Raw genomic sequence first — 55,090 nt, forward strand, 5'->3', positions numbered from 1 at the left:
CGCACACGGGGCGCGGGCCGACGTCTTTTTTGCCATGTATCAAAGCTCGCGGTACGCCCTCTGTACTGGTGAGAGGGAATCGTCGCTACGTCCCAGAGGGGTGGATGCCGGGTGCGCGTACCGGTGAGGAGGGCACGGGCACGTCGTGCGTGTCGGTGTGCCCCCGTATATTTGCAGGGTCCAGAACCGATACGTCCGTGTAGGCGGGCGACGAGACCCCGCATCGAGGCGATGACACGACGCTGCGACGTTCCGTCCGCACGAGAGTCCCACGACGCTCCCGGCTCCACGCTCGGGGAGCGCGCGGCGCATGCGCTGCTCGCCTACCGGGAGGGCCGCACGGATCGCCTGGACGCGGTCGTCCGGGAGACGACCCCGCTGCTGTGGGCGACGGTGCGCGCCCAGGGCGTGGGCCACGACGAGGCGGCCGACATCGTGCAGAACACCTGGGTGCAGCTCGTGAAGCATGCGGACCGCATCGAGGAGCCGCGCGCGGTGCTGAAGTGGCTGCTCACCACCGCCCGGCGGGCGGCATGGGACGCCGTGCGGAACGGCCGCGCGGACGCCGCGCTCCGGACGGACCTGCCCGAGGACGAGACCCGGCACGCCGCCCTGCCCGATGCCACGCCGTCCCCGGACGCCCAGGTGCTGGCCAAGGAGCGCGACCGGATCCTCTGGGCGGCGTTCGCCAAGCTGTCCGAGCGCTGCCGTGAGTTGCTGCACCTGGTCTCGCTCGCGGACCGCCCCGACTACCGGATGATCTCGGCCGCGGTCGGCATGCCGGTCGGGAGCATCGGGGCGACGCGCGGCCGGTGCCTCGCCAAGCTGCGGACCGAGCTGGACCGCATGGGGGGTGGCGCGTGGATCTGAACGGGGAGGACCTCCCGGAGATCCGGGACGACGAACTCGCGTACTCACCCACGGAGCCGATGGACGACGCCGATCGCGCCGTCCTCGCGCACCTCGCCGACGTCGCGGACCGGATCGACCCGATGCCCGGTGATCTCGTCGAGCGGTCGCTGTTCGCGGCGACGCTCGCGGGACTCGAGGCCGAGATGATGGAGGCCGTGCACGTGGCCGAGCCGTTGGCCGGGATGCGCTCGGCGACGGCACCCGCGGAGGGCGTACCGACCGAGGCGCGGACGATCTCCTTCACCCACGGCGACCTCACGCTGATGATCCAGCTCTCCGCCGAGCGTGCCGGCCGGATCCGCGTGGACGGCTGGATCGCGGTGTCGACGCCGTCGTACACGGTCGAGCTGCACCGGCCGGGCGCGGATCCGGAGACGACCGAGGCCGACGAGGACGGGCGCTTCTCGTTCCCGGCGGTGAGGCCGGGCCCGGCGAGCCTGATCGTGCGGCGGCCGACGTCCGACGGCGGAGCGGTGAGCACGCCCGTGATCGAACTGTAGTGAGGCGCCGGCGCGCATTTTCGTGGCCTCGGGGGGAGGTCGTACAGCACAGTGGCCTGGGGGAGGCCGCATCGGCGCGGCGAAGGCATTCGACGAACGAGAGGTGACCCCTGTGAGCATGTTCCCCGAGACCCCGCACGTACGAGACCACACCGGCGGGTGGCGGCCGGTCCGGGATCTCGATCCGGATTCGGTGCGCTGCCGCCGGGAGGTCTCCCTGGCGCCGACGCGCTACGTGGCGGACCGTCTGATCCTGCGGACCACGCCGGGCGACGACCCGGACCCGCTGCTGGACCTGCTGCGGGAGCGGGCGGCCGCACGGAACCTCGAGCTCGAGGAGGAGCGCCTGGAGCGCGCGGCGTCGCGCGCCGAGGCGCCACGACCGGGTCTCGCCCTGCACGTCGCAGGCGAGGAAGGCGACGTGTGGGACCTGCTGGACGACATCGCCTCCGGGGTCGACACCGGCGAACGGAAGCGTATCGGGCTGGACCACGTCCTGGTGGCGCATCGGAACGGGGGCGGACTGCCGGTCCCCGGCGACCGGGAGCCCGCCCACAGGATCGGTCCGGCGCCACGCCGCCTGCTCGGCGACGGTCCGGCTCCGTGGCTCACCGAGAACGGGATGCGCCGTCCCGTCGTGGCCGTCGTCGACACCGGCATCGGGCCACACCCCTGGCTGGACGGCGATCGGCTGGTCATCCGTGACGCCGAGGTCGACGGTCGCCCCATCGGTACCTACACGGAGGACGAACCCGACACCACACCGGACGGCCTCACCCCGTACGCCGGGCACGGCACGTTCATCGCCGGTGTCGTGCATCAGATGTGCCCGGACGCGGCGATCCTCCCCGTCCGGGCGATGTCGACGGACGGACTCGTCCGTGAGTGGGACCTGACGCGCACGCTGGAGCGCCTGCTGGAGTACCACCTGCGCGGCCTCGCAGGTGGTGACGGCTACGCCCCGGTGGACGTCCTCGTGCTCGCCATGGGCTTCCGCCCGGAGGTCGTGGAGGACGACGACTACGAGGGGGTCCTCCGTGGCGTGCTGCGGGATCTACGCCGTGCGGGCGTGCTCGTCGTCGTGTCGGCCGGCAACGACGGAGACGACCGTGAGGTCTTCCCCGCCGCCTGGGCGCCGCATGTCCGACGGCTCGACGACCGCGTGGAACCGCTCGACCCGAGCGATCTGCGCCCGGAGTACCCTCCGATCCTGTCGGTCGCCGCATCCAACCCGAACGGAACGCTTGCGGACTTCAGCAACGACGGTCCCTGGGTCACGTGCGTGCGGCACGGCCGGGAGGTGGTGAGCACGATGCCGATCACCGCAGACGGCCCTCTGCAGCCCCAGTTCGTCGGCGACGACCCGCTGCGGGAGTCCACCGACCCCGACGACTACACCGGGGGCTTCGCGCAGTGGAGCGGAACGTCCTTCGCCGCGCCAGTCCTGGCCGGCGAGCTCGCCCAGGAACTCCTGGAGCGCCGGCAGGAAGGGCAGGAAGGGCACCGGGTGACCATGGCGTGGCGGGCCGTGCAGGCCGTGACGGGTCTGCCCGAACCGGTCGCCGCACCATAGGGCCGACACCGTGACGGTGGACGACACGTATCTCGAGTCGCTCGCAACCCGGCTCAAGGCGGCACGTGAGCTGAACAAGCGGGCGCGGTGGGCCGACGGTGAGGCCGCGTTCCGTGGTGTGCTCGACGAGATCGAGGCGATCGACGTCGATCGCCTCGACCGGGTACTGCGGCGCGCGTGGGACGGTCTCGCCGTGCGGGGCCATCTGGGCCTGTCGAACTCGGTCCTCCTGCGGACCGACTCGCTCGACGACGCGATGAAGCTCTGTGCGCGTGCCGAGGAACTCGCCACGGCATCGACCGATCCGTCACTGAGGACCCTGGTCCAGACACAGCGCGGAGTTCTTCTGATCCGCACCGGAAGCACGCGCGCAGCTCTCGAACACTTCTCCGAGGCGTGCGAGAACGCGGACATGCTCGAGGACGAGGAGAGGGCGATCCTGCTCCTGAACCGCGGCAACGCGCACAGCGAACTCGGCATGTTCGAGGCCGCCCTGCGCGACTACGAGGCGTCCTACATGCACGCGGCCGAGGCCGGGAACCTCATGTCCACCTCGTTCGCGCTCGGCAACATCGGGTACGCGCTGTACGCCATGGGTGACCTGCCCGGCGCCCTCGCGTCGATGGAGCGGTCGCACGACCTCACGCCGGACCGGGACGACGGCATCCCGCTCCTCGCACGCGCCGAGGTGCTGTTCGACAGCGGCCTGCTCGAGGACGCCGAACGCCTCCTGAGGACGGCCGTCGAACAGCTCGCCAGGGTGGGCTGGCCCGCCGACCACGCCGAGGCCGAATGGTTCCACGCCCGATGCCTGCTGGGCCTCCGCCAGTACGACGCGGCGCGCCGGACGGCACGGCGCGCCAGCCGCCGGTTCGCCGACGCGGGAAACCCTTCGATGGCGGCGCTCGCACAGGTCCTCGAGCTCGAGGCGGAGCTCGCCGGGACACGATTCGAGGCTCCCACGACCGCTGTGGCCCGCCGCCGGGCGGAGGCGGCGCTCGCGGTCGCCGAGGAGGGCGACGGGACCGGATCCTTTCTCGGCTATCACCCGGGCCACGCCGCCCGGCTCGTGGCCGCGCGCTGGCTCGTGCTCGCCGGCGACGTCGCCCGCGCACGCCGGGTGTTCGACGTCGTCGGCCGGGACGGCCCGGGCACGCCGCTGACCTTCCGCATCCAGCGCCTCGTCGTGGCGGCGCAGCTGGCCTTCGCCGAGCACAACCGGGCCCGGGGCCTGCGCGCCGTGCGCCAGGGCTTCCGGCTCCTGGCCGAGCACCGGTCGCGGCTCGGCGCGGTCGAGTCGGTGACGGCTGCGGCCGTGCACGGCGTCGACCTGGCGCTCGTGGACGTCGGCGCCGCGCTGGAGACCGGGCGGCCGACGGCGTTCTTCGACGCATTGGAACGCGGTCGCTCCACGTTCGCCGGCCCCGGCCGTGTCACCCCGCCTGACGACCCCGAGGCCGCCGAGCTCCTCGCCGAGGCCCGTGGCCTGCTGGGGCGCGCCCGGGAGCTTCCCGCGGACGGGGAGCACGCCGCCGAACGGGAGGACCTGACCCGGCGCGCCGGAGCGATCCAGAACAAGGCGCGGGAACGCTCGTGGTTGCACGCGGGAGACGCCGAGGTCGACCAGCCCGTCACCGCGCGCGAGACGGTGCGGGCCCTTGGAGGCGGCGCCGTCGTCGCCAACTTCGCGGTCTTCGGCGGACGCCTCCGCGCCGTCCGGGTCGACGACCGGGGCGCCGTGCTCCTCGACCTCGGCGAGCCCGCCGCCGTCGAGGAGCACGTGCGCCGCGTCCGGGCCGACATCGCCGTCGCCGCCAACGAACACATCCCGCCGCCGCTGCGCGCGGCCGCGCAGGCATCCCTCGCACGCTCCCTCAAGACGCTGGACGACGCCGTCATCGCTCCGCTGGGAGCCGATGGCGACCTGCACGTCGTGGCCCGCGAACCCCTGCTGGGCATTCCGTGGACCGCGCTGCCGTCGCGGCAGGGCCGGCGTACGTCGGTCAACTCGCACGTGGCGCGCGGTCGCCGGGACGCGCACCCCGGCACCGGCCACCGCCTGCTCGCCGCGGCCGGGCCCGGAGTCGCCCACGGCGCGGGCGAGGCCGGCGCGGTCGGCACGGAGTGGCCGGGCGCGACCGTACTCACCGGCGGGTCGGCGACCACCGCTGCCGTCCGCGAGGCGCTCGCCACCCACGACGTCGTCCACCTCGCCGCCCACGGTCGGCATGACGCCGACAACCCGCTCTTCGCCTCGATCGAGCTGGCCGACGGCCCCCTGTTCGCCCACGAACTCGACGGCATGCGGCTGCCCGGATCCGTCGTGGTGCTGGCCGCCTGCGAGGTCGGCGGCTCCTCCGAGGTGGTGGGGGGAGAAGTGCTGGGCCTCACCTCGGTCCTGCTTCGCCTCGGCGCCCGGGCCGTCATCGCGGCGGTCGCGCCCCTGCCCGACGCCCTCGCCGCCCAGGTCATGCCCCGCTTCCACGCCCACCTCCGAACCACGGACGACCCGGAGGCGGCGCTCGCGGCGGCCTGCGCGGAGGCGGACCAGCCGGTCCCGCTGGTCTGCTTCGCGGGCCTCTCGGGCCTCTGACCCGCCGGTGGGCTGTGGCGAGGCGCACGTGCGCGCCGGCCGCCGTCGTCGCGCGTCTCGTGTACTCTTGTGCGGTAACCACAGACCGCCGGTCGTCCGACGCTGCCCGGGAACGGGGAGCGAAGGTCCGAAGTCCCGCTGACACGCGGAGGCCTGCGCAGGTGAACGACGACGATCCGTCCGGCCCTCGTGGCCGCATGTGTTCCGAGCCCCGTGCGCCTGCGCCGGGGCTTCTTTCGTTCCGAGGGAGTCGTTCCGGGCTCACGCCCGGGGGACGGCGGTACCACCACCGGAAGGATTGCCATGGCGAGGCCGGACAAGGCAGCCGCCGTCGCGGAGATCGCGGACAAGCTCCGCGGGTCCAACGCGGCCGTGCTGACCGAGTACCGCGGGCTCACCGTCGCGCAGCTCAAGGAACTGCGCCGGTCGCTCAGCGGCAACGCAACCTACGCCGTGGTGAAGAACACGCTGACGGGGATCGCGGCCAAGGAGGCCGGTGTCGAGGGTCTCGACGCCGACCTGAAGGGCCCGTCCGCCATCGCATTCGTGACCGGGGATCCGGTCGAGGCTGCGAAGGGTCTGCGTGACTTCGCCAAGGCGAACCCCGCGCTGGTCATCAAGGGCGGTGTCCTCGACGGGAACGCCCTGACCGCCGCGGAGATCACGAAGCTCGCGGACCTCGAGTCCCGCGAGGTTCTGCTGGCCAAGGTGGCCGGCGGCCTGAAGGCCACGCTGACCCGTGCGGCGTACGCGTTCACCGCCAAGCCCGCACAGGTCGCCCGCATCATCGATGCCCTGCGTCAGAAGCAGGAATCGGAGGGTGCCGCCGCCTGACGGGCGGTGGTACCGGAACACAACCCCCTGCTTCCGGCGGGCACCGCCCCGCGAAGCGCTGAAGTGAAAGGAACGCCATCATGGCGAAGCTCAGCACCGACGAGCTCCTGTCCGCCTTCGAGGAGCTCACGCTCATCGAGCTCTCCGAGTTCGTGAAGGCCTTCGAGGAGAAGTTCGACGTCACCGCCGCCGCCCCGGCCGCCGTGGCCGTTGCCCCCGCCGCGGGCGGTGGCGACGCCGGCGCCGCCGCCGAGGAGGAGAAGTCGGAGTTCGACGTCATCCTCACGGCCGCCGGTGACAAGAAGATCGGCGTCATCAAGGAGGTGCGCGCCCTCACGTCCCTCGGCCTGAAGGAGGCCAAGGACCTGGTGGACGGCGCCCCGAAGCCGGTCCTCGAGGGTGCCAGCAAGGAAGACGCGGAGAAGGCCAAGGCCGCCCTGGAGGGCGCCGGCGCCACCGTCGAGCTCAAGTGAGCCGACCTCTGCCCTCGGGCAGATGATCGTCCGGCCGGCCACGCGTCGTCGTCGGGCGTCATCGCTGACGCGAGGCCCGCACGCCCGGAATGCCGGGGTGCGGGCCTCGTGCCGTCTTGTCGCGTCGGTGCGGATGCGCACCAATTTCCGGATCCACCACGGTTCGGCGTGCACGTCAGGCGGCAAGTAGACATACTTGAAGTGAATAGGTATGCTAGCGCTTTGCGCCCGCGTGTGCCCTCGACGCCGCCACACTGCTTCCCGAACGACCTGGTCACGCCCCTGGACGGGGTGTCCACGGACCACCGGTGAAGCCGGCCGAGCTTCCTGCCGCACCCGAGCGTACAGCGTTCACCCCGTACTGCAGGGAAGGACCCCTCTTGGCTGCCTCGCGCACCCCTTCAGCACCGTCCGCCGACGCCATCGCGAACCGTACCGCTTCCCGCCGCGTCTCCTTCGCCAAGATCCACGAACCGCTCGAAGTTCCCGACCTGCTCGGTCTGCAGACCGAGAGCTTCGACTGGCTGCTCGGCAACGCCGATTGGCAGGCCCGGGTCGAAGCCGCGAAGGCCGGCGGCCGGAACGACGTCCCGGAGGCTTCCGGTCTGGAAGAGATCTTCGAGGAGATCTCGCCGATCGAGGACTTCGGTCAGTCGATGTCCCTGTCGTTCTCCAACCACCGCTTCGAGCCGCCGAAGTACTCGGCGGACGAGTGCAAGGAGAAGGACTTCACGTTCGCCGCCCCGTTGTTCGTGACCGCGGAGTTCGTGAACTACACCACCGGTGAGATCAAGAGCCAGACCGTGTTCATGGGTGACTTCCCGCTCATGACCGAGCGCGGCACGTTCATCATCAACGGCACCGAGCGCGTCGTCGTGTCGCAGCTCGTGCGCAGCCCGGGCGTGTACTTCGAGCGCACCCCGGACAAGACCAGCGACAAGGACGTCTTCTCGGCCAAGGTGATCCCGTCGCGCGGTGCGTGGCTGGAGTTCGAGATCGACAAGCGCGACGCCGTCGGCGTGCGCGTCGACCGCAAGCGTAAGCAGCCGGTCACGGTGCTCCTGAAGGCGCTCGGCCTGGCCGAGGCCCAGATCCGCGAGGAGTTCGCCGACTTCCCGTCGGTGCTGGACACCCTGGAGAAGGACCACGTCCACACCGAGGACGAGGCGCTCATCGACCTGTACCGCAAGATCCGCCCGGGCGAGCCGCCGACGGTCGAGGCCGGCCGCACGCTGCTGGAGAACTTCTACTTCAACCCGAAGCGTTACGACCTGGCGAAGGTCGGCCGGTACAAGCTCGGCAAGAAGGTCGGCACGGACGCCCCGCTGACGGAGTCGACGCTGTCGGTGGCCGACATCGTCGCGACGATCAAGTACCTCGCCGCCCTGCATGCCGACGTCGACACCATCGGTGGGACGCGGAACGGCGAGCCCGTCGAGGTGCGCGTCGAGACGGACGACATCGACCACTTCGGCAACCGCCGTATCCGCGCGGTGGGCGAGCTCATCCAGAACCAGGTGCGCACGGGCCTGTCGCGGATGGAGCGCGTCGTGCGCGAGCGCATGACGACGCAGGACGTCGAGGCGATCACGCCGCAGACGCTGATCAACATCCGTCCCGTCGTGGCGTCGATCCGGGAGTTCTTCGGCACCTCCCAGCTGTCGCAGTTCATGGACCAGAACAACCCGCTGGCCGGCCTGACGCACAAGCGCCGCCTGTCCGCGCTCGGCCCGGGCGGTCTCTCGCGTGACCGCGCGGGCATGGAGGTCCGCGACGTCCACCCGTCGCACTACGGCCGCATGTGCCCGATCGAGACCCCGGAAGGCCCGAACATCGGCCTGATCGGCTCGCTCGCGTCGTTCGGCCGGATCAACCCGTTCGGCTTCATCGAGACGCCGTACCGCAAGGTCGTGGACGGCCGCGTCACGGACCAGGTCGAGTACCTGACCTCCGACGACGAGGACCGCCACGTCATCGCGCAGGCGAACACCGCGCTGACCGCGGACGGCGCCTTCGCGGCCGACCGCGTGCTGGTCCGCACCAAGGGCGGCGAGACGAACGACGTGCCGGCAACCGACGTCGACTACATGGACGTCTCGCCGCGCCAGATGGTGTCGGTCGCCACCGCGCTGATCCCGTTCCTCGAGCACGACGACGCGAACCGCGCGCTCATGGGCGCCAATATGCAGCGCCAGGCCGTGCCGCTGGTCCGCTCGGAGATGCCGGTGGTCGGTACGGGCATGGAGCGCCGCGCGGCGATCGACGCGGGCGACGTGATCGTGGCCACCAAGCCCGGCGTGGTCACCGAGGTGTCCGCCGACCTGATCCTCGTCGCGAACGACGACGGCACGACCGGCTCCTACCGCGTGCACAAGTTCATCCGCTCGAACCAGGGCACCAGCTACAACCAGCGGGTGCTCGTGGACGAGGGGCAGCGCGTCGAGGTCGGCTCGGTCCTGGCGGACGGCCCGGCCACCGACGAGGGCGAGCTCGCCCTGGGCAAGAACCTGCTCGTGGCGTTCATGTCGTGGGAGGGCCACAACTACGAGGACGCGATCATCCTGAGCCAGCGGCTCGTGGAGGACGACGTGCTGTCCTCGATCCACATCGAGGAGCACGAGGTCGATGCGCGCGACACGAAGCTCGGCCCCGAGGAGATCACGCGGGACATCCCGAACGTCTCCGAGGAGGTCCTGGGCGACCTCGACGAGCGCGGCATCGTCCGGATCGGTGCCGAGGTGGGGGCCGGCGACATCCTGGTCGGCAAGGTCACCCCGAAGGGCGAGACCGAGCTGACCCCGGAGGAGCGCCTGCTCCGCGCGATCTTCGGCGAGAAGGCGCGCGAGGTGCGCGACACCTCGCTGAAGGTGCCCCACGGCGAGTCCGGCACGGTCATCGCGGTGCGCGAGTTCAACCGGGAGGACGGCGACGAGCTGCCCGCCGGCGTGAACCAGCTGGTGCGCGTCTACATCGCGAACCGCCGCAAGATCACCGTGGGTGACAAGCTGGCCGGCCGCCACGGCAACAAGGGCGTCATCTCGAAGATCCTGCCGGTCGAGGACATGCCGTTCCTCGCGGACGGCACGCCGGTCGATGTCATCCTGAACCCGCTGGGCGTGCCCGGCCGCATGAACGTCGGCCAGGTCCTGGAGACGCACCTCGGGTGGGTCGCCAAGCAGGGCTGGGACGTCTCCGAGGCCGAGGACCCGAACGCCGGGTGGCTGGACAACGTGCCCGAGATCGCGCGTTCGAGCGAGCCGGGCAACCCGGTCGCCACGCCGGTGTTCGACGGTCTGCAGGAGGACGCGCTGCGCGGCCTCATCTCGACGACGCGGCCGAACCGCGACGGCGAGCGCATGGTGGGCCTGGACGGCAAGGCGCGGCTGTTCGACGGCCGCTCCGGCGAGCCGTTCCCGGAGCCGATCTCGACGGGCTACATGTACATCCTGAAGCTCCACCACCTGGTGGACGACAAGATCCACGCCCGCTCGACCGGTCCGTACTCGATGATCACGCAGCAGCCGCTGGGTGGTAAGGCGCAGTTCGGTGGTCAGCGCTTCGGCGAGATGGAGGTGTGGGCCCTGGAGGCGTACGGCGCCGCCTACACGCTGCAGGAGCTGCTCACCATCAAGTCCGACGACGTCCCCGGGCGCGTCAAGGTCTACGAGGCCATCGTCAAGGGCGAGAACATCCCCGACTCGGGTATCCCGGAGTCCTTCAAGGTGCTCCTGAAGGAGATGCAGTCGCTCTGCCTGAACGTGGAGGTGCTGTCCAGCGACGGCGCCGCCATCGAGATGAAGGAGTCCGACGACGAGGTGTACCGCGCCGCGGAGGAGCTCGGGATCGACCTGTCCCGGCGCCCCAACTCGGCGTCCACCGTCGACGAGATCTGAAACCGGGTCCGTCCCGGAACACCAGGATTTTTCGAGAACGCTTTGAGGAAGTAGGACACCTTGCTCGACGTCAACATCTTCGACGAGCTGCGCATCGGCCTCGCCACGGCCGACAACATCCGCGCCTGGTCGCACGGCGAGGTCAAGAAGCCCGAGACCATCAACTACCGCACCCTGAAGCCGGAGAAGGACGGGCTCTTCTGCGAGAAGATCTTCGGACCCACCCGGGACTGGGAGTGCTACTGCGGCAAGTACAAGCGCGTGCGCTTCAAGGGCATCATCTGCGAGCGCTGCGGTGTGGAGGTCACGCGCTCCAAGGTGCGTCGTGAGCGCATGGCCCACATCGAGCTGGCCGCCCCCGTCACGCACATCTGGTTCTTCAAGGGCGTGCCCTCGCGCCTCGGCTACCTGCTGGACCTGGCGCCGAAGGACCTGGAGAAGGTCATCTACTTCGCCGCGTACATGATCACCTCGGTCGACGAGGAGGCGCGCCAGGAGGACCTGCCCAACCTGCAGAACGAGATCGACCTCGAGAAGAAGGAGATCACGGACCGCAGGGACAACGAGATCAACGCCCGGGCGACCAAGCTCGAGCAGGATCTCGCCGAGCTGGAGGCCGAGGGCGCCAAGGCCGACGCGCGCCGCAAGGTGCGCGACTCCGCCGAGCGCGAGATGGCCCAGCTGCGCAAGCGCGCGGACCAGGAGCTGGACCGCCTGGAGCAGGTCTGGGACCGCTTCAAGAACCTCAAGGTCGCGGACCTCGAGGGTGACGAACTGCTGTACCGCGCCCTGCAGGACCGCTACGGCACGTACTTCGAGGGCGCCATGGGCGCGGCCGCGATCCAGAAGCGCCTGGAGACCTTCGACCTGGAGGCCGAGGCCGAGGCGCTGAAGGAGACCATCCGTACGGGCAAGGGGCAGCGCAAGACGCGCGCGCTCAAGCGCCTCAAGGTCGTCAACGCGTTCCTCACCACGACGAACTCGCCGACGGCGATGGTGCTCGACGCCGTCCCGGTCATCCCGCCGGACCTGCGCCCGATGGTGCAGCTCGACGGTGGCCGCTTCGCGACGTCGGACCTGAACGACCTGTACCGCCGCGTCATCAACCGCAACAACCGCCTCAAGCGGCTGCTGGACCTGGGCGCGCCGGAGATCATCGTCAACAACGAGAAGCGGATGCTCCAGGAGGCCGTGGACTCGCTGTTCGACAACGGCCGCCGGGGCCGGCCCGTCACGGGCCCGGGCAACCGACCGCTGAAGTCGATCTCCGACATGCTCAAGGGCAAGCAGGGCCGGTTCCGACAGAACCTGCTCGGCAAGCGCGTCGACTACTCGGGCCGTTCGGTCATCGTGGTCGGCCCGCAGCTCAAGCTGCACCAGTGCGGTCTGCCGAAGCAGATGGCGCTCGAGCTGTTCAAGCCGTTCGTGATGAAGCGCCTGGTCGAGCTGAACCACGCGCAGAACATCAAGTCGGCGAAGCGCATGGTCGAGCGCACGCGACCGGTCGTGTGGGACGTGCTCGAGGAGGTCATCACCGAGCACCCCGTCCTGCTGAACCGTGCGCCGACGCTGCACCGCCTGGGCATCCAGGCGTTCGAGCCGCAGCTCGTCGAGGGCAAGGCGATCCACCTGCACCCGCTCGTGTGCGCCGCGTTCAACGCGGACTTCGACGGCGACCAGATGGCGGTCCACCTGCCGCTGAGCGCCGAGGCGCAGGCGGAGGCCCGGATCCTCATGCTGTCCAGCAACAACATCCTCAAGCCGTCGGACGGCCGCCCGGTGACCATGCCCTCGCAGGACATGATCATCGGCCTGCACCACCTGACGAGCGACCGTCCGGGCGCCGTCGGCGAGGGCCGGGCGTTCTCGTCGGTGGCGGAGGCTCTCATGGCGTTCGACCGCCACGAGCTGGACATCAACGCCACGATCAAGCTGCGCATCGACGACCTGGTGCCGCCGAAGGGCTTCGAGACCCCGGAGGGCTGGGAAGAGGGCCAGCCGATCCTGTTCGAGACCACGCTCGGCCGGTACCTGTTCAACGAGACGCTCCCGGTCGACTACCCGTACGAGAACGGCGTGGCCGACAAGAAGCGCCTCTCGGCGATCGTCAACGACCTGGCGGAGCGGTACCCGAAGGTCGAGGTCGCCGCGGCGCTCGACGCGCTGAAGGACGCCGGCTACTACTGGGCGACCCGCTCGGGCGTCACGATCGCGATCAGCGACGTGGCCGCGCCGGAGGCGAAGGCCCAGATCCTCGACGAGCACGAGGCTCGCGCCCTGAAGGTGCAGCAGCAGTTCGAGCGCGGTCTGATCACCGACGACGAGCGCCGTCAGGAGCTCATCGAGCTGTGGACCCAGGCGACGGACAAGGTCGCCCAGGTCATGCGCGAGAACCTCGAGTCCGACTCGCGCAACACCGTGCTCCGCATGGTGGGTTCCGGTGCTCGTGGTAACTGGATGCAGGTCCGTCAGATCGCCGGTATGCGCGGTCTCGTGGCGAACCCGAAGGGCGAGATCATTCCCCGCCCGATCAAGTCCAACTACCGCGAGGGACTGTCCGTCCTCGAGTACTTCATCGCGACGCACGGCGCGCGCAAGGGTCTCGCGGACACCGCCCTCCGTACGGCGGACTCGGGATACCTGACCCGTCGCCTGGTGGACGTCTCGCAGGACGTGATCATCCGCGAGGAGGACTGCGGCACCCAGCGGGGTCTCACCCACCCGGTCGCCGAGAAGCTCGACGACGGTTCGCTGGTCCCGCACCCGCTGGTCGAGACGAGCGTCTACGGCCGGACGTTCGCGACCGACGTCGTCGACGCGGACGGGAACGTCGTGGCCGGCGCCGGTGAGGACTGCGGTGACGTGGCCATCGCGGCCGTCGTCGCGGCGGGCGTCGTCGACGTCAAGGTGCGCTCGGTGCTCACCTGCGAGTCCCGTGTGGGCGCGTGCGCCAAGTGCTACGGCCGCTCCCTGGCCACGGGCAAGCTCGTGGACATCGGCGAGGCCGTCGGCATCATCGCGGCGCAGTCCATCGGTGAGCCCGGTACCCAGCTGACGATGCGGACGTTCCACACCGGTGGTGTGGCCGCCGCGGAGGACATCACGCAGGGTCTGCCGCGTGTCACGGAGCTCTTCGAGGCCCGCACCCCGAAGGGTGAGGCGCCGATCGCGGAGTTCACCGGCACGATCTCCATCGAGGACACCGAGCGGACGCGGCACATCGTCCTCAAGCCGGACGACGGCGCGGAGGAGATCAAGTACCCGGTCACCAAGCGCGCGACGCTGCTCGTGCACGACGGCGACCACGTGGCCGTCGGCACCCAGTTCGTCAAGGGCGCCGTCGACCCGAAGAAGGTGCTGCGCATCCTCGGCCCGCGTGCCACGCAGAGCCACCTCGTGGAGCAGGTCCAGGAGACCTACCGCTCGCAGGGCGTGGACATCCACGACAAGCACATCGAGGTCATCGTGCGGCAGATGCTGCGTCGCGTGACCGTGCTGGACTCGGGTGACTCCGACCTTCTGCCGGGTGAGCTCGCCGAGCGCATCCGCTTCGAGGACGCGAACCGCAAGGCGGTGGCGGAGGGCGGCCAGCCGGCCGCCGGCCGTCCGGAGCTGATGGGTATCACCAAGGCGTCGCTCGCCACCGACTCGTGGCTCTCGGCGGCCTCCTTCCAGGAGACCACCCGGGTGCTCACCGAGGCGGCGATGAGCGGTCGGCGTGACCCGCTGCTGGGCCTCAAGGAGAACGTCATCATCGGTAAGCTCATCCCCTCCGGCACGGGTCTGGCCCGCTACCGGAACGTGGAGGTCGAGCCGACCGAGCAGGCCAAGGCGGAGCTGTACCCGAGCTTCGGGTACGACGACATCGACTTCCCGACGCTCGGCATGGGCTCGGGCGAGGCGATCCCGCTGGAGGACCTGGACTTCGGCGACTTCCGCTGACCGACGATGTCACCGTCCGACGGCGGCCGGGGCACGTTCCGTACGAAACGTGTCCCGGCCGCCGTCGGGCATCTGAGGTCATGGACCTCACAGTCATTTCGTTTTGACCGCCCGCGAGGCCGCGGGTAGCCTTGTTCAACGTGCCAGCGCCGTCTGGCCGCAAGATTCCGCGGATCGCCTCGTCGCGATCGTGTGGGAGCGGCCGACGCGAGTGCGCAGGCATCCCGGAGAAATCTCCCATGGCTTCGTGCTGCAGGTGAGATCGACCGGGCCATCGAGCCGGTGGTAGGTGGCGTTGCGGACCCGTAAGGGCCGCGGGTGCCGCGTGCGATCGGCACGCACCAGCCACAGACCAACGAAGGGCGTCGGCGGCACCCGCCGGCACCACCAGCTCGAGAGACGACGGAGACGTAGTGCCTACGATCCAGCAGCTCGTCCGCAAGGGCCGGAACTCCAAGGCCGGGAAGTCGAAGACCCCGGCGCTCAAGGGTTCCCCCCAGCGGCGCGGCGTGTGCACCCGCGTGTACACCACCACCCCCAAGAAGCCGAACTCGGCGCTCCGCAAGGTCGCGCGCGTGAAGCTCTCCACCGGCATCGAGGTCACCGCGTACATCCCCGGTGTCGGCCACAACCTGCAGGAGCACTCCATCGTGCTCGTGCGCGGCGGGCGTGTGAAGGACCTCCCGGGTGTTCGTTACAAGATCATCCGCGGCGCCCTCGACACGCAGGGCGTGAAGGGCCGCCAGCAGGCGCGCTCCCGCTACGGCGCCAAGAAGGAGAAGAGCTGATGCCCCGCAAGGGACCGGCCCCGAAGCGGCCGCTCATCGTCGACCCCGTGTACGGGTCCCCGGTCGTCACGCAGCTGATCAACAAGGTGCTGCTGGACGGCAAGAAGTCCACCGCCGAGGCGATCGTCTACGGCGCCCTCGAGGGTGTCCGCGGCAAGACGGACCAGGACCCGGTCGTCGTGCTGAAGCGCGCGCTGGACAACGTCCGCCCTGCGCTCGAGGTGCGCTCCCGCCGCGTCGGTGGCGCCACCTACCAGGTGCCGGTCGAGGTGCGCCCCTCGCGCTCCACGACGCTCGCGCTGCGCTGGCTGACCGACTTCTCCCGGGCCCGCCGCGAGAAGACGATGACCGAGCGTCTGATGAACGAGATCCTCGACGCGTCGAACGGTCTCGGTGCGGCGGTCAAGCGCCGCGAGGACATGCACAAGATGGCCGAGTCCAACAAGGCCTTCGCGCACTACCGCTGGTAATAGTTGCTCCGACGGCCCCGGTGACCACCGGGGCCTTCGGTGGATCCGCCTCGGCGGACCAGACCCACAGAGGGGTAAGAGACCGTGGCACTCGACGTGCTGACCGACCTGAAGAAGGTCCGCAATATCGGCATCATGGCCCACATCGATGCCGGCAAGACCACTACGACCGAGCGCATCCTCTTCTACACGGGTGTGAACTACAAGATCGGTGAGACGCACGACGGCGCCTCGACGATGGACTGGATGGCCCAGGAGCAGGAGCGCGGCATCACGATCACGTCCGCCGCGACGACGTGCTTCTGGAACGACAACCAGATCAACATCATCGACACGCCCGGCCACGTCGACTTCACGGTCGAGGTGGAGCGCTCGCTCCGCGTGCTCGACGGCGCCGTCGCGGTGTTCGACGGCAAGGAGGGCGTGGAGCCGCAGTCCGAGACGGTGTGGCGCCAGGCCGACAAGTACGACGTCCCCCGCATCTGCTTCGTCAACAAGATGGACAAGCTGGGCGCGGACTTCTACTTCACCGTCGACACGATCGTGAACCGCCTCAAGGCGAAGCCCCTCGTGATCCAGCTGCCGATCGGCGCGGAGAACGACTTCGAGGGCGTCGTCGACCTCGTCGAGATGAAGGCGCTCACCTGGCGTGGCGACACGAAGATGGGCGAGGAGTACGCCGTCGAGGAGATCCCGGCGGACCTCCAGGACAAGGCTCAGGAGTACCGCGAGCAGCTCGTCGAGGCCGTCGCCGAGGCGGACGAGGAGCTGCTGGAGAAGTACCTCGGCGGCGAGGCGCTGACCACGGCCGAGATCAAGGCGGGCATCCGCAAGCTGGTCATCTCGTCCGAGGCGTTCCCGGTGCTGTGCGGCTCCGCGTACAAGAACAAGGGCGTCCAGCCCATGCTCGACGCGGTGATCGACTACCTGCCGTCCCCGCTCGACGTGCCCTCCATCGAGGGCCACGACGTCAAGGACGCGGAGAAGGTCGTCGAGCGGCACGCCGACGCCACGGAGCCGTTCTCGGGCCTGGCGTTCAAGGTCGCGACCCACCCGTTCTTCGGCAAGCTCACGTACGTGCGCGTGTACTCCGGCAAGGTCTCCCAGGGCGCCCAGGTGTACAACACCACCAAGGGCAAGCGGGAGCGCATCGGGAAGCTCTTCCAGATGCACTCCAACAAGGAGAACCCGGTCGAGGAGGCGCAGGCAGGCCACATCTACGCGTTCATCGGCCTCAAGGATGTCACCACCGGTGACACCCTGAGCGACCCGAACGACCAGGTCATCCTGGAGTCGATGTCCTTCCCGGAGCCCGTCATCGACGTGGCGATCGAGCCGAAGACGAAGGCCGACCAGGAGAAGATGTCCACGGCGATCCAGAAGCTCCTCGACGAGGACCCGACGTATCGCATCTCGCTGGACGAGGAGACCGGCCAGACCGTCGTCGGCGGTATGGGCGAGCTCCACCTCGACATCCTCGTGGACCGCATGCGCCGCGAGTTCAAGGTCGAGGCCAATGTCGGTAAGCCTCAGGTGGCGTACCGCGAGACGATCCGTCGCAAGGCGGAGAAGATCGACTACACCCACAAGAAGCAGACGGGTGGCTCGGGCCAGTTCGCGAAGGTCCAGGTGACCTTCGAGCCGCTGGAGACCACGGAGGGCGAGCTCTACGAGTTCGCGAACGAGGTCACCGGCGGGCGTATCCCGCGCGAGTACATCCCGTCGGTGGACGCGGGCATCCAGTCGGCCATGGAACAGGGCGTGCTGGCCGGGTTCCCGGTCGTCGGTGTCAAGGCGACGCTGCTCGACGGCGCGTACCACGACGTCGACTCCTCGGAGATGGCGTTCAAGATCGCCGGCTCGATGGTGTTCAAGGAGGGCGTGCGGCGGGCCGACCCGGTGCTGCTCGAGCCCGTCATGGCCGTCGAGGTCCGTACGCCCGAGGAGTACATGGGCGACGTGATCGGCGACCTGAACTCGCGTCGTGGGATGATCCAGTCCATGGAGGACGCCACCGGTGTCAAGGTCGTTCGTGCCGCCGTACCGTTGAGCGAGATGTTCGGGTACATCGGTGACCTTCGGTCGAAGACCCAGGGGCGTGCCGTGTACTCGATGCAGTTCGACAGCTATGCCGAGGTTCCCAAGGCGGTTGCCGACGAGATCATCAAGAAGACCCGGGGCGAGTGAGTCCCCACAGGTCGAACCGTACAACCAACCTGTAGGAAGCCCGACGCCCCGCGGTTGTAGGCTCTCTCGCCGACACCCGCAACGTTCGGAACATCTACCCAAGTCCCAGGAGGACCCAAGTGGCTAAGGCCAAGTTCGAGCGGACCAAGCCGCACGTCAACATCGGCACGATCGGTCACGTCGACCACGGTAAGACGACGCTGACCGCCGCGATCTCGAAGGTGCTCGCCGACAAGTACCCGGACCTGCCGGCGAACACGCAGCGCAACTTCGACGAGATCGACGCCGCGCCGGAGGAGAAGCAGCGCGGCATCACGATCAACATCGCGCACATCGAGTACGAGACGCCGAAGCGCCACTACGCGCACGTTGACGCCCCCGGTCACGCCGACTACATCAAGAACATGATCACCGGTGCCGCCCAGATGGACGGCGCGATCCTGGTGGTCGCCGCGACCGACGGTCCGATGGCGCAGACGCGTGAGCACGTGCTGCTCGCCCGCCAGGTGGGCGTGCCCTACCTGCTGGTCGCGCTCAACAAGGCCGACATGGTCGAGGACGAGGAGCTCCTCGAGCTCGTCGAGATGGAGGTCCGCGAGCTGCTGTCGTCGCAGGAGTTCCCCGGCGACGACGTCCCGGTGGTCCGCGTCTCCGGCCTCAAGGCCCTTGAGGGCGACGCCGAGTGGACCGAGAAGGTCGTCGAGCTCATGGAGGCCGTCGACGAGAACGTCCCGGAGCCGCAGCGCGACCTCGATAAGCCGTTCCTGATGCCGATCGAGGACGTCTTCACGATCACCGGTCGTGGCACCGTCGTCACCGGCAAGGTGGAGCGCGGCACGCTCGACATCAACTCCGAGGTCGAGATCGTGGGTATCCGCGAGCCGCAGAAGACCACGGTCACCGGTATCGAGACGTTCCACAAGCAGATGGACCAGGCGCAGGCCGGCGACAACACCGGTCTGCTGCTGCGCGGCACGAAGCGCGAGGACGTCGAGCGTGGCCAGGTCGTCGTGAAGCCGGGTTCGATCACGCCGCACACCAACTTCGAGGCGCAGGTCTACATCCTGGGCAAGGACGAGGGCGGCCGTCACAACCCGTTCTTCTCGAACTACCGCCCGCAGTTCTACTTCCGCACCACGGACGTCACCGGCGTCATCACGCTGCCTGAGGGCACCGAGATGGTCATGCCGGGTGACAACACCGAGATGACGGTCGAGCTGATCCAGCCGATCGCCATGGAGGAGGGCCTCGGCTTCGCCATCCGTGAGGGTGGCCGCACGGTCGGTTCCGGCCGCGTCACCAAGATCCTCAAGTGATCTCGGCCTGACGGCTCACCGAAGGGTCCGGACGCCTCGGCGTCCGGACCCTTCGTCGTGGGCGGGCCATATCACACCGGTCCCGCTTGGAATTCCGCGGAACCGTATGGCAGACTTGAGCAGTTGCCTGTTACGGGCGCGCTCTTTCTTGTGTCGAACAGTGTGCGAAGCCGCGGCCACCGAGGTGGCCGGGCGGTCTTCTCCCCGGGAGAGGCTGCGGGGTTTTGCGTCTGAACTTCGACGCCAGGAATGCGCCCCGCGGAGCACACGCCGACGGTCATCACCGATGGCACTGTTCTGAGCAGGCTCGGCAAACGTCGTGGTCCGAGCGAGGTCCCTCGCAGGAGATCACTTCCCAACGGCCCCGCACCGGGTTGAGGTGCGTGTGCACGGGTGCGTCGCACAGCGCGACACGCCCGAGCGCGGGGGTCGGACAGTAGCGGTTCGAGAGAGAGAGTCAGACGACGCCATGGCGGGACAGAAGATCCGCATCCGGCTCAAGTCCTACGACCACGAGGTGATCGACAGCTCGGCGCGCAAGATCGTCGACACGGTCACTCGCGCTGGTGCGACGGTCGTGGGCCCGGTGCCGCTGCCGACGGAGAAGAATGTCTTCACCGTCATCCGGTCGCCTCACAAGTACAAGGACAGCCGCGAGCACTTCGAGATGCGTACGCACAAGCGGCTCATCGACATCGTCGACCCGACGCCCAAGGCCGTCGATTCGCTCATGCGTCTCGACCTGCCTGCGGACGTGAACATCGAGATCAAGCTCTGAGGCTGGAGGACATCAACATGACCAACCAGCAGAAGAACGTGACCGCGGTGCTCGGGACGAAGCTCGGCATGACCCAGACCTGGGACGAGGCCGGTCGCCTCGTGCCGGTGACGGTCGTGTCGGTGGGCACGAACGTCGTGACCCAGATCCGTACCGAGGAGACGGACGGCTACGCCGCCGTCCAGCTCGCGTACGGCCAGATCGACCCCCGCAAGGTCACGAAGCCCATGAAGGGTCACTTCGACAAGGCCGGCGTGACGCCGCGCCGTCACGTGGCCGAGGTGCGTACCGAGAACTCCGCCGAGTTCTCGCTGGGTCAGGAGATCACCGCCGAGGCCTTCGAAGCCGGCGCCGTGGTCGACGTGACCGGCACGACCAAGGGCAAGGGGACCGCGGGCGTCATGAAGCGCCACGGCTTCGCCGGTGTCGGCGCCTCGCACGGCTCGCACCGCAACCACCGCAAGCCCGGCTCGATCGGCGGCGCCTCGACGCCGTCGCGCGTGTTCAAGGGCCTGCGCATGGCCGGTCGCATGGGCAACGCCCGCAAGACCGTCCAGAACCTGACCGTTCACGCGGTCGACGCCGAGAAGGGTCTGCTGCTCGTCAAGGGCGCGGTTCCCGGTAACAAGGGCGGCGTCGTCCTCGTCCGTACCGCCGCGAAGGGAGCGTGACACCAATGGCCGCACTGACCGTCGACGTGCTTGACGCGAAGGGTAAGAAGTCGGGCACGGCGGAGCTCCCCGCCGAGGTCTTCGACGTCGCCGTGAACGTCCCGCTGATCCACCAGGTCGTCGTCGCGCAGCGCGCGGCGGCCCGCCAGGGCACGCACGCCACCAAGACCCGCGGCGAAGTCCGCGGTGGTGGCAGGAAGCCGTACAAGCAGAAGGGCACCGGCCGCGCCCGCCAGGGTTCGACGCGCGCCCCGCAGTTCGCCGGTGGTGGCACCGTCCACGGCCCGCAGCCGCGCTCGTACGAGCAGCGCACCCCGAAGAAGATGAAGGCCGCCGCCCTGCGCGGGGCCCTGTCGGACCGCGCTCGCGCGGGCCGCGTGCACGTCGTGTCCGGGTTCGGTATCGACGGCACGCCCTCCACGAAGAAGGCGCTCGCCGCCATCAAGTCCCTGACTTCCCGCGAGCACGTGCTCGTCGTGCTGGAGCGCTCGGACGAGGTGTCGCGCAAGTCGCTGCGCAACGTGCCCGAGGTGCACCTGCTGGTCGCCGACCAGCTGAACACGTACGACGTGCTGGTCTCCGACGACGTCGTCTTCACCGAGTCCGCGCTCTCCGCGTTCCTCGCGGGTCCCGCCGCGGGCAAGGGCGCGAAGGCCGTCGCCACCGAGTCCGAGGCCGCCGCTGCCCCGGCCGCCGCGAAGGCCGCCCCCGCCGACGAGTCCGCCGCCCCGGTGGACCTGAAGCGGATCGAGGGCATCGGCCCGAAGATCGCGGCCGCGCTCACGGGCGCCGGCTACACCACGTGGGCCAAGCTGGCCGCGGCCACCGAGGATGAGATCCGGGCCGCGCTGACCGAGGCCGGCGTCAAGGTCCCGTCGGCCGCCGGCAGCTTCGCCAAGCAGGCTCAGTTCCTGGCCGACGGTGACGAAGACGGTCTGGCCGAGTTCGTCGCCGCTGCCGAGTCCACCGAGGAGGACTCCAAGTGACCACCGTGCAGAAGGACCCGCGCGACATCCTGATCGCGCCCGTCGTCTCCGAGAAGAGCTACAACCTTCTCGACGAGGGCAAGTACACGTTCGTCGTGGACCCGCGGGCCAACAAGACCGAGATCAAGATCGCCGTCGAGAAGGTCTTCGACGTCAAGGTCGCCTCGGTGAACACGATCAACCGCAAGGGCAAGACGCGGCGCACGCGTTACGGCCTGGGCAAGCGCAAGGACACCAAGCGTGCGATCGTCACCCTCCGCGAGGGGACGATCGACATCTTCGGCGGGCCGGTCGGCTGAGCCGGACGAGAGCAGATTGAGGACAGGTTTCCATGGGAATCCGTAAGTACAAGCCGACGACGCCGGGCCGCCGCGGCGCGAGCGTCGCCGACTTCGTCGAGATCACGCGCTCGCAGCCGGAGAAGTCGCTGCTCCGCCCGCTGTCCAAGACGGGTGGCCGCAACAACTCCGGCCGCATCACGACGCGTCACAAGGGCGGCGGTCACAAGCGCGCGTACCGCGTCATCGACTTCCGCCGCCACGACAAGGACGGCGTGCCGGCCAAGGTCGCGCACATCGAGTACGACCCGAACCGCACGGCGCGCATCGCGCTGCTGCACTACGCGGACGGTGAGAAGCGCTACATCGTCGCCCCGAACAAGCTGAGCCAGGGCGACGTCGTCGAGGCCGGTGCTGCCGCGGACATCAAGCCGGGCAACAACCTGCCGATGCGCAACATCCCGACCGGTACGGTCATCCACGCCGTCGAGCTGCGGCCCGGCGGCGGCGCGAAGATCGCCCGCTCGGCCGGCGCCTCCGTGCAGCTCGTCGCGAAGGACGGCCCGTACGCGCAGCTGCGCATGCCGTCCGGCGAGATCCGGAACGTCGACCTGCGCTGCCGCGCGACGGTCGGCGAGGTGGGCAACGCCGAGCAGTCGAACATCAACTGGGGCAAGGCCGGCCGTAACCGCTGGAGGGGCAAGCGCCCCACCGTCCGCGGTGTGGTCATGAACCCGATCGACCACCCGCACGGTGGTGGTGAGGGCAAGACCTCCGGTGGTCGTCACCCCGTGAGCCCCTGGGGCAAGCCCGAGGGCCGTACCCGCCGCCCGAAGAAGGCGAGCGACAAGCTGATCGTCCGCCGTCGCCGTACCGGCAAGAAGCGCTGATAGGAGCCTGACTGATGCCTCGTAGCCTGAAGAAGGGCCCCTTCGTCGACGACCACCTGCAGAAGAAGGTGGACGCCCAGAACGAGAAGGGGACCAAGAACGTCATCAAGACCTGGTCCCGTCGGTCGGTCATCACGCCCGACTTCCTGGGCCACACGTTTGCCGTGCACGACGGTCGCAAGCATGTCCCGGTGTTCATCACCGAGGCGATGGTCGGCCACAAGCTCGGCGAGTTCGCCCCCACGCGGACCTTCCGCGGCCACGTGAAGGACGACAAGAAGGGCCGTCGCCGCTGAGCGGAGGGCGAGAGCCCCTCGCACAGCGAAGCGACAGCCCCGACTGTCTGAGAAAAGGAAGCAGGACAGCAATGGAAGCCAAGGCGCAGGCGCGGTTCGTCCGTGTCACGCCCCAGAAGGCCCGGCGCGTCATCGACCTCATCCGTGGCAAGCAGGCCCAGGAGGCCGTTGCGGTGCTGAAGTTCGCGCCGCAGTCGCCTGCCGAGCCGATCCGGAAGGTCGTCGAGAGCGCCATCGCCAACGCGCGCGTGAAGGCCGACCGGGACAGTGTCCGGTTCGTCGAGGACGACCTGGTCATCAAGGAGGCATACGTGGACGAGGGCCCGACGCTCAAGCGGTTCCGCCCGCGGGCGCAGGGCCGTGCGAACCGGATCCTCAAGCGCACGAGCCACATCACCGTGGTGCTCGCCGACAAGGAAGGGGCCTGACAGTGGGTCAGAAGGTACACCCGCACGGGTACCGCCTGGGCATCACCACCGACCACAAGTCGCGGTGGTTCGCGGACAGCACGAAGCCCGGTCAGCGGTACCGCGACTACGTCCGTGAGGACGTGGCGATCCGCAAGCTCATGAGCACCGGCCTCGAGCGGGCCGGTATCGCCAAGGTCGAGATCGAGCGCACCCGCGACCGCGTCCGCGTGGACATCCACACGGCGCGTCCGGGCATCGTGATCGGCCGGCGTGGCGCCGAGGCCGACCGCATCCGCGGCGAGCTCGAGAAGCTCACGGGCAAGCAGGTCCAGCTCAACATCCTCGAGGTCAAGAACGCCGAGATCGAGGCCCAGCTCGTCGCGCAGGGCATCGCAGAGCAGCTCGCGAGCCGTGTCTCGTTCCGCCGTGCCATGCGCAAGGGCATCCAGTCCGCGCAGCGGGCCGGCGCGAAGGGCATCCGCGTGCAGGTCTCGGGTCGCCTTGGCGGCGCCGAGATGAGCCGCTCGGAGTTCTACCGCGAGGGGCGCGTGCCGCTGCACACGCTCCGCGCGTACATCGACTACGGCTTCTTCGAGGCGCGTACGACCTTCGGCCGCATCGGCGTGAAGGTGTGGATCTACAAGGGCGACACCACCGAGAAGGAGTTCGCCGCGCAGCAGGCCGCCGCCGCCCCCCGTCAGGGTCGTGGCCGGGGTGAGCGTGGCGACCGCGGAGATCGCGGTGACCGTCGTGGTGGCCGCCGCAACGAGCGTTCGGCCGAGCGCAAGTCCGAGGGCGCCCCCGCCGCTGCCGCGGCGGAGGCTCCGGCCGCGCCGGCCGCAGAGTCCGGAACGGAGGCCTGACCATGCTGATCCCGCGCAAGGTCAAGCACCGCAAGCAGCACCACCCCAAGCGCGGCGGTGCCGCCAAGGGCGGTACGCAGATCGCCTTCGGTGACTTCGGGATCCAGGCTCTCGAGCCGGCCTACGTCACCAACCGCCAGATCGAAGCGGCGCGTATCGCGATGACCCGTCACATCAAGCGTGGCGGAAAGGTCTGGATCAACATCTACCCGGACCGCCCGCTGACCAAGAAGCCCGCCGAGGTCCGTATGGGCTCCGGTAAGGGCTCGCCCGAGTGGTGGGTCGCCAATGTCAAGCCCGGCCGCGTCGTCTTCGAGCTGGCCGGTGTCGATGAGGAGCTGGCGCGCGAGGCCATGCGTCGCGCGATGCACAAGCTCCCGATGAAGTGCCGTTTCGTGGTGCGCGAGGGGGGTGCGATCTGATGACGATCGGAACGAAGGGTCTGCTGCCCGTCGACCTCGACGGCATGGACGACGAGACGCTCGTCGCCAAGCTGAAGGAGTCGAAGGAGGAGCTCTTCAACCTCCGCTTCCAGTCGGCCACGGGTCAGCTGGAGAGTCACGGCCGTCTCAAGGCCGTACGCCGCGACATCGCGCGGATCTACACGATCCTGCGCGAGCGTGAGCTCGGCATCCGTACGGCTCCGAGCGTGAGTGAGTGAGGCAAGGATGAGCGAGAACACCGAGGTCCAGGCGACCACAGAGCGCAACACGCGCAAGGTGCGCCGCGGCTACGTCGTCAGCGACAAGATGGCCAAGACCATCGTCGTCGAGGTCGAGGACCGCAAGAAGCACCCTCTTTACGGCAAGGTCCTGCGCACCACCAACAAGGTGAAGGCGCACGACGAGGAGAACACCGCCGGCATCGGCGACCTGGTCGAGATCATGGAGACCCGCCCCCTGTCCGCCACCAAGCGGTGGCGGCTGGTGTCGATCCTGGAGAAGGCCAAGTAACACCTTCGCGAGGTCATGGCGGCGGGGTGCGAGTCCCGCCGCCTCCGGCCCACCGAAGGAGCCACACAGTACTTATCCGTTCGGCAAGGCTCACCACTCGAGGTGAGAACCAGCACGACGCAAGGAGATCACTCAAATGATCCAGCAGGAGTCGCGACTTCGGGTCGCCGACAACACGGGTGCCAAGGAGATCCTGTGCATCCGCGTTCTCGGTGGCTCCGGCCGTCGCTACGCCGGTATCGGCGACACCTTCGTCGCCACCGTCAAGGACGCGATCCCCGGCGGGAACGTGAAGAAGGGCGAGGTCGTCAAGGCCGTCGTCGTCCGTACCGCCAAGGAGCGTCGTCGTCCGGACGGTTCCTACATCAAGTTCGACGAGAACGCCGCCGTCATCCTCAAGAACGACGGCGAGCCGCGCGGCACCCGCATCTTCGGCCCGGTGGGCCGCGAGCTGCGCGACAAGCGTTTCATGAAGATCATCTCGCTGGCTCCGGAGGTGCTCTGACCATGGCGAAGATCAAGAAGGGCGACCAGGTCCTCGTCATCTCGGGCAAGGACAAGGGCAAGACCGGTCGCGTGCTCGAGGTCATCAAGGACCGCGACCGCGTCGTGGTCGAGGGTGTCCAGCGCGTCACCAAGCACACCAAGATGGGCCAGTCGCAGCGCGGCACCCGGACCGGTGGCATCGAGACGGTCGAGGCGTCGATCCACGTGAGCAACGTGATGATCGTCGACCCGGAGACCAAGAAGGGTACCCGTGTCGGGTACCGCCTCGAGGAGGTCGACCGCGACGGCCGCACCAAGACCGTGCGGGTCCGCGTGGCCAAGCGCTCCGGGAAGGACATCGACTGATGAGCGAGACCACGACTCTGGCACCGGCTCAGCCGCGCCTCAAGCAGAAGTACCGCGAGGAGATCCTCCCGGCCCTGGTCGAGGAGTTCGGCCACAAGAACATCCACCAGGCCGGCGGTCTCACGAAGATCGTCGTCAACATGGGTGTCGGTGACGCCGCCAAGGACTCGAAGCTGATCGAGGGCGCGATCCGCGATCTGACCGCGATCACCGGTCAGAAGCCGCAGGTCGCCCGCGCCAAGAAGTCGATCGCGCAGTTCAAGCTGCGCGAGGGCATGCCGATCGGTGCGCACGCGACGCTCCGCGGCGACCGGATGTGGGAGTTCCTCGACCGCCTGCTGTCGATCGCGCTGCCGCGCATCCGTGACTTCCGCGGTCTGTCGCCGAAGCAGTTCGACGGCAACGGGAACTACACGTTCGGCCTCACGGAGCAGTCGATGTTCCACGAGATCGACCAGGACAAGATCGACCGTGTCCGGGGTATGGACATCACGATCGTGACCACGGCGACGACGGACGACGAGGGCCGCTCCCTCCTGCGCCGTCTCGGCTTCCCCTTCAAGGAGAACTGACATGGCGAAGAAGGCCCTGATCAACAAGGCGAACGCCAAGCCCAAGTTCGCCGTGCGTGCCTACACCCGGTGCCAGCGGTGCGGTCGTCCGCACTCCGTGTACCGCAAGTTCGGCCTGTGCCGCATCTGCTTGCGGGAGATGGCCCACCGCGGCGAGCTCCCCGGCGTCACCAAGAGCAGCTGGTAACAACTACGCCGTAGGTCCGCGCCCGTGCCCGGCACGGTGCGGATACCCCGGCGAGGAAGGGCTAGAGCCCGATGACTATGACCGACCCGATCGCAGACATGCTGACCCGTCTGCGGAACGCGAACTCGGCTCACCACGACACGGTGTCCATGCCGTCGTCGAAGCTGAAGTCGAACATCGCGAAGATCCTCCAGGCCGAGGGCTACATCACCAGCTGGAACGTCGAGGACGGCCAGGTGGGCAAGATCCTCACGCTGCAGCTGAAGTACGGCCAGAACCGTGAGCGCGCCCTCTCGGGTGTGCGCCGCGTGTCAAAGCCCGGCCTGCGTGTCTACGCGAAGTCCACCAACCTGCCCAAGGTTCTGGGTGGCCTCGGCGTGGCGATCCTGTCCACGTCCTCCGGCCTCCTGACGGACCGGCAGGCCGAGTCCAAGGGCGTCGGCGGCGAAGTGCTCGCCTACGTCTGGTAATCGGAAGGGAGAAAGAAGCATGTCTCGTATCGGCAAGCTCCCCGTTCCGGTCCCGGCCGGCGTGGACGTCACCATCAGTGGTGCGCTCGTGACCGTCAAGGGCCCGAAGGGGACCCTCGACCACACGGTCGCCGCACCCATCACGGTCGCTCTGGACGACGGCGCCATCACGGTGTCCCGTCCGAACGACGAGCGGCTGTCGAAGTCGCTGCACGGCCTCACCCGCACGCTGCTGGCGAACATGATCACCGGCGTCACGGACGGCTACGAGAAGAAGATGGAGATCGTGGGCACGGGTTACCGCGTGCTCGCGAAGGGCTCCAACCTCGAGTTCGCGCTCGGCTTCTCGCACCCGGTCGTCGTGGAGGCGCCCGAGGGCATCACGTTCAAGGTCGAGGGCGCGAACAAGTTCTCCGTGTCCGGCATCGACAAGCAGCAGGTCGGCGAGGTCGCGGCGAACATCCGCAAGATCCGCAAGCCCGAGCCGTACAAGGGCAAGGGTGTGCGCTACGCCGACGAGCACGTCCGGCGCAAGGTCGGAAAGGCTGGTAAGTGACGATGGCCATCAAGATTCTTGGCAAGGGCAAGGCAGTTGCTCGCAAGCGCCGTCACGCGCGTGCCCGCAAGAAGGTCACCGGCACCGCCGTCCGGCCCCGTCTGGTCGTGACCCGCTCCTCGCGGCACATGGTTGCCCAGGTCGTGGACGACACCGTCGGCAAGACCGTCGTGTCGGCCTCCACGCTCGAGGCGGACCTGCGTTCGTTCGACGGCGACAAGACGGCCAAGGCCCGCAAGGTGGGCGAGCTCGTCGCCGAGCGTGCCAAGGCCGCCGGCGTCGAGACCGTGGTGTTCGACCGCGGTGGCAACAAGTACCACGGTCGGGTGGCGGCAGTCGCCGACGGGGCTCGCGAAGGCGGGCTGACCCTGTGACGACCGACGCACGGAAGAAGAGGACTCTCTGATGGCTGCAGGGCAGCGCAGCGGCGCCCCCCAGGGTGCCGCCAACGGGAACGACAAGAAGGGCGAGGGCCGCAACGACGGTCGTCGCTCGGGTCGCCGTGACGACCGCCGCGGTGGCGGCGGCGGTCGCGGCGAGGAGAAGAGCGCCTTCGTCGAGCGCGTGGTGACCATCAACCGTGTCGCCAAGGTCGTCAAGGGCGGTCGCCGCTTCAGCTTCACCGCGCTCGTCGTGGTGGGCGACGGCGACGGCACCGTGGGTGTCGGTTACGGCAAGGCCAAGGAGGTGCCCGCGGCGATCGCCAAGGGTGTCGAGGAGGCGAAGAAGAACTTCTTCCGCGTCCCGCGCATCCAGGGCACCATCCCCCACCCCATCCAGGGTGAGGAAGCCGCCGGTGTCGTGTTCCTCCGTCCGGCGTCGCCGGGTACCGGTGTGATCGCCGGTGGTCCGGTCCGCGCCGTGCTGGAGTGCGCCGGCATCCACGACGTGCTGAGCAAGTCGCTCGGCTCGTCGAACGCGATCAACATCGTGCACGCCACGGTCGCGGCGCTGCGCGGGCTCGAGCAGCCCGAGGCCGTCGCCGCGCGTCGTGGTCTGCCGCTCGAGGACGTGGCCCCGGCCGCGCTCCTGCGTGCGCAGGCCGCCGGCCTCAAGGCGGCCGCCGAGGCGAAGGCAGGTGCGTGATGGCTCGACTGAAGGTCACCCAGGTGAGGTCCACCATCGGTGGCAAGTTCAAGCAGCGTGAGACGCTGCGGACCCTCGGCCTCAAGCGGATCGGCGACACCGCCGTGAAGGAGGACCGTCCGGAGATCCGCGGCATGGTCAAGACGGTGTCGCATCTCGTCACCGTCGAGGAGGTCGAGTGATCATGGCGGACAGCAAGCCGCTGAAGGTCCACCACCTCCGTCCGGCCCCGGGCGCCAAGACCGCCAAGACCCGCGTCGGTCGTGGTGAGGCGTCGAAGGGTAAGACGGCGGGCCGTGGTACCAAGGGCACGAAGGCCCGCTACCAGGTTCCGGCGGGCTTCGAGGGCGGGCAGGTTCCCCTGCAGATGCGCCTTCCGAAGCTGCGCGGGTTCAAGAACCCGTTCCGCGTGGAGTACCAGGTCGTGAACCTGGACAAGCTCTCCGAGCTGTACCCCGCCGGTGGCTCCGTCACCGTCGAGGACCTCGTCGCCAAGGGCGCGGTTCGCAAGAACCAGCCGGTGAAGGTGCTCGGTAACGGCGACGTCACCGTCAAGCTCGAGATCGCGGTCGACCGCGTCTCGGCGTCGGCCCGGGAGAAGATCCTGGCCGCCGGTGGCTCCGTGGCCGAGTCCGCGGAGGCCTGAGCAGGTCGCACGGGACCGGCAGCGCGTCAGCGCAGCCGGTCCCGTGTCGTCTACCAGGGCCGATGACGGCGTGGCGGGCGCGTTCCGTTGTGGTGTCGCGCCGGATGTCGGGCAGACTAGGCCCGTGCGTGGTCCTGCGGGCCGCGCAGGCAACGTAGAATCCGACAGGTCCCGCATGTCGACGAAGAGCGGCGGCGGGCGACGACGACATCTCGCCGGTGAGATCCGGCGACACGACACCCCGCGCACGCGGGCCAGGAGGACAGGGTGCTCAGCGCATTCGGCCGGGCTTTCCGGACGCCAGACCTGCGGCGCAAGCTGCTGTTCACGATCGCGATCATGGCGCTGTTCCGCGTCGGGTCGTTCATTCCGACCCCGGGCGTGGATTACACGAACGTCCAGGTGTGCGTCGAAGGGCAGCAGGACAACTCGCTGCTCGGGCTGATCAACGTGTTCAGCGGCGGGGCGCTCCTGCAGCTGTCGGTGTTCGCGCTCGGGATCATGCCCTACATCACGGCGAGCATCATCGTCCAGCTCCTGCGCGTGGTGATCCCGCGGTTCGAGGCCCTGCACAAGGAGGGCCAGTCGGGCCAGACGAAGCTCACCCAGTACACGCGCTACCTGACGATCGCGCTGGCGATCCTGCAGTCGACGACGGTCATCACGACCGCGCGCCAGGGTCTCCTGTTCCCGGGCTGCGACCTGGCCGTGATCGCAGACGACACCGTGCTCACCGCCGTCCTCATGGTCATCACCATGACCGCCGGTACGGGCCTCGTCATGTGGCTCGGCGAGCTCATCACCGAGCGGGGCGTCGGCAACGGCATGTCGCTGCTCATCTTCACGTCCATCGCGGCGAGCTTCCCGACGGCGCTCTGGTCCATCGCCGGTGGCGCGAACGGCGTCCTCAACTTCACCATCATGATCGTCGTCATCGTGCTGGTGGTCGGCCTGGTCGTGTTCGTCGAGCAGTCGCAGCGCCGGATCCCGGTGCAGTACGCGAAGCGGATGGTCGGCCGTCGCATGTACGGCGGTACCAGCACCTACATCCCGATCAAGATCAACATGTCCGGTGTCATCCCGGTCATCTTCGCGGCGTCGATCCTGGCGCTGCCGGGCCTGATCGCCCAGTTCGGGGACCAGCAGGCCGACTGGGTCATCTGGATCTCGAACAACCTGGTCCAGCCGTCGGAGCCGCTGTACATCGCGCTCTACACGCTGATGATCATCTTCTTCTGCTTCTTCTACACGTCGATCACGTTCAACCCGGACGAGGTCGCCGACAACATGAAGAAGTACGGCGGCTTCATCCCGGGCATCCGGGCGGGCCGGCCCACCGCGGAGTACCTCGACTACGTGATCACCCGGATCACCTCCGCCGGTTCCCTGTACCTCGCGCTGGTGGCGTTGATCCCGACGCTGGTGCTCGTCTTCCTGGGCGTCACCACCAACCTGCCGTTCGGCGGCAGCTCGATCCTCATCGTGGTCGGCGTCGGGCTCGAGACGGTCAAGCAGATCGACTCCCAGCTCCAGCAGCGTCACTACGAAGGATTCCTCCGTTGAGCCAGACTCCCATCACCTCTCGCAGCGACGTGCACGTCCACGGGGGCCCGGAGGGCCGCATCACGCGTCTCGTCATCATGGGTCCGCAGGGCGTCGGGAAGGGGACGCAGGCCGCCCGGCTCGCCGAGACCTTCGGCATCGTGACGATCTCCACGGGCGACATCTTCCGTGCGAACATCGAGGGCGACACCGAACTCGGGCGCGAGGCGAAGGCGTACATCGAGCAGGGTGAGCTCGTCCCCGACGAGGTCACGAACGCCATGGTGCGCGAGCGGCTGGGCCGGCCGGATGTCGCGAGCGGCTTCCTGCTCGACGGCTACCCCCGGAACTCGGCCCAGGTGGAAGAGCTCGACCGCATCCTCTCCGACCTCGGCTGGGAGCTGGACGGTGTCATCGAGCTGACGGCCGACCGGGACGAGCTCATGGCCCGGCTGGCGAAGCGGGCCGAGGAGGAGGGGCGCACCGACGACACCCCTGAGGCCATCGAGAAGCGTCTCGCGATCTACGACGCGGAGACCGCTCCGCTCACGGCCGCCTACGCGGAGCGCGGGCTGCTGGCCAAGGTGGACGGCGTCGGCGAGATCCCGGACGTCACCGACCGGATCGTGACCTCGCTCGCGGCCCAGCTGGGTTGAGCCGCATGCTCGGGCTCGGCCGGGAGCGCATCGAGTACAAGACCCCGGAGCAGGTGCGCGTCATGCGGCGGGCCGGCCTCGTCGTCGCCGATGCGCTCGCCGCGGTCCGGGAAGCGGCCCGCCCGGGCATGACCACCGCCGATCTCGACTCCGTCGCGTCGGACGCCATCCGTGGCGCCGGCGCGACGCCGTCGTTCCTGGGGTACGAGGGGTTCCCGGCCGCGATCTGCGTGTCGGTCGGGGACGAGGTGATCCACGGCATCCCCGGCGGGCGGGTGATCGGCGTCGGCGACCTCGTCTCCGTGGACTGCGGAGCGATCGTGGGCGGCTGGCACGGGGACTCCGCGATCTCGTTCGTGCTCGGGGACGCCGGCGCTGTGCCGGTGGACGCGCCCGACGACGCCGTGGAGGCGGCGGGCGGTTCGGTGGCGCACGCCCAGCTCGTGCGCGCCACCGAGGCCGCGATGTGGGCGGGGATCGCCGCCCTGGGCGGCGGGCGCCGGTTGAACGACGTGGGCCGCGCGGTGGAGGCGAGCGTCGAGCTGGCGGGTGAGCTGGTCGGCGTCGAGTACGGGATCGTCGAGGAGTACGTGGGGCACGGCATCGGAACCGCCATGCACCAGCCGCCGGACGTCGTGAACTTCCGCGTGCGGGACCGCGGGCCGCGACTCCGGCCCGGAATGTGCCTGGCGATCGAGCCGATGGTCACGCTGGGCACGGGCGAGACGCACGTGCTCGACGACGAGTGGACCGTGGTGACGGCGGACGGCTCGCGGGCCGCGCACTGGGAGCACAGCGTCGCGATCCTCGAGGGCGGCGTCTGGGTGCTGACCGCGCCGGACGGGGGAGCGGGACGCCTGGGCGAGCTCGGCGTGGAGATCGCGCCGCTCGACTGAGGTCGATGGCGCCCGGAAGCGGCTAGCGGCCTCTTCAGAGGTCGCGCGAGGAGGTAGCGACCTCTTACTTAGCTGGAGTCAGTTGGTCTATGCTCACGTGACATGACCGATGACGCTCATGCCCTGCGGCCTTTGACCCCGATCCGGGCGACCCGCGAGCCCGGCGATGTGCCGTCTCCTCCGCGAGGGCGCGCGGCGGCCGCCGTCGCGGGGGCGTTCTCCCGGCTCGGCCGGTGGCTCGGCAGCTGGGCGCGGCGGCTGGCGTTCGGCGTCTGGTTCTGGGCGGGGCTCGTGGTCGGGTTCGGCACCTCGCTGCGGCTGTGGGAGTCGGTGCTCCTGCTCGCCGTCGTGGGCTGGATCGTCGGTGCCTGGCTGTGGCGCCGGAGGCGGCGGTCGGAGCTGATCGCGGTCTCCGTGGGCGTCCTGCTGGGCTGGGTGCCGATGCTGGTCCTGTTCGTCGGCGCGTTGCCGCACACGATGATCGGGCCGCCGGGTATCGAGTACGACATCTGACGGGATCCGGAGGAGCTGCATCTGACGGGAGCCGGGGGAGCCGGGCGGCGATTCCGGGGAGCGGGAGAGGACCCGGGCAGGCATTGGGCGCGCCTCTGATAAGATGGGCCGTTGGGTGTAGTCCGCGCTTCCGGCGCTGAAGGGCACAGTCCCCACGGGTTCGGCTTCCAGAGTGGTTTCGGCAGGTCGATCGCTGGCGGCTCGGTCCTGGCCGGGTGTCGGTTCCGCCATCGGACCGGCGTCTGCGGCTGCACACGACATCCTCGTCCTGACGGAGGCGTGCTTCCCGCGCGCCCGGGTCGGGGTACGAGGAACAGGCCGACGAGAGTTAGCGGAGGATATGGCTAAGAAGGACGGTGTCATCGAGATCGAGGGCAGCGTGGTCGAGGCTCTGCCGAACGCGACGTTCCGCGTGGAGCTGGAGAACGGTCACAAGGTGCTTGCCCACATCTCGGGCAAGATGCGCCAGAACTACATCCGAATCCTTCCGGAGGACCGGGTCGTGGTCGAGCTCAGCCCGTACGACCTGTCCCGCGGCCGGATCGTCTACCGCTACAAGTAGCCGGAACGGGGCGTAGCCCGGTCTCGGAACTCGGGAAACGCTACGTTTCGGAACAGCCGGAGCGGGGCGCAGCCCGGTCTCCGGACCGGCCGATGCCACGTTTCCGAACGGGCGGAGCCGGGGTCGCCGAACCCGGGCACGCCACGTTCCAACACAGTCAGAGGAAACCATGAAGGTCAAGCCGAGCGTCAAGAAGATCTGCGACAAGTGCAAGGTGATTCGCCGGCACGGTCGCGTCATGGTGATCTGCGACAACCTGCGCCACAAGCAGCGCCAGGGCTGATCACCTCCCGGGGATTCCCCGGGCCGGTGGCCACGGCCACCACCAGCGCACCACCTCGAACCCGCCAGGAGGCGGGGGAACCCTCGGCCCGGAGGCCGGGGCCCGCGGATCTCGCGGGATGGCGGTGCGGCAGACCTCCGGACGAGAAGTACAGGAGCCATCAGGCACATGGCACGTCTTATCGGCGTCGACCTCCCCCGCGAGAAGCGGGTCGAGATCGCGCTCACCTACATCTTCGGGGTCGGACGGACCCGCGCCAAGGAGACCCTTGCCGCGACCGGGGTCAACCCCGACACCCGGGTCAAGGACCTGGACGACACGCAGCTCGTCGCGCTGCGCGACCACCTCGAGTCCAGCTACCAGCTCGAGGGTGACCTCCGCCGCGAGGTCGCCTCCGACATCCGCCGCAAGGTGGAGATCGGCACCTATCAGGGTCTGCGTCACCGTCGCGGGCTGCCGGTGCGCGGTCAGCGCACCAAGACCAACGCGCGTACCCGCAAGGGTCCGAAGCGCACCGTCGCCGGCAAGAAGAAGGCCCGCTGACAAGCAGTCCGAGGTGCGGGCAGCGCCCATCCGGGCAGCGCCCGCCCCGGTCCGACCAGACCCGGAGTTCGTCGACCGGGGGCCGATGCCCCTCCGGCGGACTCGGGAAACACCACGTTTCAAGATAGTGAGCATCAATGCCTCCCAAGACTCGCAAGCCGCGTCGCAAGGACAAGAAGAACGTCCCGCTCGGCCAGGCGCACATCAAGAGCACGTTCAACAACACCATCATCTCGATCACGGACCCCTCGGGCGCCGTGGTCTCGTGGGCGTCCGCCGGCCACGTCGGCTTCAAGGGCTCCCGCAAGTCGACGCCGTACGCCGCCCAGCTCGCCGCGGAGTCGGCCGCCCGCCGCGCCCAGGAGCACGGCGTGAAGAAGGTCGACGTCTTCGTCAAGGGCCCGGGCTCCGGTCGTGAGACCGCCATCCGTTCTCTGCAGGCGACGGGCCTCGAGGTGGGCTCGATCCAGGACGTGACGCCTCAGGCGCACAACGGCTGCCGCCCCCCGAAGCGTCGCCGCGTCTGACCCTCGTCGCACGCGGTACGCCCGCGCCCTCCCGGGCCGGAGCGTGTCCGCGGCAACTCGCTCACCCACGGGTGAGCCACCTTCGCCCGGCGAGCGGACAGAGTCTTGCCGGGCCGCGAGAGATCGCGATCCGTGATGCGTCATATAGCGGACGCACGCTGAAAGGACACCCACAGTGCTTATCGCACAGCGCCCCACGCTGACCGAAGAGGTCATCTCGGAGTACCGTTCCCGGTTCTCCATCGAGCCGCTCGAGCCCGGCTTCGGCTACACGCTCGGCAACTCGTTGCGCCGCACGCTGCTGTCGTCCATCCCGGGCGCGGCCGTGACCTCCATCCGCATCGACAACGTGCTGCACGAGTTCAGCACGGTGTCGGGCGTGAAGGAGGACGTCACCGAGATCATCCTCAACATCAAGAACCTCGTGGTCTCCTCGGAGAACGACGAGCCCGTCGTGATGTACCTGCGCAAGCAGGGCGCCGGCGTGGTCACCGCCGCGGACATCGTGCCGCCGGCGGGGGTCGAGGTGCACAACCCCGACCTGCACATCGCCACGCTCAACGAGAAGGGGAAGCTCGAGATCGAGCTGACCGTCGAGCGGGGCCGTGGGTACGTGTCCGCCGCGCAGAACAAGACGTTCGACGCGGAGATCGGCCGCATCCCGGTCGACTCGATCTACTCGCCCGTTCTCAAGGTCACGTACAAGGTCGAGGCCACCCGAGTCGAGCAGCGCACCGACTTCGACAAGCTCATCGTCGACGTCGAGACCAAGTCGGCCATCGCGCCGCGTGACGCGCTCGCCTCGGCCGGCAAGACGCTCGTCGAGCTGTTCGGCCTTGCCCGTGAGCTGAACGTCGAGGCTGAGGGCATCGAGATCGGCCCGTCGCCCACGGACACCGCGCTCGCCGCGGACCTGGCGCTGCCGATCGAGGAGCTCAACCTCACCATCCGGTCGTACAACTGCCTCAAGCGCGAGGGCATCCACCAGGTCGGTGAGCTCGTGGCGCGCAGCGAGGCGGACCTGCTCGACATCCGCAACTTCGGTGCCAAGTCCATCAGCGAGGTGAAGGAGAAGCTCGCCGAGCTGAACCTGAGCCTGAAGGACTCGCCCCTGGACTTCGACTCCGGGGCGAACTACTTCAGCGGGGACGACGCGGCGCCCACCTACAGCGGCGGCGACGAGCAGTCGTACTGACACCCGCGCCGCGGGCGCGTTCCGGTCACCGGAACGCGCCCCGGCGGCGGTACATCCCTAAGGAGCACATGCAATGCCTACCCCTACCAAGGGTGCGCGCCTCGGCGGTAGCCCGGCTCACGAGCGTCTGATCCTCGCGAACCTCTCCACCGCGCTGTTCGAGCACGGCCGCATCACGACCACCGAGACGAAGGCGAAGCGCCTGCGCCCGCTGGCCGAGAAGCTGATCACCTTCGCCAAGAAGGGCGACCTGCACGCGCGGCGCCGGGTCCTGCGCGTCGTGCGCGACAAGGGCGTGGTGCACACGCTGTTCACCGAGATCGCGCCGACCATGGCCGAGCGCAACGGCGGTTACACGCGCATCACCAAGATCGGTCCCCGCAAGGGTGACAACGCCCCGATGGCCGTCATCGAGCTCGTCACCGAGCCGGTGAGCCCGAAGCAGGCCGTGGTCGCCGAGGCCACGAAGGCCACCGAGAAGGCCGCGCCGGCCGAGCCCGAGCCCGAGGCCGAGGAGACCGCCGAGGCTCCCGCCGCCGAGGCGACGGAGGCCCCGGCCGAGCAGTCGGAGGCCCCGGCCGAGGAGTCGGAGGAGAAGAAGGACGCCTGACGCGTCCACGCCTCGTCCACGACGGAGCCCCGCCGCACCAGAATGCGGCGGGGCTCCGCTGTTACTGGGGCGGGAGGTCCCAGGCGCGGGCACCGCCGACCAGGCCCGCGGAGTTCGGTACGACGACGACGTCGTCGCCCAGGCGGGCCAGCGCCGACGGCGTGATGTTGCGCGAGTTGCCTCCGCCCAGGTACAGCCGGTCCCAGTGGAACACCGGCCGCAGCCCGACGACCACGTTCACCACACGGCGGGACCAGAGCCCGTCGCCGAGCCGGCGGCGTTCCGGCTCGCCGATGTACTCGTCGTACGTGAGGCTGCGGCGGATCGGTGCCCGCGACCACTCCAGGTGCGGGGCGAGCCGGCCGCCGTGGAAGTGTGCCGACCCCAGGCCGGTCCCGAGGGTCAGCACGAGCTCGAGCCCGGAGGCCGCGACGACGCCCGCGCCGTGCACCTCGGCGTCGTTCAGCACGAGGGCCGGCATGCCCAGCCGGTCCGCCACGGCGGCCTGCATGTCGAAGTTCGTCCAGGCCGTGGCCAGCGTGGGATCGACGCGCGAGCGCGGCCCGGACCGCGTGATGTAGTGCGGCGTGTGGACGACGACGCCACTGCGGATCATCCCGGGCATCCCCACGGTGACCCGCTGCGCGCCGGGGAGATCGGTGGCGAGCTTCGCGATCACGTCGACGAGGAGTTCCGGGGTGAGCGGGTACGGCGTCGGAACCCGCACCGGCTGGGCGTGGGCGGTTCCGGCGGTGTCGAGCACGGCGGCCTTGATCCCGCTCCCGCCGCAGTCCACGGCCAGCGTCAGAACGTCTGTCACGCCCCAACGGTACGCACCGCGGCGGGGCGACGGGGGTTGCAGCCGCGGATCGGCCGGCGGAAAGGGCATGTGCGACGGGCACGGCGCGACACCGACACGCCGGCCGATCCCCGCCGGCGCGCCCGTCGGCATCCTCGCCGGCGCGCCTGCCGGCCGGTCCCCGCCGGCACGGGAGGGTGTACCGGACCTTGGGCTCAGCCGGCAGGTCCGCCGGGAAGGGAGAATGTCATCGTGGACGATCTCATCCGGATCAGGCTCGACCTCGCCTACGACGGGACCAAGTTCGCCGGCTGGGCACGCCAGCCCACGGAGCGCACCGTGCAGGGCGTCCTGGAGGACGGGCTCGCGACGATCCTCCGCACCGAGCCGCTCGGGCTTCCCGCGCCGCGGCTCACCGTCGCGGGCCGCACGGACGCCGGCGTGCACGCGCGCGGCCAGGTCGCCCACGTGGACGTCCCGGTGAGTCGCTGGGAGCGGATGCCCGGACGGTCCGATCGCTCTCCGGGAGACGCGATGGTGGCGCGCCTGGCGGGCGTGCTCCCCGCGGACGTCGTCGTGCGTCGTGCGGCGCCCGCGCCGGACGGGTTCGACGCGCGCTTCTCCGCGCTGCACCGGCGGTACACCTACCGCATCGCCGACGACGTCGGCGGCCGCGACCCCCTGCGACGCACCCACGTGCTGTTCAGCCGCAGACCGCTCGACGCCGCCGCCATGGACGAGGCCGTCCGGCCGCTCGTCGGCCTGCACGACTTCGCCGCCTACTGCAAGCCGCGCCCCGGCGCGACGACGATCCGTGAACTGCTCGACGTCGGATGGGAACGCCCGGCGTCGGGGGCCGACGCCGGCCTCGTGGTGGCGCGGGTCGTCGCGGACGCGTTCTGCCACAACATGGTGCGTGCGATCGTCGGTGCCTCCATCGCCGTGGGGGAGGGCCGCCGGCCCGTCGAGTGGCCCGCCGAACTGCTCGCGAACCGCAGGCGTACCGCGGGAGCCGCCGTCGTGCCGCCGCAGGGTCTCGTGCTGGAGGAGATCACCTATCCGGCCGACGACGAACTCGCCGAGCGTGCCGCGCGCATCCGAGCGAAGCGCATGGACGAGGAAGTGCTCGGTTAGGTCCGGCGGTCCTCAGCCACGCCACCGGTCCCGGGCCGCCGGACGGGTAGCGAAGACGCCCGGCGGCGAGGTACGAGCCGAGGACGGCTGAGCCCGGCGGCTCCGGAAGGCACGGTCTCAGGGCTCCTGGACCCAGTGGACCGCCGCCTCCTCGGCGCTCGCGCCCGCGCCGTCGATGCCGGCGTCGTCGCCGTACAGGTCGTTCTCGCGGCCGCCGTCCTCGCCCGGGTCGGCGTCGTCGTCCTCGACGAGGCGGCCGGCTCGCGAGGTGTCCGGACGGGCGAGCGGGTCCCTGTCCCAGCTCTCCGGCTCCTCCTCGGCGAGGCGCTGGTCGAGCGGCTCGCCGTGGCTCTCCTCCCACGCGGTCTCGCCCCAGTGGTTCTTGCGGGGGTAGTCGGGCGGGGAGTAGCCCTCGTCGAGCACATCCGGCGTGCCCCGGTCCAGCAGGGTGTCGGCCTGCTGCAACTGGTCCGTGTCGCCCTCGGCGCCGTACTCCGGGTCCGGCGACGTGGCGGTCGTGTCGCCGCTCATGGGTCTACGGTGACATATTCGCGGCCGTGAGGCGAGGGGGTGTCGAACACCACGTGGGCGGTGTACCCCGCTCGCTTTGACCCTGCTCGGAACGCCCGGGTATTCTGGGTCGTCGTTGTGCTATGTCTCCGACGTCCTGCACCGGCAGCGCCCCACTCGCACGCCGATGTCTGGCCCGGGCGTCACCATGAGCTCCCGCGCACAATGACCCTGACTCATCGGGCGCCGCTTCTCGCCCGACGACACCGAGAACAGAAGGTTACGAACCGTGCGTACGTACACCCCCAAGCCCGGCGACGTCCAGCGTGACTGGCACGTCGTCGACGCGACCGACGTCGTCCTGGGCCGCCTGGCCTCCCAGGTCGCCACGCTGCTGCGCGGGAAGCACAAGCCGACCTTCGCTCCGCATGTCGACGGCGGCGACTTCGTCATCGTCATCAACGCGGAGAAGGTCGCCCTCAGCGGCAACAAGCGCGAGAACAAGATGGCGTACCGCCACTCCGGCTACCCGGGCGGTCTGACCGCTACGCCGTACGGCGAGCTGATCGAGAAGAGCCCGCGCAAGGCCATCGAGAAGGCCGTCCGCGGGATGCTCCCGAAGACGACGCTCGGCCGCGAGCAGATCAAGAAGCTCAAGGTCTACGCGGGTGCCGAGCACCCGCACGCGGCGCAGCAGCCGAAGCCGTTCGAGATCACCCAGGTTTCGCAGCAGGCCTGAGGCCGCTGCCGGATCGCAACGCGAAGGACGCGAGGACTACACAGTGGCTGAGACCACCGTCGACACCGAACTGGACGAGACCACGCCCAGCACCTACACCAGCGAGACGGCCGCCCCCGCTACGGGCGGCTCGTCCCTCACCGCTCCCGGCCAGGCCGTCGGGCGCCGCAAGGAGGCCGTGGCGCGCGTGCGCCTCGTCCCCGGCACCGGCCAGTGGAAGATCAACGGCCGCACCCTGGAGGACTACTTCCCCAACAAGGTGCACCAGCAGCTGGTCAACGACCCGCTGAAGCTGGTCGAGGTCGAGGGCCGCTTCGACGTGATCGCGCGCATCAACGGCGGCGGCAGCTCCGGCCAGGCCGGCGCGCTGCGCCTGGGCATCGCCCGCGCGCTGAACGCGATCGACGCCGAGTCGAACCGCCCGGCCCTGAAGAAGGCCGGCTTCCTCACGCGTGACGACCGCGCGGTCGAGCGCAAGAAGGCCGGTCTCAAGAAGGCCCGCAAGGCGCCGCAGTACAGCAAGCGCTGACGAAGGGCGCGGCGGAGGGTACGGGCCGAGGTACGAGGCACGTGCCCGGAGCGGACTCCGAGGAAGCGCTTCGGACAGCGGAGCGCTGACGATCACGCCGCGTTTCCGGTGGCCCCGCACGGCATTGTCGTGCGGGGCCACTGCGTTTTTCACGTTCTTCGTGCGCCCACTAATCTTGGTCGCACATCTTTCGGCACGGAGGGACACCACACATGGGCAGGCTGTTCGGCACCGACGGCGTGCGAGGGCTCGCCAACCGCGACATCACGGCGGAGCTGGCGCTCTCGCTGGGGAGCGCCGCGGCCCGGGTGCTGACCGCCCAGGGCGAGATCCTGGGCCCGCGTCCGCGTGCGGTCGTCGGGCGGGACCCGCGGGCGTCGGGCGAGCTGCTCAGCGGCGCCGTGGCCGCCGGCCTGGCCTCGGCGGGCGTCGACGTGATCGATCTCGGCGTGCTCCCCACACCGGCCCTGGCGTACCTGGTCAGCGAGCTGGACGCCGACCTCGGCGTCATGATCTCGGCGTCGCACAACGCGATGCCGGACAACGGGATCAAGTTCTTCCAGCGGGGCGGGCTGAAGCTGGACGACGCCGTCGAGGACGCCGTGGCCGCCGTGCTGGACGCGGAATGGGAGCGCCCGGTGGGCGCCGATGTCGGCCGCATCCGCCTCGACCCCGGACTCGCCGCGGCGAAGTACGTCAAGCACCTCACCGAGAGCATCGGGACCACGCTGGACCACCGTCCGCTCGAGGGGCTGCGGATCGCGCTGGACTGCGCGAACGGCGCGGCCAGCGAGGTCGGGCCGCAGGCCTTGCGCGAGGCGGGGGCCGATGTCGTCGTCATCAACGCGAGCCCCGACGGGCGGAACATCAACGAGAAGTGCGGCTCCACCCACCCCGAGCAGCTGCAGGCCGTGGTCGTGGCGTCGGAGGCGGATTTCGGGGTCGCGTTCGACGGCGACGCCGACCGGTGCATCGCCGTCAGCCACACGGGTGAGATCGTCGACGGCGACCAGATCCTCGGCATCCTCGCCTCCGCCCTCCACGCCGAGGGCCGGCTGCCGGACGACACGCTGGTCGTGACCGTGATGTCGAACCTCGGGCTGATCCTCGCGATGCGGGAGGCAGGGATCAGCACCGTGCAGACCGCCGTCGGCGATCGGTACGTCCTCGAGGAGATGCGGGCGAAGGGCTACGGTCTGGGCGGCGAGCAGTCCGGGCACATCATCCTGGCCGACCACGCCACGACCGGCGACGGCGTGCTGACCGCGCTGCACCTGGCGGCACGCGTGAAGACCGCGGGCCGGCGTCTCGCCGAGCTCGGCGCGGACATCCGGCGGCTGCCGCAGACGCTCGTGAACGTGAAGGGCGTCGACAAGTCGCGCGCCGGGACTGACGACGCCGTCAAGGCCGCCGTGGTCGCGGCGGAGGAACGGCTCGGGGACACCGGACGGGTGCTGCTCCGCCCGAGCGGGACGGAGCCGGTGGTCCGGGTCATGGTGGAGGCCGCGACGCAGGACCAGGCGGAGGCCGAGGCGGAGCACCTGGCGTCGGCGGTGCGGGAGCACCTCGCGCTCTAGCTCTCAGGGTTTGCGGGGGTATCGGTGGGGCGGTGAGTCAGGGGCGCGAATCAGGGACGAACCTGGTGACAATCAGGGTGCCCGGCTGCTTACGCTTGGCGCGTGCTGGAACCGATCTACGCCTTCCTGGAAGCCCTCGAGCTCTGGGTCCTCGACCTGGCGGCGTCGCCGTGGGTCTACGCCGCCATGTTCGGATTCGCGACGGTGGACGGCTTCTTCCCGCCGTTGCCGAGCGAGTCGGTGCTGATCACGCTGGCCGTGGCCGCGCACAGCACCGGGGTCCCGTGGCTGCCCCTGGTCCTGGTGGCTGGGGCGCTCGGGGCGTGGACCGGGGACCAGATCGCCTACCAGATCGGGCGGGCGATCGGCACCGAGCGCGTGCCGTTCCTGCGTTCCGAGCGCGGCAGGCGGATGGTGGCCCGGGCCGAACGCCTCCTGGCGCGGCGCGGGGCCTCCTTCATCCTCGCGGCGCGGTACGTCCCGATCGGCCGGGTGGCGGTGAACATGACCGCGGGAGCCGTCCACTACCCACGGCGCCGGTTCATGATCATCGCGGCGATCGCCTCGGTGATGTGGTCGCTGTACTCGGCGGGGATCGGGATCCTGGCGGCGGCGTGGCTCGGCCACGAGCCGCTCCTGGCGATCGGCGTCGGGATCGTCTTCGGCATCACGGCGGGATTCGTCATCGACAAGGTCGTGATGTGGTTCCAGCGCCGCCGCCCGGACGTGGACGACGAGGACCCGGAGCATGTCGCGGAGCCCTCCGACGAACGCGCGGCGGCGTAGCTCCGGAAAACAGAGCTAGAGCTTGCGCAGGCGGACCCGCTGGACCTTGTGGTCCGCGCCCTTGGTGAGGACCAGGGTGGCGCGCCCGCGCGTGGGCAGGATGTTCTGCTCCAGGTTCGGCGCGTTGATCGACTCCCAGATGCTCAGGGCGCGGGCGGTGGCGTCGTCGTCGGACAGATCGGCGTACTTGCGGAAGTAGGACTCCGGACGCTGGAAGGCCGTGCGCCTCAGCTGCAGGAACCGGTCGACGTACCACTGGCGGATGTTCCGTGTGCGGGCGTCGACGTAGATGGAGAAGTCGAAGTAGTCGCTGACGGCGACGGTCGACTCGTCGATCGCGGAGGGCCGCGCCGGCTGGAGCACGTTGAGGCCCTCGACGATGAGGACGTCCGGCTTGCGGATCACCACCTCCTCGCCGGGCACGATGTCGTAGATCGTGTGCGAGTAGCGCGGGGCGCGCACCTCCTCCTGCCCGGCCTTGATCCGCGACAGGAAGCGGATCAGGGCCCGCCGGTCGTAGGCCTCGGGGAAGCCCTTGCGCTCCATGAGGCCGCGCCGCTCCAGCTCGGTGTTCGGGTAGAGGAAGCCGTCCGTGGTGAGGAGCTCGACGCGCGGCGTCGAGGGCCAGCGGGCCAGCATCTCGCGCAGGATCCGTGCGGTGGTCGACTTCCCGACGGCGACCGAGCCGGCGACGCCGATGACGTACGGGGTGCGCGGCGGCTGTTCCTGCAGGAATGCCGCCGTGGCACCGTGCAGGCCGGTCACCGCGTTGACGTAGAGGTTGAGCAGGCGTGACAGCGGGCGGTAGACGGCGTCGACCTCGTTCAGGTCGATCGGGTCGCCGAGCCCTCGGAGCCGGTTGACGTCGTCGTCGGTCAGCGGGAGGGGGGTCGACGCGGAGAGGCGGCTCCAGGCCGCGCGGTCGAGGTCCACGTACGGAGATGCCGGCGCCAGCGACAGCAGGTGCTCACGAATCGTGGTCGAAGACTGGTGTGCCACGCGCACGATTCTGCACCACCCGCAGGAGTGCTTCGCGCCGCCCTGCGGCGCCGGAGGGAGGCCGTGGCGACCCTTGTAAGGACCGCGAACTTATGGTAGGGGGGCGCGGGTAGACTCGCGACCATGTGCGGAATCGTCGGATACACGGGCCTGAGCGGCGCCAGCGCGGACAACGAGGGCGGCGCCGGTGAGGACGGACGGGGCGACGGCGGGACCCGCCAGGAGGCCGGGTCGGCCGCACCGCTGGCGGTCGTGCTGGAAGGGCTGCGGCGTCTGGAGTACCGCGGGTACGACTCGGCGGGCGTGGCCCTCGTCGGCCCCGGGATCGACGGTGTCGCCGCCGCGAAGAAGGCCGGGAAGCTCGCCAATCTCGTGGAGGAGCTCGACCTGCGGCCGCTCCCGCCGGCGACATCGGCCATCGGGCACACGCGCTGGGCGACGCACGGCGGGCCGACGGACACCAACGCCCACCCGCACCTCGCGGACGGGGACCGGCTCGCGGTGATCCACAACGGCATCATCGAGAACTTCGGCGAGCTGCGTGCCGAACTCGCCGCCGAGGGCGCGGAGTTCCGTTCCGAGACCGACACCGAGGTGGCCGCGCACCTCGTCGCCCGGGAGTACCGCGCGACCGGGGACCTGACGCGGGCCATGGCGTCCGCGGCGACCCGCCTGGCCGGCACGTTCACCCTGCTCGCCGTCCATGCGGACGATCCCGCGAGGGTGGTGGGCGCGCGGCACGACTCGCCGTTGGTCGTCGGGCTCGGTGAGGGCGAGAACTTCCTGGGCTCGGACGTGGCGGCGTTCATCGCGCACACCAAGGAGGCCATGGAGCTCGGCCAGGACCAGGTGGTGACCATCACGCCGACGTCGGTCGAGGTGACGGACTTCGCCGGGAACCGGGCCGAGGCGAAGCGCTACACGGTGGACTGGGACGCGGCGGCCGCCGAGAAGGGCGGCTTCGACTCCTTCATGGACAAGGAGATCCACGACCAGCCGCACGCCGTCGCCGACACGCTCCTGGGCCGGACCGACGCCGCCGGCAACCTCGTCCTGGACGACCTGCGGATCGACGAGTCCGTGCTGCGCGCCGTGAACAAGATCATCGTGATCGCCTGCGGCACCGCGGCGTACTCCGGCCACGTCGCCAAGTACGCGATCGAGCACTGGTGCCGCATCCCGGTCGAGGTGGAGCTCGCGCACGAGTTCCGCTACCGCGACCCGATCGTGGACGAGCGGACGCTCGTGGTCGCCGTGACCCAGTCCGGCGAGACCATGGACACGCTGATGGCGGTACGCCACGCCCGCGAGCAGGGCGCCAAGGTCGTCTCCATCGTCAACACGCACGGCTCGACCATCCCGCGGGAGTCGGACGCGGTGCTGTACACGCACGCGGGGCCCGAGATCGCCGTCGCCTCGACCAAGGCGTTCCTGGCCCAGATCACCGCCGCGTACCTGCTGGGGCTGTACCTGGCACAGCTGCGCGGCAACAAGTTCCCCGACGAGATCGCGTCGCTCCTGGACGACCTCCGCGACATGCCGCGCAAGATCCAGACCGTGATCGAGCGCGGCGAGTACGTGCGCGCGACGGCCCGCTCGATGAGCGACTGCGACAAGGTGCTGTTCCTCGGCCGGCACGTCGGCTTCCCGGTGGCGCTGGAGGGCGCGCTCAAGCTGAAGGAGCTGGCCTACATCCACGCCGAGGGCTTCGCGGCGGGCGAGCTGAAGCACGGGCCGATCGCCCTGATCGACGAGGGGCAGCCGGTGTTCGTCGTCGTCCCCTCGCCGCGCGGGCGCGACTCCCTGCACTCCAAGGTGGTCTCCAACATCCAGGAGATCCGGGCGCGCGGCGCGCACACGCTCGTCATCGCCGAGGACGGCGACGACGAGGTGCGCAAGTACGCCGACGAGGTCTTCTGGATCCCGAAGGCACCGACGCTGCTGCAGCCGCTGCTCGCCGTCGTCCCGCTGCAGATCTTCGCGATGGCACTGGCCACGGCCAAGGGCCTCGACGTCGACCAGCCCCGCAACCTCGCCAAGTCGGTCACCGTGGAGTAGTCGCGAAGCCTCAGCCCTCCGCGATGACCATCGCCGAGCTGATACCCGCGTCGTGGGAGATCGTCAGGTGCCAGTGCCGCACGCCGAGCTGATCGGCACGCGCGGCGACCGTTCCCGTGAGCTCCACCTCGGGCGGCCCTCCGACGACACGGTGCACCGTCGCGTCGTGCCAGCGCATGCCGCCCGGGGCGCCGAGGGCCTTGGCGATGGCCTCCTTCGCGGCGAACCGGGCCGCCAGCGACGACGGCGGCAGGTCCCGCTCGGCCGGCGTGAACAGCTTCTCGCGAAGCCGGGGCGTGCGCTCCAGCGTCGCCATGAACCGGCCGACGTCGACGACGTCGATCCCCACCCCGATGATCACTGAAGCTCCGGGATGACCTGCTTCTCGAACAACTCGATGCCGGACTGGTCGTAGGCGGCCTCCAGGAAGTACGTGATGGCGTACGTCATGCCGAGCTCCTCGACCGCACGCAGCTTCTCCACGATCTGCTCCGGCGTGCCGGTCAGATAGGCGTTCCGCCACACGCCGATCTCGTGCTCGGCGCGCTCCGGCGCCCACCGGCGCAGGTGCTCCTCGATCCAGGCGAGCCGCTCGGCGACGTCCTTCTCCGTCGCGCCGATCACGACGTTGTAGTTGGCCGACCGCGTGATCGCCCCGAAGTCACGGCCCAGATCGTCGCAGTGCCCGCGGAGCACCGACGACTTGTGCGCGAAGCCCTCCGGATCGCCCGCGAAGTTCGTGTACTGCGCGTGCCGCGCGGCGATGCGCAGGGTCTTCTTCTTCCCGCCGCCCGCGATCCACAACGGGATGCTGGGCACCTCGGCGCCGCCGTCGCCCACCGGGAGCCGCTGCAGCGGCTGCGGGTAGCAACGAGCGCCGTCCACCCGGTAGCGCTCACCCTCGAACGTGCCCGAGGTACCCGTGCGCCACATGCTCTCCATGATCCGCACGCCCTCGTCCAGCGCGCGCAGCCGCTCGCCGGCCGTCGGGAAGCCGTAGCCGTAGGCGCGCCACTCGTGCTCGTACCAGCCGGCGCCGATGCCCATCTCGACGCGGCCGCCCGAGATCACGTCCGCGGTGGAGGCCACCTTCGCGAGATAGGTGGGCTCCCGGTAGGCCATGCACGTGCACATCTGCCCCAGGCGTACCCGCTGCGACGCCGCGGCGAACGCCGCCATCAGCGTCCACGCCTCGTGCGTCGCCTCCTGGGTGAGCTGCGGAACGGTGTGGAAGTGGTCGTAGACCCAGGCCGACTCCCAGGCGAAGCCGCCGCCCGGGACGGCCTCGCCCGCCGCCTGGTTCTCGGCACGGTGCAGCAGCGACAACATCGTCGGCCAGTGGTCCTCGGGCGCGATGTCGACGAGGTCGAGCCGCCAGCCCTGCGGGATGAAGAGTCCGAATCGCATGACCCTGAGCCTAGGAGGTCCCGCGGGCAGGTGTCGTCCCTTGTCCACAACCGCCGCAGGTGGTGCAGGCTCGTGGCCGCGGGCCGCCCGCCGGGTACCGCATTCAGGGGCCGCGCGGTGCCGACGCCGGTCCGTCGTCGGCGGAAACGTCGGCGAAGGAACGTTGCCTTACCGAACCGTGACAAAAAGCGGGCATCATAGGGCCCGTGATCGAGGCATGGACGGCAGATGAGATTCGTGCGGCAGAGAAGCCGCTGCTCGACGCGGGTACTCCGCTCATGGACCGTGCCGCGCGTGCGCTGGCCCGGACGGCGCTCGCGGACGTCGCCCGGCGGCGGTCCGCCGGCAGCTCACCGCGGCTCCGGCTCGCGGGGGCACTCGGGTCCGACGGCGTTCCGGGGCCGGGCCGCGTCCGGCCTCCCCGCCGCCACGGCGTGTCCCGGAACGCCGCGCACGGCGCACGAGCGGTCCTGCTCGTCGGCGCCGGCAACAACGGTGGCGACGCCCTCTTCGCCGGCGCGCACCTGGCGCGGTCCGGCATGCGGGTCACCGCGTTCCTCGTGGCGAGCGCGGTCCACGCCGAGGGTCTCGCGGCGCTCGAGGCCGCCGGTGGCGAGGTGATCGCACGGTCCGAGCTGCGCGTCCCGGTCGTCGTCGAACAGGTCGCCGCTGCGGATGTGGTCCTCGACGGGCTCGTCGGTGTCGGATCCCGGGGCGCGCTCCGGCCGCCCTCCGGCGGGATCGTCCGGGCGCTCGTCGAGTCGCGGGCGGCAGCCGAGGCGACCGGAGCCCCGTGGCCGTGGGTGATCGCCGTCGACGTGCCCAGCGGCATCGGGGTCGACGACGGTTCCGTGCCCGGACCGGTGCTCCCGGCCGACCGGACCCTGACCTTCGGTGCCCACAAGCCCGGCCTCCTCCTCCCGCCGGCCGCCCACGTCGCCGGCGTCGTGGAGGTGGCCGACGTCGGCCTCGGGGCCGCGCAGGGCCCTCAGGTCCCGGGCACCCTCCGGATGGAGGAGGCCGACGCCGCGGCGGTCCTGCGCGTTCCCGGTGTGCGCGACCACAAGTACACCCGCGGTGTGGTGGGCGTCGTGGCCGGGACCGAGAAGTACCCCGGCGCCGGGGTACTCGTGGCCGCGGGGGCGGTTCGTTCCGGTGCGGGCATGGTGCGCGCACTCGGTCCGACGACCGTGACCGACAGGATCCTGACCCGGCATCCCGAGGTGGTCACCGCGGGCGGGCGGGTCCAGTCCTGGGTGCTCGGGCCCGGCATTCCCTCCGACGGGTCCGACGCGGGGCAGGACCGGCGCGTCTACGGTGCGCTGGCGGCCGTGACAGGGGTGCTCGACGCGGAGGTGACCGGCGGCGTCGTGCCCGCCGTCATCGACGCCGGGGCCATGGCGATGCTGGAGCACCGGCTCCCCGAGATCGCGGTCCTCACCCCGCACGCCGGGGAACTGGCCGAACTGATGCGCGGGCTGGGGCACGAGGTGGACCGGGCGGACATCGAGGCCGAGCCGGTGCGGTGGGCGCGCGCGGCGCAGCGCGCGACCGGTGCCACGGTGCTTCTGAAGGGTGCTGTCACGGTGATCGTCGGTTCGGGCGTGACGTTCGCGCAGGCCGAGGCGCCTGCCTGGCTGGCCACGGCGGGTGCGGGCGACGTGCTGGCCGGCCTGCTCGGCACCCTGCTCGCGGCGCGCGCGGACGACGTGCTCGCCGATCCCTCGCTGACGAGCCGGGTGGCCGCGGCCGCCGTCGTGCTGCACGGCCGGGCGGGGGCACTGGCCAGCGGTGGCGGCCCGGTGTCGGCGACGGACGTGGCGGATGCCCTGCCGCGCGTGATCGCCGACGTGCTGGCGCGCTGACGCGAGCCGCCCGGGCCTGCCGTCGCGGCCCATGACTCCGGCTCGCTTGCTGCGGCCCGTCAGGGCAGGATCGTCCGCTGCTGGAAGTTGCCTCAGAAAGTTTCCCGGAGTGCTGTGAGATGTCGTCGTCTCCCGCGTCTTGGGTGCATGAGCATCGATGCAGAGTTCCAGTTCCACGAGGTCGTCGACAGTTTCGCCCGCCTGGACAGCCTGGCCCTGCGGATCCAGCGAGAAGCTGTCGAGGTCGCGGGTGGGGACGGAGATGTCGAGCCGACACGGATCGACGGCCTCACCGTCTATGTGACGCTGAACGACGAGGGCGCTGCCAAGCGGCTCGCCCTGCGGCACCGCCTCGTCCCCGGACCACCGTCGCCGCTGGAGCTGAGCCGGACGTGGTGCGGCTGGCTGCCTGAGGCGTCGCGCCTGTTGCCCGTCTCGGTCCAGTTGACGCTCGTGTCGGACGGGTAAGGAGCCTTCACTCTCGTCGGGAAAGGCCAGCACAATTCCGGCAAGGGCCCATTAATCCCACCCGCACCACTTGTATAAACCGAGCGGGATCGCGTTTTCGTCATACACTCGCATCGCACCCCCGGGAAAAGTAACCGCTGCCACAAAAAGGGGGTGGGTGCGCGTGAGGACACGGACAGTATCGCCTCGAGTGCTCGATGGTGAGCCTCGTCAGGCCGTCGGCATGACCACGGAGAACGTGCGCGAATACGCGCTTCACGGAAGGGATCGCGAAGTGCGGACGATCGCCGGGGTCGCCTCGGAGATCGATCCTCGGACATTGATGGTCGTGGGCCCGAGCGGATCCGGAAAGACCGCCACGGTCATGCACGCGCTGCGCGGCCTGGGCCCCGACGTCCCCGTGCTCCGCGTCCAGAGGATCTGGTCCCGTCGCCCGCACGCACGATTCCTCGGCGACACGGAACGCTCCGACCTCACGGTCGCGGCCCCCGGCGCCGACGGCAGGCCGACGACCGGATTCTTCGAGAGCGTGACCCAGAATCTCGGCGGTACGGTCCCACGTGTCGTGTTCGTCGACGACGCGGGCGTGCTGACCGAGGAGCGGCTCTCCTGGCTGCAGCACCTGGTCGACGAGGCGTTCGCGCTGGACTGCCGGGTCGTCGTCGCCGCGGAGGAACTCGCGCCCGGAACACTGCCCGACGAGCTCGACGTCCTCCGCCTCGGTCCCCTCGACGCGCCGGCGCTGCGCCACTTCCTGACCGACGCGCTGGGCCTGGCGATCGCCTCTGACGTCGTCGAGCGGATCACCTGGTGGAGCGCGGGGAATCCGCGGCTCGCCCTCGAACTGGCCCAGGACCTCTCCGTGGCCCAGCTGCGCGGCGGAGCGCTCTGGCACGGCCCCGACACCGCGGGCTCCGCCGCCCAGCGGACCTACCGCCACGCCCTCGAGACCGTCGACGAGCCGGAGGCGGATCTCCTCGCGTCCTTCGTGCTGCGCCAGACCGGGTCGAGCCTCGGCGAGGAGCCCTGGGACGGGGCCGCCGGCCTCGGGGACGACCCGTCGCTGAACAGGCTCGCCGAGCTCGGCCTGACCGAACTGCGCGGCGAGACCTGGTTCCTCCGACATCCGCTCGTCGCGGTGCTCTGCGCCGAACGGCGCCGAGCCGAACGCCCGGCCGCGCCCACATCGGAACGCAGAGGCGAGGCGATGCTCCGCGGCCTCCACATGCAGGAGCTCAACCCCGTCCTGCGAGCCGGTCCGCTGTCCGTGGAGGGGCCGAAGAACCGCGCCCTGGCGTTCACCGTCTCGGTGCTGACCGGGCAGACCTGGGGCATTCCGCGGCCGGGCCTGGCGGGCGCCGTCGACTGCCGCGAATGGGCCGATCATGCGTGGTGGCGCGGCTCGGCGGGCGTGGACGGGCCCGTCAGGGAAGCCGCCCGGCGTCTCGCGGCCGCCGCGCTCGCGGTCGAGGCCGAGGGCGTCGTGCACGACCCCGATCAGCTCCGCGCCGACCTCGACACGGTCGGCGAGACGCCCGGCCAGCACTGGCTGGGGCTGCACCTGCAGACGCGGATGCGCCTCATGCTCGGCGACGTGTCCGGCGCCCGCGCGCTCGTGGCGGGACACGTGGACGACGATGTCCAGGGCGCCGCCGAACACGTCGCGCGGAGTCTCAGCGCGGCCATGGTCGCGGCCGTCGAAGGACAGTTCCATGACGTGCGGCGACACCTGGACGCCGTGCGCCGGCTGCGCCCCGGGTGCGACGGGTGGCTGGTGCTGCGAGGGCTCACGGCACTCGCGGACGCGGCCATCGACGGCCGCGTCCCGGATGCGGGCGTCCCCGACGTCCTCGGGACCTGGTCGGCGCGTGCGGCGGCGGAGTTCGCCGCCGATGTCGGCGCCGCCCACCTGCTCCTGGGACGGGCGCGGGAGGCAGTCTCGCTGCTGGCCGTGTCGGCCGAGCAGTGCCGGTGGCCGTACCAGTGCCCGGTCATGGTCCGCGCCGACCTCGTGGACGCGGCGGTGTCCGCGGGGGACGTGCAGTCGCTCCCTGCCGCCGCCGGGGACACCGCGGTCGACGAGTGCGGCGTTCTGTCCGCCGACCTGCGCGCCGCCGCGGCGCGCGGCGCCGCCCTGCTCGCCGACGGCGACGGTGCGCTGGCCGCCTTCGACGAGGCGGTCCGCGCCTCGACCCCGCCGGCCTCGATCCGTCAGCACGTGCGCACGCTCGTCGCCTACGGCCGCTTCCGCGCCGCGCGAGGAGACGCCGGCGTCGCGGTGGCTGCGTTCGACCGCGGCCGGACCCTCGCGCAGCTCGCCGGGCTGGCCGGGTGGACGCGCGGCATCGACACCGCGCAGACCGCGTCCGGAGGCGCGGTGGCGAGCAACCGGTGGGAGGGGCTCCGCCGGGAAGAGCGGACCATGGTGCGGCTCGCTCTCAAGGGCGCGACGAACTCGAAGATCGCGGAGTCGGTGTTCGTCTCGGAGCGGACGGTCGTGAACCGGCTGCGGCAGGTCTACCAGCGCCTGGGCATCCGCGACCGCAGGGATCTCATCCGCCTGGCGGAGGAATGCCCGCCGCGGTGGGCCGCGGCCGAGGTGTAGGTCCCGAGCCCGGATCGCCCGTCAGGCGATCCGGGCTTGCCATATCTACTGGCGGGTGAAATTTATTCGTCTACGGCTTGCGATTCTTTCCGTGACGACGGGGAAAGATGAGGTTATTCCGGAATAGCGCGTCCGAATGACCCAAGTGCGCCATGGTGCGTTCGCCTGCGCTGGGGCATATCTGATGACAGGGCATGCAAATCCCCTGGATCTTGTGTTCGCTGAACGTGGGACTCGTGTGGTTTTTTCGTGTCCCACCGTCATTCCGACGCCGCCCAGACGGCGCAACCTGTGAGGAGTGAGTTCCTTTGAGGCGAACACAGTTGTCTTCACGACGACACCGATTGCGAGGGCGAGCCAGATGGCGCCGCTCTGTCGCGATCGGTGCCGGCGCCGCACTCTGCGTCGCCGGATTGAGCGTCCCTGCGTCGGCGCTCGACACGTACCCTGACGACCCCGCGGAGGCCGGGGCCAGCGTGCTGATGTCGGAGCTCATGGAGCAGGAGCTCCTGGGCGCGGCCACGTCGGTGGCGGGCTGGGACACCGACCCGGGTCCCAACATCGAGAACCTCGACGTGGACGTGCTCGGGTCTCAGCTCTTCCAGCTGGGTGACATCGCGCTGCCCGTCGACCAGTTCATGGACTTCGGTCAGCTGGGGGGGCTCGCCAGCTCCAGCGAGGCCACGTCGCCGATCGACGGCCGGGCAGCGTCTGGCTTGATCGGCCCCGACGGTGGCGTGACGATCGACGGGACGTCCGAGGGCGACTGGGGAACCACCACGCTCGACCTGTTGGCACTGGCGGATGCCGCCGGTGTGTCCGGGATCACGGACGCGTTCGTCGACCAGATCGACCTTCAGCTCGGTGCGCTGGGCTCCGAGGTGATCGCTGAGGACGGTGTGTTCCTGGACCCCGATGGTGTGGGCGGTCCGGGGCAGTACATCCTCGGTGATGCATCGCTGCTGGTTCACTCACCGATGGTCGAGGACATCGCCGCAACGATCTCCGATGTGGGCGGTCAGGTCGACACCGCGGTCGAGGACACGGTCAACGGGCTGTTCGACGTCGGAGCGCTCGCGGATCTGTTGCCGGTGCCGGGTCTGCCGGCGCCGGAGTGCACGGTGGACTCGAACATGCAGGGCACGATCGTCAACGCAGTCGTGGGTGAACCGATCACCTCGGCGAACCAGATGGTCAGTGTTGACTTCTCCACGGGTCAGCTCGAGCTCCACCTCGAGCACATTCTCGAGGGCAGCGACCCGTGGTTCGGAGGCGACGATGCCGGTATGAACGGTCTCCCGCCGAACTACGAGGTCATCAGCGACGAGATGTACCCGCAGATCGGCGAGTCGACGCACGAAGTGATCCAGGAAGCCATCCAGATCATGGCGACCGCTGTCGAAGAGTCGCTGAATGCTGTTTCGATCAATTGCCAGTGGTATGAGGAGGGCCCGCTTCCCGGTGACGTCGTCGACGTGTCGTGGACGGTCTCGCTCGCGGACGCCGCCAGCGGGAACCTCGCGCCTGTCGAGACGAACTGCACCGGTGTGACCGCCACGGTTGTCTGCCAGACGCTCGCAACGACGATCAACACCTCGGGTGCGCTGCTGACACCGTTGTTCGCGGCCGTGTACAACTTCCTCATCAGCGATGAGGGAGACGAGCTGTTCACCCTTCTGATCACCGATCTCAAGACGGACCTGATCGCGGAAACACTCTGGGTGGACATCCTGGGGCCGTTCCTCGACGCGTTCACCGAGATCATCTCGGTGCAGATCAACCATCAGGAGACGACGACCTGTGTCTCCGACACGGGTGAGGAACTGGTCGACTCGCTCAAGGTCTCCGCACTGAGTATTGCTCTGGTGCAGTCGGCTGACGTCGGTCGACTTGACTTCGGTAACTCCGGTGTGCGGATCGACGCCTGCGCCACGGCCATCGAGCCGGTCCTGACCGCTGACCCGCCGGAGTTCCCGGCTGGCGAGTGCACGGTCGTGTCGGGTGAGGGTTACACGCCGAACTCGACGGTGACGGTGCAGCTGGCGGACGCCGACGGCAACCCCGTGGGTGACCCGATCGTGGCCGAGACCGACGAGAACGGCGCGTTCACGGTCGATCTCTGCACGCCGCCGGACACGCCGCCGGGTGACTACACGATCATCGGCACCGACGACGAGACCGGGACCCCTGCGGAGACGCCTGTCGTGATCACCCCGGCACCGATCGAGCCCACGATCACGGTGGACCCGACGGAGGTTGCTCCGGGTGAGTGCACGGTGGTGACCGGTGAGGGCTACACGCCGAACTCGACG

At 69.8% G+C, this 55,090-nt stretch carries 58 protein-coding genes and 1 pseudogene; 54 read left to right on the forward strand and 5 right to left on the reverse strand.

What is annotated here, in order from left to right; all coding sequences use genetic code 11:
• The first annotated feature begins 231 nt into the window (after window positions 1–231).
• The 44 genes and pseudogenes from IIE03_RS00860 (at window position 232) to rplQ (ending at window position 37,302) form a co-directional block, all read left to right on the forward strand.
• Window positions 232–870: an RNA polymerase sigma factor gene (locus IIE03_RS00860; protein ID WP_192860846.1), complete on the forward strand. Its 639-nt coding sequence runs from the start codon at window positions 232–234 to the stop codon at window positions 868–870.
• Window positions 861–1,412, forward strand: coding sequence for a peptidase associated/transthyretin-like domain-containing protein (locus IIE03_RS00865; protein WP_318842722.1), 552 nt, complete (start codon window positions 861–863; stop codon window positions 1,410–1,412). The genes IIE03_RS00860 and IIE03_RS00865 overlap by 10 nt, the downstream gene beginning before the upstream one ends.
• Before the next feature lie 118 nt (window positions 1,413–1,530).
• Window positions 1,531–2,985, forward strand: coding sequence for a S8 family peptidase (locus IIE03_RS00870; RefSeq protein ID WP_225997060.1), 1,455 nt, complete (start codon window positions 1,531–1,533; stop codon window positions 2,983–2,985).
• 10 nt (window positions 2,986–2,995) lie between these two features.
• Window positions 2,996–5,578 carry a CHAT domain-containing protein gene (locus tag IIE03_RS00875; protein ID WP_192860848.1) on the forward strand — a complete coding sequence of 861 codons (2,583 nt, stop codon included), beginning with the start codon at window positions 2,996–2,998 and terminating at the stop codon, window positions 5,576–5,578.
• Between the two features lie 303 nt (window positions 5,579–5,881).
• Window positions 5,882–6,412, forward strand: coding sequence for a 50S ribosomal protein L10 (gene rplJ / locus IIE03_RS00880; RefSeq protein WP_192860849.1), 531 nt, complete (start codon window positions 5,882–5,884; stop codon window positions 6,410–6,412).
• 80 nt (window positions 6,413–6,492) lie between these two features.
• Window positions 6,493–6,885, forward strand: a complete 393-nt coding sequence (gene rplL / locus IIE03_RS00885; RefSeq protein WP_192860850.1) for a 50S ribosomal protein L7/L12 — start codon at window positions 6,493–6,495, stop codon at window positions 6,883–6,885.
• A gap of 380 nt (window positions 6,886–7,265) precedes the next feature.
• The gene (gene rpoB / locus IIE03_RS00890; protein ID WP_192860851.1) at window positions 7,266–10,778 is read left to right on the forward strand and encodes a DNA-directed RNA polymerase subunit beta; all 3,513 of its coding nucleotides are present in this window, start codon (window positions 7,266–7,268) and stop codon (window positions 10,776–10,778) included.
• 60 nt (window positions 10,779–10,838) lie between these two features.
• Entirely contained in the window at window positions 10,839–14,720 is a 3,882-nt protein-coding gene (locus tag IIE03_RS00895; RefSeq protein WP_192860852.1) for a DNA-directed RNA polymerase subunit beta', read from the forward strand.
• A 413-nt stretch (window positions 14,721–15,133) separates the two neighbouring features.
• Window positions 15,134–15,508, forward strand: coding sequence for a 30S ribosomal protein S12 (gene rpsL / locus IIE03_RS00900; RefSeq protein WP_192860853.1), 375 nt, complete (start codon window positions 15,134–15,136; stop codon window positions 15,506–15,508).
• Complete coding sequence (gene rpsG / locus IIE03_RS00905) at window positions 15,508–15,978, forward strand: 30S ribosomal protein S7 (RefSeq protein WP_192860854.1); 471 nt, start codon at window positions 15,508–15,510, stop codon at window positions 15,976–15,978. Before rpsL ends, rpsG begins: the two co-directional genes overlap by 1 nt.
• 84 nt (window positions 15,979–16,062) lie before the next feature.
• Complete coding sequence (gene fusA, locus IIE03_RS00910) at window positions 16,063–18,165, forward strand: elongation factor G (protein WP_192860855.1); 2,103 nt, start codon at window positions 16,063–16,065, stop codon at window positions 18,163–18,165.
• 119 nt (window positions 18,166–18,284) lie between these two features.
• Window positions 18,285–19,481 (forward strand): elongation factor Tu, encoded by a 1,197-nt coding sequence (gene tuf, locus IIE03_RS00915; protein WP_192860856.1) that lies wholly within the window; start codon window positions 18,285–18,287, stop codon window positions 19,479–19,481.
• A 469-nt stretch (window positions 19,482–19,950) separates the two neighbouring features.
• Complete coding sequence (gene rpsJ, locus IIE03_RS00920) at window positions 19,951–20,259, forward strand: 30S ribosomal protein S10 (RefSeq protein ID WP_043498203.1); 309 nt, start codon at window positions 19,951–19,953, stop codon at window positions 20,257–20,259.
• 17 nt (window positions 20,260–20,276) lie between these two features.
• On the forward strand, window positions 20,277–20,930 hold the full coding sequence (gene rplC / locus IIE03_RS00925) for a 50S ribosomal protein L3 (RefSeq protein ID WP_192860857.1): 654 nt from the start codon (window positions 20,277–20,279) through the stop codon (window positions 20,928–20,930).
• A 5-nt stretch (window positions 20,931–20,935) separates the two neighbouring features.
• Window positions 20,936–21,613, forward strand: a pseudogene (rplD, locus tag IIE03_RS00930) (50S ribosomal protein L4); the annotation flags it as partial.
• 48 nt (window positions 21,614–21,661) lie between these two features.
• The gene (locus tag IIE03_RS25520) at window positions 21,662–21,916 is read left to right on the forward strand and encodes a helix-hairpin-helix domain-containing protein (protein WP_318842725.1); all 255 of its coding nucleotides are present in this window, start codon (window positions 21,662–21,664) and stop codon (window positions 21,914–21,916) included.
• Window positions 21,913–22,215 carry a 50S ribosomal protein L23 gene (gene rplW, locus IIE03_RS00935; protein WP_192860859.1) on the forward strand — a complete coding sequence of 101 codons (303 nt, stop codon included), beginning with the start codon at window positions 21,913–21,915 and terminating at the stop codon, window positions 22,213–22,215. The genes IIE03_RS25520 and rplW overlap by 4 nt, the downstream gene beginning before the upstream one ends.
• Before the next feature lie 32 nt (window positions 22,216–22,247).
• Complete coding sequence (rplB, locus tag IIE03_RS00940; RefSeq protein WP_192860860.1) at window positions 22,248–23,084, forward strand: 50S ribosomal protein L2; 837 nt, start codon at window positions 22,248–22,250, stop codon at window positions 23,082–23,084.
• Between the two features lie 14 nt (window positions 23,085–23,098).
• A complete protein-coding gene (gene rpsS, locus IIE03_RS00945) occupies window positions 23,099–23,380 on the forward strand; it encodes a 30S ribosomal protein S19 (RefSeq protein WP_192860861.1) in 282 nt (93 codons plus the stop codon).
• A 71-nt stretch (window positions 23,381–23,451) separates the two neighbouring features.
• Complete coding sequence (gene rplV / locus IIE03_RS00950) at window positions 23,452–23,808, forward strand: 50S ribosomal protein L22 (protein ID WP_192860862.1); 357 nt, start codon at window positions 23,452–23,454, stop codon at window positions 23,806–23,808.
• A 2-nt stretch (window positions 23,809–23,810) separates the two neighbouring features.
• On the forward strand, window positions 23,811–24,653 hold the full coding sequence (gene rpsC, locus IIE03_RS00955) for a 30S ribosomal protein S3 (protein ID WP_192860863.1): 843 nt from the start codon (window positions 23,811–23,813) through the stop codon (window positions 24,651–24,653).
• Window positions 24,654–24,655: 2 nt separating this feature from the next.
• Window positions 24,656–25,075 carry a 50S ribosomal protein L16 gene (rplP, locus tag IIE03_RS00960; protein ID WP_192860864.1) on the forward strand — a complete coding sequence of 140 codons (420 nt, stop codon included), beginning with the start codon at window positions 24,656–24,658 and terminating at the stop codon, window positions 25,073–25,075.
• Window positions 25,075–25,314, forward strand: a complete 240-nt coding sequence (gene rpmC, locus IIE03_RS00965) for a 50S ribosomal protein L29 (protein ID WP_192860865.1) — start codon at window positions 25,075–25,077, stop codon at window positions 25,312–25,314. Before rplP ends, rpmC begins: the two co-directional genes overlap by 1 nt.
• A 7-nt stretch (window positions 25,315–25,321) precedes the next feature.
• A complete protein-coding gene (gene rpsQ, locus IIE03_RS00970) occupies window positions 25,322–25,606 on the forward strand; it encodes a 30S ribosomal protein S17 (RefSeq protein WP_192860866.1) in 285 nt (94 codons plus the stop codon).
• Between the two features lie 136 nt (window positions 25,607–25,742).
• Complete coding sequence (gene rplN, locus IIE03_RS00975; protein ID WP_123815727.1) at window positions 25,743–26,111, forward strand: 50S ribosomal protein L14; 369 nt, start codon at window positions 25,743–25,745, stop codon at window positions 26,109–26,111.
• 2 nt (window positions 26,112–26,113) lie between these two features.
• A complete protein-coding gene (gene rplX / locus IIE03_RS00980) occupies window positions 26,114–26,458 on the forward strand; it encodes a 50S ribosomal protein L24 (RefSeq protein ID WP_123815726.1) in 345 nt (114 codons plus the stop codon).
• Window positions 26,458–27,030 carry a 50S ribosomal protein L5 gene (rplE, locus tag IIE03_RS00985; protein ID WP_192860867.1) on the forward strand — a complete coding sequence of 191 codons (573 nt, stop codon included), beginning with the start codon at window positions 26,458–26,460 and terminating at the stop codon, window positions 27,028–27,030. Before rplX ends, rplE begins: the two co-directional genes overlap by 1 nt.
• Before the next feature lies 1 nt (window position 27,031).
• Window positions 27,032–27,217 (forward strand): type Z 30S ribosomal protein S14, encoded by a 186-nt coding sequence (locus IIE03_RS00990; protein WP_013837851.1) that lies wholly within the window; start codon window positions 27,032–27,034, stop codon window positions 27,215–27,217.
• Window positions 27,218–27,288: 71 nt separating this feature from the next.
• Window positions 27,289–27,687: a 30S ribosomal protein S8 gene (gene rpsH, locus IIE03_RS00995; RefSeq protein WP_192860868.1), complete on the forward strand. Its 399-nt coding sequence runs from the start codon at window positions 27,289–27,291 to the stop codon at window positions 27,685–27,687.
• 19 nt (window positions 27,688–27,706) lie between these two features.
• Window positions 27,707–28,243 (forward strand): 50S ribosomal protein L6, encoded by a 537-nt coding sequence (gene rplF, locus IIE03_RS01000; protein ID WP_192860869.1) that lies wholly within the window; start codon window positions 27,707–27,709, stop codon window positions 28,241–28,243.
• A gap of 2 nt (window positions 28,244–28,245) precedes the next feature.
• A complete protein-coding gene (gene rplR, locus IIE03_RS01005) occupies window positions 28,246–28,617 on the forward strand; it encodes a 50S ribosomal protein L18 (protein ID WP_192860892.1) in 372 nt (123 codons plus the stop codon).
• A gap of 31 nt (window positions 28,618–28,648) precedes the next feature.
• On the forward strand, window positions 28,649–29,329 hold the full coding sequence (gene rpsE / locus IIE03_RS01010; RefSeq protein ID WP_192860870.1) for a 30S ribosomal protein S5: 681 nt from the start codon (window positions 28,649–28,651) through the stop codon (window positions 29,327–29,329).
• Window positions 29,329–29,511 carry a 50S ribosomal protein L30 gene (rpmD, locus tag IIE03_RS01015; protein ID WP_192860871.1) on the forward strand — a complete coding sequence of 61 codons (183 nt, stop codon included), beginning with the start codon at window positions 29,329–29,331 and terminating at the stop codon, window positions 29,509–29,511. The genes rpsE and rpmD overlap by 1 nt, the downstream gene beginning before the upstream one ends.
• Before the next feature lie 2 nt (window positions 29,512–29,513).
• Window positions 29,514–29,975, forward strand: coding sequence for a 50S ribosomal protein L15 (rplO, locus tag IIE03_RS01020; RefSeq protein ID WP_225997058.1), 462 nt, complete (start codon window positions 29,514–29,516; stop codon window positions 29,973–29,975).
• Between the two features lie 267 nt (window positions 29,976–30,242).
• On the forward strand, window positions 30,243–31,538 hold the full coding sequence (gene secY / locus IIE03_RS01025) for a preprotein translocase subunit SecY (RefSeq protein ID WP_192860872.1): 1,296 nt from the start codon (window positions 30,243–30,245) through the stop codon (window positions 31,536–31,538).
• 77 nt (window positions 31,539–31,615) lie between these two features.
• Window positions 31,616–32,173: an adenylate kinase gene (locus IIE03_RS01030; protein WP_192860894.1), complete on the forward strand. Its 558-nt coding sequence runs from the start codon at window positions 31,616–31,618 to the stop codon at window positions 32,171–32,173.
• Window positions 32,174–32,178: 5 nt separating this feature from the next.
• Complete coding sequence (gene map / locus IIE03_RS01035) at window positions 32,179–33,069, forward strand: type I methionyl aminopeptidase (protein WP_192860873.1); 891 nt, start codon at window positions 32,179–32,181, stop codon at window positions 33,067–33,069.
• Between the two features lie 102 nt (window positions 33,070–33,171).
• The gene (locus IIE03_RS01040; RefSeq protein ID WP_192860874.1) at window positions 33,172–33,582 is read left to right on the forward strand and encodes a hypothetical protein; all 411 of its coding nucleotides are present in this window, start codon (window positions 33,172–33,174) and stop codon (window positions 33,580–33,582) included.
• 340 nt (window positions 33,583–33,922) lie between these two features.
• Window positions 33,923–34,144, forward strand: coding sequence for a translation initiation factor IF-1 (gene infA, locus IIE03_RS01045; protein ID WP_123815718.1), 222 nt, complete (start codon window positions 33,923–33,925; stop codon window positions 34,142–34,144).
• Between the two features lie 169 nt (window positions 34,145–34,313).
• On the forward strand, window positions 34,314–34,427 hold the full coding sequence (gene rpmJ, locus IIE03_RS01050) for a 50S ribosomal protein L36 (protein ID WP_003956441.1): 114 nt from the start codon (window positions 34,314–34,316) through the stop codon (window positions 34,425–34,427).
• 168 nt (window positions 34,428–34,595) lie between these two features.
• Window positions 34,596–34,970 carry a 30S ribosomal protein S13 gene (rpsM, locus tag IIE03_RS01055; RefSeq protein WP_192860875.1) on the forward strand — a complete coding sequence of 125 codons (375 nt, stop codon included), beginning with the start codon at window positions 34,596–34,598 and terminating at the stop codon, window positions 34,968–34,970.
• Window positions 34,971–35,107: 137 nt separating this feature from the next.
• Window positions 35,108–35,497, forward strand: coding sequence for a 30S ribosomal protein S11 (gene rpsK / locus IIE03_RS01060; protein WP_123815716.1), 390 nt, complete (start codon window positions 35,108–35,110; stop codon window positions 35,495–35,497).
• A 175-nt stretch (window positions 35,498–35,672) separates the two neighbouring features.
• Window positions 35,673–36,692: a DNA-directed RNA polymerase subunit alpha gene (locus IIE03_RS01065; RefSeq protein ID WP_192860876.1), complete on the forward strand. Its 1,020-nt coding sequence runs from the start codon at window positions 35,673–35,675 to the stop codon at window positions 36,690–36,692.
• Window positions 36,693–36,765: 73 nt separating this feature from the next.
• Window positions 36,766–37,302 (forward strand): 50S ribosomal protein L17, encoded by a 537-nt coding sequence (gene rplQ, locus IIE03_RS01070; protein WP_192860877.1) that lies wholly within the window; start codon window positions 36,766–36,768, stop codon window positions 37,300–37,302.
• Between the two features lie 61 nt (window positions 37,303–37,363).
• Here the strand turns inward: rplQ and IIE03_RS01075 are convergent, their stop codons facing one another.
• Window positions 37,364–38,122 carry an ROK family protein gene (locus IIE03_RS01075; protein WP_318842723.1) on the reverse strand — a complete coding sequence of 253 codons (759 nt, stop codon included), beginning with the start codon at window positions 38,120–38,122 and terminating at the stop codon, window positions 37,364–37,366.
• Between the two features lie 231 nt (window positions 38,123–38,353).
• On the opposite strand from IIE03_RS01075, the gene truA reads away from it, so the two are divergent.
• Complete coding sequence (truA, locus tag IIE03_RS01080; protein ID WP_192860879.1) at window positions 38,354–39,235, forward strand: tRNA pseudouridine(38-40) synthase TruA; 882 nt, start codon at window positions 38,354–38,356, stop codon at window positions 39,233–39,235.
• Between the two features lie 117 nt (window positions 39,236–39,352).
• Here truA and IIE03_RS01085 read toward each other — a convergent pair whose 3' ends face one another.
• The gene (locus tag IIE03_RS01085; RefSeq protein ID WP_192860880.1) at window positions 39,353–39,766 is read right to left on the reverse strand and encodes a DUF5709 domain-containing protein; all 414 of its coding nucleotides are present in this window, start codon (window positions 39,764–39,766) and stop codon (window positions 39,353–39,355) included.
• Window positions 39,767–40,034: 268 nt separating this feature from the next.
• Here IIE03_RS01085 and rplM point away from each other — a divergent pair, with 268 nt between their 5' ends.
• From rplM to IIE03_RS01105, 4 genes are all read left to right on the forward strand, one after another.
• The gene (gene rplM / locus IIE03_RS01090; RefSeq protein ID WP_192860881.1) at window positions 40,035–40,484 is read left to right on the forward strand and encodes a 50S ribosomal protein L13; all 450 of its coding nucleotides are present in this window, start codon (window positions 40,035–40,037) and stop codon (window positions 40,482–40,484) included.
• A gap of 43 nt (window positions 40,485–40,527) precedes the next feature.
• Window positions 40,528–41,013 (forward strand): 30S ribosomal protein S9, encoded by a 486-nt coding sequence (rpsI, locus tag IIE03_RS01095; RefSeq protein WP_192860882.1) that lies wholly within the window; start codon window positions 40,528–40,530, stop codon window positions 41,011–41,013.
• Between the two features lie 212 nt (window positions 41,014–41,225).
• The gene (gene glmM, locus IIE03_RS01100) at window positions 41,226–42,590 is read left to right on the forward strand and encodes a phosphoglucosamine mutase (RefSeq protein WP_192860883.1); all 1,365 of its coding nucleotides are present in this window, start codon (window positions 41,226–41,228) and stop codon (window positions 42,588–42,590) included.
• 102 nt (window positions 42,591–42,692) lie between these two features.
• Window positions 42,693–43,376, forward strand: coding sequence for a DedA family protein (locus tag IIE03_RS01105; protein WP_192860884.1), 684 nt, complete (start codon window positions 42,693–42,695; stop codon window positions 43,374–43,376).
• 15 nt (window positions 43,377–43,391) lie between these two features.
• Here IIE03_RS01105 and coaA read toward each other — a convergent pair whose 3' ends face one another.
• Window positions 43,392–44,375 carry a type I pantothenate kinase gene (coaA, locus tag IIE03_RS01110; protein ID WP_318842724.1) on the reverse strand — a complete coding sequence of 328 codons (984 nt, stop codon included), beginning with the start codon at window positions 44,373–44,375 and terminating at the stop codon, window positions 43,392–43,394.
• 123 nt (window positions 44,376–44,498) lie between these two features.
• Between coaA and glmS the strand changes: the two genes are divergently transcribed.
• The gene (gene glmS / locus IIE03_RS01115) at window positions 44,499–46,433 is read left to right on the forward strand and encodes a glutamine--fructose-6-phosphate transaminase (isomerizing) (RefSeq protein WP_225997059.1); all 1,935 of its coding nucleotides are present in this window, start codon (window positions 44,499–44,501) and stop codon (window positions 46,431–46,433) included.
• A 10-nt stretch (window positions 46,434–46,443) separates the two neighbouring features.
• On the opposite strand, the gene IIE03_RS01120 is transcribed toward glmS, so the two are convergent.
• Window positions 46,444–46,794 carry a holo-ACP synthase gene (locus IIE03_RS01120; RefSeq protein ID WP_192860885.1) on the reverse strand — a complete coding sequence of 117 codons (351 nt, stop codon included), beginning with the start codon at window positions 46,792–46,794 and terminating at the stop codon, window positions 46,444–46,446.
• Complete coding sequence (locus tag IIE03_RS01125) at window positions 46,791–47,840, reverse strand: LLM class F420-dependent oxidoreductase (RefSeq protein ID WP_192860886.1); 1,050 nt, start codon at window positions 47,838–47,840, stop codon at window positions 46,791–46,793. Before IIE03_RS01125 ends, IIE03_RS01120 begins: the two co-directional genes overlap by 4 nt.
• A 206-nt stretch (window positions 47,841–48,046) precedes the next feature.
• Between IIE03_RS01125 and IIE03_RS01130 the strand changes: the two genes are divergently transcribed.
• From IIE03_RS01130 to IIE03_RS01145, 4 genes are all read left to right on the forward strand, one after another.
• Complete coding sequence (locus tag IIE03_RS01130) at window positions 48,047–49,705, forward strand: bifunctional ADP-dependent NAD(P)H-hydrate dehydratase/NAD(P)H-hydrate epimerase (protein WP_192860887.1); 1,659 nt, start codon at window positions 48,047–48,049, stop codon at window positions 49,703–49,705.
• 147 nt (window positions 49,706–49,852) lie between these two features.
• Window positions 49,853–50,173: a hypothetical protein gene (locus tag IIE03_RS01135; protein ID WP_192860888.1), complete on the forward strand. Its 321-nt coding sequence runs from the start codon at window positions 49,853–49,855 to the stop codon at window positions 50,171–50,173.
• Window positions 50,174–50,447: 274 nt separating this feature from the next.
• Entirely contained in the window at window positions 50,448–52,778 is a 2,331-nt protein-coding gene (locus IIE03_RS26555; RefSeq protein WP_192860889.1) for a LuxR C-terminal-related transcriptional regulator, read from the forward strand.
• Window positions 52,779–53,191: 413 nt separating this feature from the next.
• Window positions 53,192–55,090, forward strand: a 1,899-nt coding sequence (locus IIE03_RS01145; protein WP_192860890.1) for a choice-of-anchor G family protein, incomplete at its 3' end; no start/stop codon positions are given.

This window comes from Myceligenerans pegani (genome assembly GCF_014892515.1).
GTDB classification, from domain to species: domain Bacteria; phylum Actinomycetota; class Actinomycetes; order Actinomycetales; family Cellulomonadaceae; genus Myceligenerans; species Myceligenerans pegani.

Coding starts and splice junctions, on each gene's coding strand:
- rplE (WP_192860867.1), top strand. CDS start 26,458: ATGAGCGAGACCACGACTCTGGCACCGGCTCAGCCGCGCCTCAAGCAG.
- rpmJ (WP_003956441.1), top strand. CDS start 34,314: ATGAAGGTCAAGCCGAGCGTCAAGAAGATCTGCGACAAGTGCAAGGTG.
- IIE03_RS01135 (WP_192860888.1), top strand. CDS start 49,853: ATGAGCATCGATGCAGAGTTCCAGTTCCACGAGGTCGTCGACAGTTTC.
- rplN (WP_123815727.1), top strand. CDS start 25,743: ATGATCCAGCAGGAGTCGCGACTTCGGGTCGCCGACAACACGGGTGCC.
- rpmC (WP_192860865.1), top strand. CDS start 25,075: ATGACGATCGGAACGAAGGGTCTGCTGCCCGTCGACCTCGACGGCATG.
- rplB (WP_192860860.1), top strand. CDS start 22,248: ATGGGAATCCGTAAGTACAAGCCGACGACGCCGGGCCGCCGCGGCGCG.
- rpmD (WP_192860871.1), top strand. CDS start 29,329: ATGGCTCGACTGAAGGTCACCCAGGTGAGGTCCACCATCGGTGGCAAG.
- IIE03_RS01030 (WP_192860894.1), top strand. CDS start 31,616: ATGGGTCCGCAGGGCGTCGGGAAGGGGACGCAGGCCGCCCGGCTCGCC.
- IIE03_RS00990 (WP_013837851.1), top strand. CDS start 27,032: ATGGCGAAGAAGGCCCTGATCAACAAGGCGAACGCCAAGCCCAAGTTC.
- glmS (WP_225997059.1), top strand. CDS start 44,499: ATGTGCGGAATCGTCGGATACACGGGCCTGAGCGGCGCCAGCGCGGAC.
- rpsJ (WP_043498203.1), top strand. CDS start 19,951: ATGGCGGGACAGAAGATCCGCATCCGGCTCAAGTCCTACGACCACGAG.
- rplL (WP_192860850.1), top strand. CDS start 6,493: ATGGCGAAGCTCAGCACCGACGAGCTCCTGTCCGCCTTCGAGGAGCTC.
- rplV (WP_192860862.1), top strand. CDS start 23,452: ATGGAAGCCAAGGCGCAGGCGCGGTTCGTCCGTGTCACGCCCCAGAAG.
- rplO (WP_225997058.1), top strand. CDS start 29,514: ATGGCGGACAGCAAGCCGCTGAAGGTCCACCACCTCCGTCCGGCCCCG.
- rpsQ (WP_192860866.1), top strand. CDS start 25,322: ATGAGCGAGAACACCGAGGTCCAGGCGACCACAGAGCGCAACACGCGC.
- IIE03_RS00860 (WP_192860846.1), top strand. CDS start 232: ATGACACGACGCTGCGACGTTCCGTCCGCACGAGAGTCCCACGACGCT.
- rplX (WP_123815726.1), top strand. CDS start 26,114: ATGGCGAAGATCAAGAAGGGCGACCAGGTCCTCGTCATCTCGGGCAAG.
- rpsH (WP_192860868.1), top strand. CDS start 27,289: ATGACTATGACCGACCCGATCGCAGACATGCTGACCCGTCTGCGGAAC.
- map (WP_192860873.1), top strand. CDS start 32,179: ATGCTCGGGCTCGGCCGGGAGCGCATCGAGTACAAGACCCCGGAGCAG.
- rplF (WP_192860869.1), top strand. CDS start 27,707: ATGTCTCGTATCGGCAAGCTCCCCGTTCCGGTCCCGGCCGGCGTGGAC.
- rpsE (WP_192860870.1), top strand. CDS start 28,649: ATGGCTGCAGGGCAGCGCAGCGGCGCCCCCCAGGGTGCCGCCAACGGG.
- rpsG (WP_192860854.1), top strand. CDS start 15,508: ATGCCCCGCAAGGGACCGGCCCCGAAGCGGCCGCTCATCGTCGACCCC.
- infA (WP_123815718.1), top strand. CDS start 33,923: ATGGCTAAGAAGGACGGTGTCATCGAGATCGAGGGCAGCGTGGTCGAG.
- rplP (WP_192860864.1), top strand. CDS start 24,656: ATGCTGATCCCGCGCAAGGTCAAGCACCGCAAGCAGCACCACCCCAAG.
- glmM (WP_192860883.1), top strand. CDS start 41,226: ATGGGCAGGCTGTTCGGCACCGACGGCGTGCGAGGGCTCGCCAACCGC.
- rpsK (WP_123815716.1), top strand. CDS start 35,108: ATGCCTCCCAAGACTCGCAAGCCGCGTCGCAAGGACAAGAAGAACGTC.
- rpsS (WP_192860861.1), top strand. CDS start 23,099: ATGCCTCGTAGCCTGAAGAAGGGCCCCTTCGTCGACGACCACCTGCAG.
- rplQ (WP_192860877.1), top strand. CDS start 36,766: ATGCCTACCCCTACCAAGGGTGCGCGCCTCGGCGGTAGCCCGGCTCAC.
- rpsM (WP_192860875.1), top strand. CDS start 34,596: ATGGCACGTCTTATCGGCGTCGACCTCCCCCGCGAGAAGCGGGTCGAG.
- rplJ (WP_192860849.1), top strand. CDS start 5,882: ATGGCGAGGCCGGACAAGGCAGCCGCCGTCGCGGAGATCGCGGACAAG.
- IIE03_RS01085 (WP_192860880.1), bottom strand. CDS start 39,766: ATGAGCGGCGACACGACCGCCACGTCGCCGGACCCGGAGTACGGCGCC.
- rplC (WP_192860857.1), top strand. CDS start 20,277: ATGACCAACCAGCAGAAGAACGTGACCGCGGTGCTCGGGACGAAGCTC.
- IIE03_RS00870 (WP_225997060.1), top strand. CDS start 1,531: ATGTTCCCCGAGACCCCGCACGTACGAGACCACACCGGCGGGTGGCGG.
- IIE03_RS01125 (WP_192860886.1), bottom strand. CDS start 47,840: ATGCGATTCGGACTCTTCATCCCGCAGGGCTGGCGGCTCGACCTCGTC.
- IIE03_RS01040 (WP_192860874.1), top strand. CDS start 33,172: ATGACCGATGACGCTCATGCCCTGCGGCCTTTGACCCCGATCCGGGCG.
- rplR (WP_192860892.1), top strand. CDS start 28,246: ATGGCCATCAAGATTCTTGGCAAGGGCAAGGCAGTTGCTCGCAAGCGC.